At 58.7% G+C, this 51,231-nt stretch carries 56 protein-coding genes, 1 tRNA gene and 1 pseudogene (1 of these 58 running past the window's edge); 25 read left to right on the top strand and 33 right to left on the bottom strand.

Features of this window, described 5'->3' with window-relative positions; translation table 11 throughout:
- Together AACY50_RS05630 and AACY50_RS05635 are read left to right on the top strand one after the other, a co-directional pair.
- Positions 1 to 1,236, top strand: partial view of a S9 family peptidase gene (locus AACY50_RS05630; RefSeq protein WP_339464876.1) — the 3' portion only. It extends 819 nt beyond the left edge of the window; only the last 1,236 of its 2,055 coding nucleotides appear in the window; its start codon lies off the left edge, out of view; it ends in the stop codon at positions 1,234 to 1,236.
- A 136-nt stretch (positions 1,237 to 1,372) separates the two neighbouring features.
- Positions 1,373 to 1,846, top strand: coding sequence for a cyclic nucleotide-binding domain-containing protein (locus AACY50_RS05635; protein WP_339431034.1), 474 nt, complete (start codon positions 1,373 to 1,375; stop codon positions 1,844 to 1,846).
- Here the strand turns inward: AACY50_RS05635 and AACY50_RS05640 are convergent.
- Positions 1,843 to 2,127, bottom strand: coding sequence for a hypothetical protein (locus AACY50_RS05640; protein WP_339464874.1), 285 nt, complete (start codon positions 2,125 to 2,127; stop codon positions 1,843 to 1,845). The two genes, AACY50_RS05635 and AACY50_RS05640, sit on opposite strands and share 4 nt — an antisense overlap.
- 78 nt (positions 2,128 to 2,205) lie before the next feature.
- Between AACY50_RS05640 and AACY50_RS05645 the strand changes: the two genes are divergently transcribed.
- From AACY50_RS05645 to AACY50_RS05660, 4 genes are all read left to right on the top strand, one after another.
- A complete protein-coding gene (locus AACY50_RS05645; protein ID WP_339507540.1) occupies positions 2,206 to 2,892 on the top strand; it encodes a spermidine synthase in 687 nt (228 codons plus the stop codon).
- Between the two features lie 49 nt (positions 2,893 to 2,941).
- Entirely contained in the window at positions 2,942 to 3,313 is a 372-nt protein-coding gene (locus AACY50_RS05650) for a YajD family HNH nuclease (protein WP_007911336.1), read from the top strand.
- A gap of 192 nt (positions 3,314 to 3,505) precedes the next feature.
- Positions 3,506 to 3,976 carry an RNA methyltransferase gene (locus tag AACY50_RS05655; protein ID WP_221729385.1) on the top strand — a complete coding sequence of 157 codons (471 nt, stop codon included), beginning with the start codon at positions 3,506 to 3,508 and terminating at the stop codon, positions 3,974 to 3,976.
- Positions 3,977 to 4,057: 81 nt separating this feature from the next.
- Positions 4,058 to 4,435 (top strand): YgaP family membrane protein, encoded by a 378-nt coding sequence (locus AACY50_RS05660; protein WP_339431030.1) that lies wholly within the window; start codon positions 4,058 to 4,060, stop codon positions 4,433 to 4,435.
- A gap of 113 nt (positions 4,436 to 4,548) precedes the next feature.
- Here AACY50_RS05660 and AACY50_RS05665 read toward each other — a convergent pair whose 3' ends face one another.
- Together AACY50_RS05665 and AACY50_RS05670 are read right to left on the bottom strand one after the other, a co-directional pair.
- Positions 4,549 to 5,778, bottom strand: coding sequence for a hypothetical protein (locus AACY50_RS05665; protein WP_339464871.1), 1,230 nt, complete (start codon positions 5,776 to 5,778; stop codon positions 4,549 to 4,551).
- A gap of 35 nt (positions 5,779 to 5,813) precedes the next feature.
- Complete coding sequence (locus tag AACY50_RS05670) at positions 5,814 to 6,263, bottom strand: YcgN family cysteine cluster protein (protein WP_339431028.1); 450 nt, start codon at positions 6,261 to 6,263, stop codon at positions 5,814 to 5,816.
- 163 nt (positions 6,264 to 6,426) lie between these two features.
- Between AACY50_RS05670 and AACY50_RS05675 the strand changes: the two genes are divergently transcribed.
- Positions 6,427 to 7,020, top strand: coding sequence for a nitroreductase family protein (locus AACY50_RS05675; RefSeq protein WP_339507539.1), 594 nt, complete (start codon positions 6,427 to 6,429; stop codon positions 7,018 to 7,020).
- Between the two features lie 124 nt (positions 7,021 to 7,144).
- On the opposite strand, the gene AACY50_RS05680 is transcribed toward AACY50_RS05675, so the two are convergent.
- From AACY50_RS05680 to AACY50_RS05695, 4 genes are all read right to left on the bottom strand, one after another.
- Complete coding sequence (locus AACY50_RS05680; protein WP_339431026.1) at positions 7,145 to 8,077, bottom strand: D-2-hydroxyacid dehydrogenase; 933 nt, start codon at positions 8,075 to 8,077, stop codon at positions 7,145 to 7,147.
- A gap of 105 nt (positions 8,078 to 8,182) precedes the next feature.
- Positions 8,183 to 8,476, bottom strand: a complete 294-nt coding sequence (locus AACY50_RS05685; protein ID WP_339431025.1) for a YcgL domain-containing protein — start codon at positions 8,474 to 8,476, stop codon at positions 8,183 to 8,185.
- Positions 8,473 to 9,606, bottom strand: a complete 1,134-nt coding sequence (gene rnd, locus AACY50_RS05690; protein WP_221729391.1) for a ribonuclease D — start codon at positions 9,604 to 9,606, stop codon at positions 8,473 to 8,475. Before rnd ends, AACY50_RS05685 begins: the two co-directional genes overlap by 4 nt.
- A 163-nt stretch (positions 9,607 to 9,769) precedes the next feature.
- Complete coding sequence (locus tag AACY50_RS05695; protein ID WP_339431024.1) at positions 9,770 to 11,419, bottom strand: phosphoethanolamine transferase; 1,650 nt, start codon at positions 11,417 to 11,419, stop codon at positions 9,770 to 9,772.
- Positions 11,420 to 11,761: 342 nt separating this feature from the next.
- On the opposite strand from AACY50_RS05695, the gene AACY50_RS05700 reads away from it, so the two are divergent.
- A complete protein-coding gene (locus AACY50_RS05700) occupies positions 11,762 to 12,946 on the top strand; it encodes a cyanate transporter (RefSeq protein WP_339431266.1) in 1,185 nt (394 codons plus the stop codon).
- 197 nt (positions 12,947 to 13,143) lie between these two features.
- Positions 13,144 to 14,079 (top strand): LysR family transcriptional regulator, encoded by a 936-nt coding sequence (locus tag AACY50_RS05705; RefSeq protein ID WP_339431023.1) that lies wholly within the window; start codon positions 13,144 to 13,146, stop codon positions 14,077 to 14,079.
- Positions 14,080 to 14,082: 3 nt separating this feature from the next.
- Here AACY50_RS05705 and AACY50_RS05710 read toward each other — a convergent pair whose 3' ends face one another.
- The 3 genes from AACY50_RS05710 to AACY50_RS05720 all read right to left on the bottom strand — a co-directional run bounded on the left by AACY50_RS05710 (position 14,083) and on the right by AACY50_RS05720 (position 16,726).
- Entirely contained in the window at positions 14,083 to 14,448 is a 366-nt protein-coding gene (locus AACY50_RS05710) for a 5-carboxymethyl-2-hydroxymuconate Delta-isomerase (protein WP_339431022.1), read from the bottom strand.
- 53 nt (positions 14,449 to 14,501) lie between these two features.
- Positions 14,502 to 15,710, bottom strand: coding sequence for a low temperature requirement protein A (locus AACY50_RS05715; protein WP_339431021.1), 1,209 nt, complete (start codon positions 15,708 to 15,710; stop codon positions 14,502 to 14,504).
- A 95-nt stretch (positions 15,711 to 15,805) separates the two neighbouring features.
- Positions 15,806 to 16,726 carry a LysR family transcriptional regulator gene (locus AACY50_RS05720; RefSeq protein WP_339538279.1) on the bottom strand — a complete coding sequence of 307 codons (921 nt, stop codon included), beginning with the start codon at positions 16,724 to 16,726 and terminating at the stop codon, positions 15,806 to 15,808.
- Between the two features lie 341 nt (positions 16,727 to 17,067).
- Here AACY50_RS05720 and AACY50_RS05725 point away from each other — a divergent pair, with 341 nt between their 5' ends.
- Together AACY50_RS05725 and AACY50_RS05730 are read left to right on the top strand one after the other, a co-directional pair.
- Positions 17,068 to 17,259, top strand: coding sequence for a YegP family protein (locus AACY50_RS05725; RefSeq protein ID WP_221729401.1), 192 nt, complete (start codon positions 17,068 to 17,070; stop codon positions 17,257 to 17,259).
- 151 nt (positions 17,260 to 17,410) lie between these two features.
- Positions 17,411 to 17,617 (top strand): hypothetical protein, encoded by a 207-nt coding sequence (locus AACY50_RS05730; RefSeq protein WP_339538280.1) that lies wholly within the window; start codon positions 17,411 to 17,413, stop codon positions 17,615 to 17,617.
- Positions 17,618 to 17,919: 302 nt separating this feature from the next.
- Here the strand turns inward: AACY50_RS05730 and gmtX are convergent, their stop codons facing one another.
- From gmtX to AACY50_RS05760, 6 genes are all read right to left on the bottom strand, one after another.
- A complete protein-coding gene (gene gmtX, locus AACY50_RS05735) occupies positions 17,920 to 18,192 on the bottom strand; it encodes a gamma-mobile-trio protein GmtX (RefSeq protein ID WP_339464866.1) in 273 nt (90 codons plus the stop codon).
- Between the two features lie 162 nt (positions 18,193 to 18,354).
- The gene (darB, locus tag AACY50_RS05740) at positions 18,355 to 19,506 is read right to left on the bottom strand and encodes a beta-ketoacyl synthase DarB (RefSeq protein WP_339538281.1); all 1,152 of its coding nucleotides are present in this window, start codon (positions 19,504 to 19,506) and stop codon (positions 18,355 to 18,357) included.
- Positions 19,507 to 19,513: 7 nt separating this feature from the next.
- Positions 19,514 to 20,455: a 2-hexyl, 5-propylresorcinol biosynthesis aromatase DarA gene (darA, locus tag AACY50_RS05745; RefSeq protein ID WP_339434329.1), complete on the bottom strand. Its 942-nt coding sequence runs from the start codon at positions 20,453 to 20,455 to the stop codon at positions 19,514 to 19,516.
- 608 nt (positions 20,456 to 21,063) lie between these two features.
- Complete coding sequence (locus tag AACY50_RS05750; protein WP_339538282.1) at positions 21,064 to 21,603, bottom strand: lysis system i-spanin subunit Rz; 540 nt, start codon at positions 21,601 to 21,603, stop codon at positions 21,064 to 21,066.
- Positions 21,585 to 22,148: a glycoside hydrolase family 19 protein gene (locus tag AACY50_RS05755; protein ID WP_339434331.1), complete on the bottom strand. Its 564-nt coding sequence runs from the start codon at positions 22,146 to 22,148 to the stop codon at positions 21,585 to 21,587. Before AACY50_RS05755 ends, AACY50_RS05750 begins: the two co-directional genes overlap by 19 nt.
- A 49-nt stretch (positions 22,149 to 22,197) precedes the next feature.
- A complete protein-coding gene (locus AACY50_RS05760; RefSeq protein WP_339508635.1) occupies positions 22,198 to 23,247 on the bottom strand; it encodes a phage late control D family protein in 1,050 nt (349 codons plus the stop codon).
- Between the two features lie 79 nt (positions 23,248 to 23,326).
- Between AACY50_RS05760 and AACY50_RS05765 the strand changes: the two are divergent.
- Positions 23,327 to 23,737 (top strand): annotated as a pseudogene (locus AACY50_RS05765) (tyrosine-type recombinase/integrase); the annotation flags it as partial.
- 41 nt (positions 23,738 to 23,778) lie between these two features.
- On the opposite strand, the gene AACY50_RS05770 reads toward AACY50_RS05765, so the two are convergent.
- The 6 genes from AACY50_RS05770 to dapA form a co-directional block, all read right to left on the bottom strand.
- Positions 23,779 to 24,324, bottom strand: coding sequence for a YfbU family protein (locus AACY50_RS05770; protein ID WP_339464864.1), 546 nt, complete (start codon positions 24,322 to 24,324; stop codon positions 23,779 to 23,781).
- 245 nt (positions 24,325 to 24,569) lie between these two features.
- Positions 24,570 to 24,659: transfer RNA gene (locus AACY50_RS05775), tRNA-Ser, on the bottom strand.
- A gap of 84 nt (positions 24,660 to 24,743) precedes the next feature.
- Positions 24,744 to 25,457 carry a phosphoribosylaminoimidazolesuccinocarboxamide synthase gene (gene purC / locus AACY50_RS05780; RefSeq protein ID WP_122608857.1) on the bottom strand — a complete coding sequence of 238 codons (714 nt, stop codon included), beginning with the start codon at positions 25,455 to 25,457 and terminating at the stop codon, positions 24,744 to 24,746.
- Between the two features lie 28 nt (positions 25,458 to 25,485).
- Positions 25,486 to 26,247 (bottom strand): MBL fold metallo-hydrolase, encoded by a 762-nt coding sequence (locus tag AACY50_RS05785; RefSeq protein WP_007911390.1) that lies wholly within the window; start codon positions 26,245 to 26,247, stop codon positions 25,486 to 25,488.
- A 4-nt stretch (positions 26,248 to 26,251) separates the two neighbouring features.
- Positions 26,252 to 27,367, bottom strand: coding sequence for an outer membrane protein assembly factor BamC (bamC, locus tag AACY50_RS05790; RefSeq protein ID WP_339464863.1), 1,116 nt, complete (start codon positions 27,365 to 27,367; stop codon positions 26,252 to 26,254).
- Positions 27,368 to 27,384: 17 nt separating this feature from the next.
- Positions 27,385 to 28,263, bottom strand: coding sequence for a 4-hydroxy-tetrahydrodipicolinate synthase (gene dapA / locus AACY50_RS05795; protein WP_339430751.1), 879 nt, complete (start codon positions 28,261 to 28,263; stop codon positions 27,385 to 27,387).
- Between the two features lie 339 nt (positions 28,264 to 28,602).
- On the opposite strand from dapA, the gene AACY50_RS05800 reads away from it, so the two are divergent.
- A complete protein-coding gene (locus AACY50_RS05800) occupies positions 28,603 to 29,163 on the top strand; it encodes a glycine cleavage system protein R (RefSeq protein WP_016984694.1) in 561 nt (186 codons plus the stop codon).
- Between the two features lie 10 nt (positions 29,164 to 29,173).
- Complete coding sequence (locus AACY50_RS05805) at positions 29,174 to 29,647, top strand: peroxiredoxin (RefSeq protein WP_095119107.1); 474 nt, start codon at positions 29,174 to 29,176, stop codon at positions 29,645 to 29,647.
- A gap of 139 nt (positions 29,648 to 29,786) precedes the next feature.
- Here AACY50_RS05805 and AACY50_RS05810 read toward each other — a convergent pair whose 3' ends face one another.
- A complete protein-coding gene (locus AACY50_RS05810) occupies positions 29,787 to 30,857 on the bottom strand; it encodes an AI-2E family transporter (RefSeq protein ID WP_339430750.1) in 1,071 nt (356 codons plus the stop codon).
- 32 nt (positions 30,858 to 30,889) lie between these two features.
- Positions 30,890 to 31,129, bottom strand: coding sequence for a sulfurtransferase TusA family protein (locus AACY50_RS05815; protein WP_221729408.1), 240 nt, complete (start codon positions 31,127 to 31,129; stop codon positions 30,890 to 30,892).
- Between the two features lie 99 nt (positions 31,130 to 31,228).
- Between AACY50_RS05815 and AACY50_RS05820 the strand changes: the two genes are divergently transcribed.
- The gene (locus AACY50_RS05820) at positions 31,229 to 32,662 is read left to right on the top strand and encodes a M48 family metalloprotease (RefSeq protein WP_339430749.1); all 1,434 of its coding nucleotides are present in this window, start codon (positions 31,229 to 31,231) and stop codon (positions 32,660 to 32,662) included.
- A gap of 78 nt (positions 32,663 to 32,740) precedes the next feature.
- On the opposite strand, the gene AACY50_RS05825 is transcribed toward AACY50_RS05820, so the two are convergent.
- Positions 32,741 to 34,171, bottom strand: a complete 1,431-nt coding sequence (locus AACY50_RS05825) for a DegQ family serine endoprotease (RefSeq protein ID WP_339430748.1) — start codon at positions 34,169 to 34,171, stop codon at positions 32,741 to 32,743.
- A gap of 34 nt (positions 34,172 to 34,205) precedes the next feature.
- Between AACY50_RS05825 and AACY50_RS05830 the strand changes: the two genes are divergently transcribed.
- On the top strand, positions 34,206 to 34,352 hold the full coding sequence (locus tag AACY50_RS05830; protein WP_221729411.1) for a hypothetical protein: 147 nt from the start codon (positions 34,206 to 34,208) through the stop codon (positions 34,350 to 34,352).
- Positions 34,353 to 34,381: 29 nt separating this feature from the next.
- On the opposite strand, the gene AACY50_RS05835 is transcribed toward AACY50_RS05830, so the two are convergent.
- Genes AACY50_RS05835 through rpoE form a run of 3 tightly spaced genes read right to left on the bottom strand, consistent with a single transcriptional unit; the run spans position 34,382 to position 36,555 of the window.
- Positions 34,382 to 35,347, bottom strand: coding sequence for a MucB/RseB C-terminal domain-containing protein (locus tag AACY50_RS05835; protein ID WP_339430747.1), 966 nt, complete (start codon positions 35,345 to 35,347; stop codon positions 34,382 to 34,384).
- 8 nt (positions 35,348 to 35,355) lie between these two features.
- On the bottom strand, positions 35,356 to 35,943 hold the full coding sequence (locus AACY50_RS05840; protein WP_007911408.1) for a sigma-E factor negative regulatory protein: 588 nt from the start codon (positions 35,941 to 35,943) through the stop codon (positions 35,356 to 35,358).
- A gap of 30 nt (positions 35,944 to 35,973) precedes the next feature.
- On the bottom strand, positions 35,974 to 36,555 hold the full coding sequence (rpoE, locus tag AACY50_RS05845) for an RNA polymerase sigma factor RpoE (protein ID WP_003172477.1): 582 nt from the start codon (positions 36,553 to 36,555) through the stop codon (positions 35,974 to 35,976).
- A gap of 557 nt (positions 36,556 to 37,112) precedes the next feature.
- On the opposite strand from rpoE, the gene nadB reads away from it, so the two are divergent.
- Positions 37,113 to 38,729, top strand: coding sequence for an L-aspartate oxidase (gene nadB / locus AACY50_RS05850; protein ID WP_339430746.1), 1,617 nt, complete (start codon positions 37,113 to 37,115; stop codon positions 38,727 to 38,729).
- Here nadB and AACY50_RS05855 read toward each other — a convergent pair.
- Together AACY50_RS05855 and AACY50_RS05860 are read right to left on the bottom strand one after the other, a co-directional pair.
- Positions 38,698 to 39,150, bottom strand: coding sequence for a protein YgfX (locus AACY50_RS05855; protein WP_339430745.1), 453 nt, complete (start codon positions 39,148 to 39,150; stop codon positions 38,698 to 38,700). The two genes, nadB and AACY50_RS05855, sit on opposite strands and share 32 nt — an antisense overlap.
- On the bottom strand, positions 39,134 to 39,388 hold the full coding sequence (locus AACY50_RS05860; protein ID WP_093438371.1) for an FAD assembly factor SdhE: 255 nt from the start codon (positions 39,386 to 39,388) through the stop codon (positions 39,134 to 39,136). Before AACY50_RS05860 ends, AACY50_RS05855 begins: the two co-directional genes overlap by 17 nt.
- Before the next feature lie 151 nt (positions 39,389 to 39,539).
- Here AACY50_RS05860 and ygfZ point away from each other — a divergent pair, with 151 nt between their 5' ends.
- Together ygfZ and AACY50_RS05870 are read left to right on the top strand one after the other, a co-directional pair.
- Entirely contained in the window at positions 39,540 to 40,481 is a 942-nt protein-coding gene (gene ygfZ / locus AACY50_RS05865; RefSeq protein ID WP_339430744.1) for a CAF17-like 4Fe-4S cluster assembly/insertion protein YgfZ, read from the top strand.
- A 34-nt stretch (positions 40,482 to 40,515) separates the two neighbouring features.
- Positions 40,516 to 41,337 (top strand): HDOD domain-containing protein, encoded by an 822-nt coding sequence (locus tag AACY50_RS05870; RefSeq protein WP_339430743.1) that lies wholly within the window; start codon positions 40,516 to 40,518, stop codon positions 41,335 to 41,337.
- Between the two features lie 91 nt (positions 41,338 to 41,428).
- Here AACY50_RS05870 and AACY50_RS05875 read toward each other — a convergent pair whose 3' ends face one another.
- Together AACY50_RS05875 and AACY50_RS05880 are read right to left on the bottom strand one after the other, a co-directional pair.
- Positions 41,429 to 42,814, bottom strand: a complete 1,386-nt coding sequence (locus tag AACY50_RS05875) for a sensor histidine kinase (RefSeq protein ID WP_339430742.1) — start codon at positions 42,812 to 42,814, stop codon at positions 41,429 to 41,431.
- On the bottom strand, positions 42,807 to 43,478 hold the full coding sequence (locus AACY50_RS05880; protein WP_339430741.1) for a response regulator: 672 nt from the start codon (positions 43,476 to 43,478) through the stop codon (positions 42,807 to 42,809). The genes AACY50_RS05875 and AACY50_RS05880 overlap by 8 nt, the downstream gene beginning before the upstream one ends.
- Positions 43,479 to 43,714: 236 nt before the next feature.
- On the opposite strand from AACY50_RS05880, the gene AACY50_RS05885 reads away from it, so the two are divergent.
- The 5 genes from AACY50_RS05885 to AACY50_RS05905 are packed head-to-tail and all read left to right on the top strand — an operon-like array spanning position 43,715 to position 49,096.
- Positions 43,715 to 45,007 (top strand): OprD family porin, encoded by a 1,293-nt coding sequence (locus tag AACY50_RS05885; protein WP_339464859.1) that lies wholly within the window; start codon positions 43,715 to 43,717, stop codon positions 45,005 to 45,007.
- A gap of 53 nt (positions 45,008 to 45,060) precedes the next feature.
- Positions 45,061 to 46,038, top strand: a complete 978-nt coding sequence (locus AACY50_RS05890; RefSeq protein WP_339430739.1) for a Bug family tripartite tricarboxylate transporter substrate binding protein — start codon at positions 45,061 to 45,063, stop codon at positions 46,036 to 46,038.
- Positions 46,039 to 46,097: 59 nt separating this feature from the next.
- Complete coding sequence (locus tag AACY50_RS05895) at positions 46,098 to 46,556, top strand: tripartite tricarboxylate transporter TctB family protein (RefSeq protein ID WP_339430738.1); 459 nt, start codon at positions 46,098 to 46,100, stop codon at positions 46,554 to 46,556.
- 1 nt (position 46,557) lies between these two features.
- The gene (locus tag AACY50_RS05900) at positions 46,558 to 48,072 is read left to right on the top strand and encodes a tripartite tricarboxylate transporter permease (RefSeq protein WP_339430737.1); all 1,515 of its coding nucleotides are present in this window, start codon (positions 46,558 to 46,560) and stop codon (positions 48,070 to 48,072) included.
- A complete protein-coding gene (locus AACY50_RS05905) occupies positions 48,065 to 49,096 on the top strand; it encodes an AbrB family transcriptional regulator (RefSeq protein ID WP_339464858.1) in 1,032 nt (343 codons plus the stop codon). Before AACY50_RS05900 ends, AACY50_RS05905 begins: the two co-directional genes overlap by 8 nt.
- Positions 49,097 to 49,119: 23 nt before the next feature.
- On the opposite strand, the gene ung is transcribed toward AACY50_RS05905, so the two are convergent.
- Entirely contained in the window at positions 49,120 to 49,812 is a 693-nt protein-coding gene (ung, locus tag AACY50_RS05910) for a uracil-DNA glycosylase (RefSeq protein ID WP_339464857.1), read from the bottom strand.
- Between the two features lie 132 nt (positions 49,813 to 49,944).
- Between ung and AACY50_RS05915 the strand changes: the two genes are divergently transcribed.
- Complete coding sequence (locus AACY50_RS05915; RefSeq protein WP_339430735.1) at positions 49,945 to 51,057, top strand: enoyl-CoA hydratase/isomerase family protein; 1,113 nt, start codon at positions 49,945 to 49,947, stop codon at positions 51,055 to 51,057.
- The last annotated feature ends 174 nt before the right edge of the window (positions 51,058 to 51,231 follow it).

The following is a 51,231-nucleotide window of genomic DNA, read 5'->3' on the forward strand; positions in this document are numbered from 1 at the left end:
GATCACGGCCTGCTCGATGGCGAGCGGACATGGTTTATCCGCACCAACCGCGACGGCATCAACTACGCCTTGTATCAGGCGCCGGACACCGGCGTCGCACCAACGGAGGCCGACTGGCAGAACCTGATCCCTCACAGCGACAGCGTGATGCTCGACGACGTGAGCCTCAACACCCAAGCCATGACCCTGAGCCTGCGCGAAGGCGGCTTGCCGATCATCGAAGTTCACCCACAGGGGCTGGCGCCTTATCGCGTGCAATTGCCGGACGCGGCCTACAGCCTCTATGTGCAAAACAGCCTGGAGTTTGAAAGTGACCGGATTCGCCTGCGTTACGAGGCGTTGAACCGTCCGGCCCAAGTGCGCCAACTGATCCTCGCGACCGGCGAGCAAACCGTGCTGAAAGAAACCCCGGTGCTCGGCCATTTCGACGCCGACGCCTACGTCAGTCAGCGTTTGTGGGCGAACGCGCCGGACGGTACGCAAGTGCCGATCAGTCTGGTGATGAAACGCGAAATGGTAGGCAAACCGGTGCCGCTGTACCTGTACGGTTACGGCGCATACGGTTCAAGCCTCGACCCGTGGTTTTCCCATGCACGCCTGAGCCTGCTCGATCGCGGCATGGCCTTCGCCATCGCCCATGTGCGCGGCGGCGGTGAGCTGGGCGAAGCCTGGTATCGCGCCGGTAAGCAAGAACACAAACACAACACTTTCAGTGATTTCATTGCTTGCGCCGAGTTCCTGATTCTCAACGGCATCACCACGGCGCAAAAACTGGCGATCAGCGGTGGCAGCGCCGGTGGCCTGTTGATTGGCGCCGTGCTCAACCAGCGTCCGGATCTGTTCGGCGTGGCAATTGCCGAGGTACCGTTCGTCGACGTGCTCAATACCATGCTCGACCCGGATCTGCCGCTGACCGTCACCGAATACGACGAGTGGGGCAACCCCGAAGAGCCGGACGTCTATGAACGCATCAAGGCTTACGCACCGTACGAAAACGTCGCCGCGCAGGACTACCCGGCGACGCTGGTGATCGCCGGCTACAACGACAGCCGCGTGCAGTACTGGGAAGCGGCCAAGTGGGTGGCGAAGCTGCGCGCGACCAAAACCGACAACAACCCGCTGCTGCTAAAGACAGAGTTGGGCGCCGGGCACGGTGGCATGAGCGGGCGTTACCAGGGATTACGTGACGTAGCACTCGAATATGCATTTGTCTTCAAGGTTTTGGGGCTGGCCTGAGGAACTCCGTCGGTCACTTGGGTCTTAACTACAGACCCCGGCTGTCGATAACACACAAAACCCTGTGGGGGCTGGCCCGCCCCCACAGGGTTCGTGTAACGCCGAGCCCATGTGAAAACAAAAAGATCGCCAAGACATGTCAGAACCGACTTTACTGAACAACGAAATCCGCGACTGGCTGATGGACTGCGGTCTGTTCGATCAGTTGCAACTGGCAGACTTCGCCGCCGCCTCCGGCTACTTCAGCATCAGCACGGTGGCCGAGGGCGAAGCCATCTTCCGCGAGGGCGATGCTGGCAGCTTCATGTGCATCCTCCACACCGGCCAGGTGGCCGTGCAGAAAACCGGCCCCGACGGCCAGACCATCACCATGGCCACCCTGCGCAGCGGCCGGGCATTCGGCGAAATGGCTGTGCTCGACGGCGAACGGCGCTCGGCGACCTGCATCGCGGCGAGCAACTGTCAGTTGCTCAACCTGGGCAAAGACTCGCTGGAGAAAATGCTCAACGATGCGCCGAAAATCGCCGCCAAGATCATCCGCGCCCTCGCTGTCTCCCTCTCCAAACGCCTGCGCATGGCCGACGGTCAACTGGCGGCGCAACAGGTCTAACCGCCGGGAGATTTGGCTTTGGTGCCGGTCGGTTCAATGCCCGGCACCGCTTGATCCTTGCTCGGCGGACTTGGCATTTCGATCGGCACCAGCGGCGGGCTGCCACTGCCGGCGCCAGACTTGGGGATGTTGATCGGCGTGATCTGCGGATAGGGTGTTGGCGTTGCGGTGCCGGGCGAACCCGGTTGTGCCATTGGGCTAACCGCAATGGTCTGCTGCGCCTGCACGGCACTAATCGAGAGCGCGGCCAGGGCAATGACCGTTAGAATGGTGCGCTTCATCAAGGGCTCCGTTGGCCTTAGTCTGCGCTCAGGCTACTCCCAACGGGCCTGCTTGCCTTCCCCCTTGTAGAGATTTCCATGAAACGTTTCGTTCTGCTCGACACCACGCCGATCCCTGAAAACGGCGGTGCCCTGTGCCTGTTCGAATATGGCGAGGATTTCGTCATCAAGATTCAGGGCGGCGATGGCGGGCAATTGATGAACACGCGCATGCACGGTTCAGAAGATGCGCTGGCCGAGATCCCTTGCCGCAAGGTCGCCGGCCGACCGGATTCGCGGGTGCTGATCGGCGGGCTGGGCATGGGTTTCACCCTCGCCTCGGCGCTCAAGCACTTGGGCAAGAGCGCTGAAGTGGTGGTCGCTGAACTGGTACCGGGCGTGGTCGAATGGAATCGTGGGCCGCTCGGTGAAAAATCCGGCCGCCCCCTGCTCGACCCGCGCACAGTGATCCGTCAGGACGATGTCGCCAAGGTGTTGCAAAGCGAACCCAATGGCTTCGACGCGATCATGCTCGACGTCGACAACGGCCCCGAAGGCTTGACGCAGAAGGCCAACAGTTGGCTGTACTCCGCCGCCGGGCTCAATGCGTGCGCCAAGGCCCTGCGCACCAAAGGCGTGCTGGCGGTGTGGTCGGCCAGCGCCGATCGGCAGTTTTCCGACAAATTGAAGAAGGCCGGTTTCAAGGCTGAGGAAGTGCAGGTCTTCGCCCACGGCAACAAGGGCACCCGCCATACGATCTGGATTGCCGAGAAGCTCAAAGGCTGAGCTAAACTGCGAACATAACCGTCATCCGTCTTTCTACAAAGGTGAACCCATGAGTTCGTCCACTCCAACCAACACGTCGAAGCTGGATCGCATCCTCGCCGATAACCAGCGCGACAAGGAAATGGGCTACCGCGACAAGGCCCTGAAAATGTACCCGCACGTCTGCGGTCGCTGCACCCGTGAGTTTTCCGGCAAGCGTCTGAGCGAACTGACCGTGCATCATCGTGACCACAACCACGACAACAACCCGCAGGACGGTTCGAACTGGGAGTTGCTGTGCCTGTACTGCCACGACAACGAACACTCGCGTTACACCGACCAGCAATATTTCAGCGAAGGCTCGCTGAGCACGCCGAAGATTGCCAAAGCGACGCATAACCCGTTTGCCGCCCTGGCCGGGTTGATGAAAAAAGAAGACTAAAGATCTTCATTGGCCTGAATGGCCTCTTCGCAAGCAAGCCCGCTCCCACATTGGTTTTGTGTACGACGTCGATCCAATGTGGGAGCGCGTTTGCTCGCGAAGGCGCCCGCCCAGGTACCGCCAATCCATGACCTGACCACAACCACCCAATCCCCGTATAATCGCCCTCTTTTTCCCGAAGGCTCCCCGCTCGTGGCAGACAAACGTTACAGCTGCATTGGTTTGTACAACCCCAAATCACCGGAGAACGTCGGTTCGGTGATGCGCGCCGCGGGCTGTTATGGCGTGTCGACCGTGTTCTACACCGGCAAGCGTTATGATCGCGCCGCCGACTTCGTCACCGACACCAAACGTGTGCACTACGACATCCCGTTGATCGGCATCGATGATCTGAAAAAAATCCTGCCGCTCAACTGCGTGCCCGTCGCCGTGGAACTGGTCGAAGGCGCTCGCCCGCTGCCGGAATACACCCATCCGGATCGCGCGCTCTACATCTTCGGCCCGGAAGACGGCTCGCTGGATAAAGAGATCCGCGACTGGTGCGAAGACGTCGTATACATCCCGACCACCGGTTGCATGAACCTCGCTGCCACGGTCAACGTCGTGCTCTACGACCGCATGGCCAAGGGCCTGAACACCCGCTCCGGGCCGAAATTCCGCTAAAACGTCGCCTATCCGATGGAACAAGCTGTCCGCCCGCGCAGTCAGCTTGTTTATCCACTACCCAATGCCTGGAGAAAGATCATGACCGAGCTCAAACGCGTCGAACGTATCGAATCCACCCCGTTTCAGAGCCGTTCCGAACAGAACGTCGAAGGCTGGGAGCGTATCGGCTCGCTGGCCGGCGGCGTGATCATGGTCGGCAAAGGCCTGCGCCGTGGCGGCGTTTTCGGTTTGATTCAAGTAGCGATCGGCGGTGTGGCCATGGCTCGGGGGATTACCGGGCACAGTTCGGTGAAAAGCCTGTACGAGAAAAGCCGTCAGGACATCAATAACGTGCGGGCCAGGATCGAGCGTGCCGGGGACGAATTGAGCAAGCTGAAGGCCAATGCCGAGGCCGCGACCAGCACGGCGACGGTGACTGGCAATGAGTCGGTGAAATCGCCGAAAGCCGGGGTTTGAATCCTTAATTTGTTGTGAGGCTGATGGCCTCCTCGCGAGCAAGCCCGCGCCCACATTTGATCTGCGTCGAACACAAAACCAATGTGCGAGCGGGCTTGCTCGTGAAGGCGGTATTACTGAAGCAACGCGGTATCAAGAACTTTGGAAGACTCGCCCAGAACACGCTCGGCCAGTTGCACAAACTCCTGGGTACTCACCGTCCCCAGATGCATCGCGCCCCGCAACACTTCATCCAGCGAACGCTTGTTGCGCGTCTTCAAGCGAATCTCGCCATCGAGCTCCTGCAACATCACCACTGCCCTTGAAACCTGCGCCGGGCTGATCTGTTCGCCGCGCAGCGTCGTGACCTTTGCGCCATCCCTGGCCAATTTCGCCTGCAAACTCTGATAGCGCTCATCGCTCATGCCGCCAGCACGGCGCACCAGTTCGATCGCGTAAAACTCGGCAAACCCTTCGCTGATCCAGTCGCTGCGCTGCTCGTCATTGATCCGAGCGAACACCTGAGCCAACTCACGCACCAGCGCGCTGCTGCCACTCTCGCTGACCAACGGCAAACGCGTGTTGAGATAGATCGACTCGTGCGCGCCCAGGCTGCCGCGCCACATCGGGTCGCTGGCGCCGACGATCAACAGCTTGGCCGGATGACGCGGATACAGCGCCTGCACCTGCGGCCAGACAAACGTCAACAACGTCAGCACGTCCATGCGGCGCACCCCCTGCCCTTGCGGCGAGGCCACGGTGACTTCGGTTTCACCTAACCGGGTGCGACGGCTGCCGAGGTGGCCGGCCAGCATCCAACCGGTCGGGCGGTCGAACAAGCGTGAGGGATTGTCGATGCGGAATTTGTTTTTGCCGATGCGTGGCCACGCGGTTTCGATGCTTTTCCAGCCGTCGGGCAACTCAAATTGAAGTCGCGAAACCAGTTCGGTGCCGTCCTGTTGATCCAGCTTGGCCGTCGGCACCAAATCGTCACCGCGCATCAATGCCCACGTTGACGTCATGCGCGTGTCGAAGCTGCCGTTCCTGTGACCGTGGCTGATGCGCACGCGATAGGTCAGGCTGGCCTTTTCGCTCGCCGGACGCCAGACACCGCGCGCCTGCTTGCCCGGCGTCAGTTGCCATTGGCCATCGGCCTTGAAGTCGCTGTAATGGCTGCCATCGCCGAGGTCAAAATCGAGGCTGCGCACAACGGCGCCCTTGGCCAGGGTCAAACGCACTTCAGCCTGATCGCTTTTGGGCAACAAGCGCACGTGATAATCCAGGTCGACTTTCTTCGCCGCCCACACCGGCGCACTCAGCGCCAGCAGCCCGGCGATCAACGCCCGCCGCAATCCCACAGCCATACACACTCCTTGTTGAAACTTGAATCCGTGGGCGCTTAGCCGGCCCGGAAAATCAGGTGATCTTCCCAGTCGTCTTCCGGCACGCTGCCTTCGGCGAGCATGCGCCCGGATTGGGAAATCCGCTCGTGGTGCACTGCCTCGCGATCACCGCACACCAGGTGATGCCATAACGGCAGATCCTTGCCCTCGCTGACCAGCCGATATCCGCAGGTCGGCGGCAACCATTTGAACGCTTCGGCCTGCCCCGGCGTGAGCTGGATGCAGTCCGGGACAAACTTGATGCGATTCGGATAATCGCTGCACTGGCAGGTTTTCAGATCCAGCAGTTTGCAGGCGATGCGCGTGTAATAGACGCTGTTGTCTTCCTCATCCTCAAGCTTTTGCAGGCAGCACAGGCCACAGCCGTCGCACAGCGATTCCCATTCCTCGTGATCCAGTTGATCGAGGGTTTTGCGTTTCCAGAACGGTTCGACTTTGGCGGCCATGGCTCAAGCATCAACATCAGGTGGTGAAAAGGCCGCCAGTCTAGTGCCAGCGGGCTTGCGGGCCAAGCGCTGGCGACTGTCGGTAAAACGCGCTTGTCAGCCCAAGCGCCGCCCAGTAGGGTTTTGCCTCGCTTCTTTTAAAAACGTGTCCAGGAATTTCTTGATGAGTGCCAACCCTCGCGTTGCCGATTACGCCATTCACCCGCAATTCACCGATCGCTGGTCGCCCCGCGCCTTTACCGGCGAAGCGATCCCGGAAGAAACCCTGCTGAGCTTTTTCGAAGCCGCACGCTGGGCGCCGTCGGCCTACAACTCGCAGCCATGGCGTTTTCTCTATGCGCGTCGCGATACGCCGAACTGGGAGCGGTATCTGGGCCTGCTCAACGAATTCAACCGCAGTTGGGCGCAACATGCCTCGGCGCTGGTGATCGTCATGTCCAAAACCACCTTCGCCGTACCGGGCGCCACTGAAGAAACCCCTGCGCTGTGGAGCACCTTCGATACGGGCTCGGCGTGGGGCCATCTGGCGCTGCAAGCGAGCATCAGCGGTTGGCACACCCATGGCATGGCCGGTTTTGATCAGGAACTGACCCGCCAGGAGCTGAACATTCCAGAAGGTTACGCACTGCACGCCGCAGTGGCGGTGGGCAAGCAGGGGGACAAGGCGACCCTGGCCGATTACCTGCAAGCACGCGAGGAGCCTAGCCCCCGTCGTCCGCTGAGCGAACTGGCGGCTGAAGGCGACTTCACCCTCTAAGCCACACCACAAAAAAACAGTGGGAGCAGGCCAGCTCACGAAGAGGGTGTGTCAGTCAACGTTTCTGATGACTGACACACCGCTTTCGCGAGCAAGCCCGCTCCCACTATTGGATCGGGAAAACTCAATAACCGCGGCTGAAATCCACTTCCCCGCGCAACGCCTCACCGGCCTGATACGCCCGCAGGTTGTCGACAAACAACTGCACCATCAACGCAGGTGACGTCGGCGCCGAGCTGTGGCCGGTCAGCAACAAGCCCCACGCCGTCCAGAATGGATGACGTTGTGGCAACGGCTCCTGCCGGCAGACGTCGATCACCGCGCCCGCCAGATGCCCTTCCTTCAGGGCCTCCACCAGATCCGCATCGACCACCGCGACACCGCGCCCGGCATTGATGAACAACCCGGTCGATTTGAATTGCTTGAACAGCGCCGCGTCGTAGACATCGTGGGTGTGTTCGGTGTTGGGCAACAGGTTGACCACGTAATCCACTTCGCCCACCAGACGTGGCAAATCGGCCATCGAGCCGACTTCGACAAACGGTGCCTGCTCCCGTGCACTGCTGGCGATACCGTACAACTCGACGCCAAACGGCCGCAGGAACTGCGCCACGCTCAGGCCGATGTCGCCGGTGCCGACGATCAGCACCTTGCGTCCGACCAGACTCTGGCCCGTGCGGTTGTCCCACTTGCGCTCGACCTGGCTGACCAGACGTGCCAACACTTCGCGTTCGTGGCCGAGCATGTAAGTCAGTACGTATTCGGCCATCACCTGACCAAAAATCCCCACCGCGCGGGTCAGGCGGTAATCACGGCGCAAGCCATCAGCCAGCAGTGGCGTGATACCGGCCCAGGTCGATTGCAGCCATTGGGGTTGATGGCCCTGACGCAACAGGGTCGCCAGCAGATCCGGCTGCCCCAGCCAAACCGGACAATCGGTGGCCTGACGAGCCAGTTCAGCGGAGTCGCCGCTGGTCAGTACTTCGAGCTCCGGCGCTGCCTGACGCAGCAGCCGGGCGTATATCGCGTGGTCGTGTTCAGCAATCAGAACGCGCATCTTCAAACCTTTCGCAAACCGTGCAGACAACCGCCGTATTTCGGGCGGTCATCGCGGTAAAAACAGTTCCAGGGTTACCAGAGGCCCAGAACAGGGCCCCGCCAATCAGATCGGGTCGTTGCGTCGCAGCAACTCTTCAGGCAAATGTTCGATGTACTCATCCTCAGCCGGCGGCATTTGCAGGTGATAGCCCTGCTTTTCGAGGTTTTCCAGGACCACAACGATGTCTTCACTGGCCAGTTTTCGCTCGGGCGACAGCACCAGATCGAAAGCATGTCTGGCTTTGCCGAAGGCCAGCATCAGCGCTTCGGGCACTTGTTCAAGTGCATCGCTTTTGAGCACATAAAGGTACATGCCGCTGCGCTTGGAGCTTTGGTAAATGGAACAAATACGTTTCAAGGCTGTTCTCCGGCGGTGGCCAGGCTGTCGAGCAGCTTCTGACCCATGAGTTCGCGGCGCCAGCCACGCAGCGACTCAGGTAATTGGTAAGGACCCTCGGGGAAACCGCTCTTGAGCAGTGCTTCGAGGGTTTTCTTGCGCAGCATCAGTTCTGGCGCGATGTTCAGCCGTTCGGCTTCGGCCTGACCGAGCGCGCGCAATTGCTTGATCAACGTAGCCGCTTCGATCGGCAACGGTTCCGGCACCGCAGGCGGCCATTGATCGGGGCCCACACTGCCAGAGCGCTTGATCAGATCAAGTAGAAATTCGCCGTCCTGACGCACGGTACGCGGGTGCATGTCTTCGATCTTGCCCAGCGCACTCAAAGAGTCCGGTTGCGTACGGGCCAGCGGCCACAGCGAATGCTCACGCACAACGCGGTTGCGCGGCAGGTCTCGGGCGCGGGCTTCGCGCTCGCGCCAGGCACACAGTTCACGCAGCACGGCCAGTTGTGCGCGGGACAGTTTCCACGCCAGTTTGGCCTCGCGATACACCTCGTATGGGTCGGTTTCCCGACGCAGGTTGGCAACCAGCTCGGCGCCGTCCTCCAGAACCCAGTTGAATTTGTCGTCAGACAGTTTCGGACGCAGCTGTACGAATACCTCCGCCAGATGCACGGCATCTTCGGCGGCATAGCTGATTTGTGTCTCGGACAACGGTCGCTGCAACCAATCGGAGCGGGTTTCGCCTTTGGGCAGTTCGATGCCGAGCACGGCCTGCACGAGCCGCGAGTAGCCCATCGAGAAACCGAGGTTCAAGTAAGCCGCGGCCAGTTGGGTATCGAACAGCGGCGCCGGCATGCTGCCGGTCAGGCGCAACAGGACTTCGAGGTCTTCGCTGCACGCGTGCAGAACCTTGAGTACCGCCGGATTTTCCAGTAACGCGGCCAGCGGTTGCCAGGCGTTGATGGTCAACGGGTCAATCAGGTAGGCGCGCTTGCCGTCACCCACCTGCAACAGGCCGGCAATCGGGTAGAAGGTGTCGACCCGCATGAATTCGGTGTCGAGGGCCACGAAAGGCAGTTGCTGCCACTCGGCGCAAAATTGCGCGAGGCTTTCGTTGTCGCGAATCCAGTGAATATCGATGGCCACACGGCTCTCCCTTGAAGAATGGCGCGCAGTATATATCGCCACTGGCGATTTACGCGCCTGCGAAGGACAAGAGCTGTAACGAAATGTCCTGCCAAACAGCAAGAATAGTCTGATAGGGCAAACAGGCAGGCCCGTCGTATCAGGACAACGGGCCCGAAACGGCTCAGTCCTTGGCCAACACGCCATCAATCCCTGCGCCACGGCAACCGGCAAACATGTCCAGGCCCGGCTGATAAACCTTGCTGCGTACTTCAAGCAAGCCGAGCATCGAGTGAAACAGGTTGTCCTGACTCAACGGTTTGTCTCGGTTCATTTGCAGGCAGTGAGTATCGACCGAATAAGCCTTCTGATAACTGTCAGAGAACCACGCCAGCATCGCCACATGTTTCTGTTGCTCCGGCGCCAGCATGTAAGGCGTACCGTGCAGGAACAAATTGTATTCGCCCAACGACTCGCCGTGATCCGACAGGTACAACATGGCGGTATCAACCTTGTCCTGATTGGCGCGCAGTACATCGATCAGGCTCGACAACACATGGTCGGTGTAAACCAGCGTGTTGTCGTAACCATTGACGATACTTTCTCGGCTGCAATTGTTCAGCGCGTTACTTTCACAGACGGGTGTGAAGTGTTCGTATTCCTTCGGATAGCGCTTGAAGTATTCCGGGCCATGACTGCCCATCTGGTGCAAGACAAGCACAGTGTCCTTGTCCAGATGGTCGATAAAGCCTTGCAGACCTTGCAGCAGGATTTCATCACGGCATTCGCTGTTGGCGCACAGCGCCGGGTCTTTGAGGTTACTGACATCCTGCAGCGTGACCCGATCGCAAGTGCCTTTGCAGCCAGACTGGTTATCGCGCCAGATCACATCGATACCGGCACGCTTGAGCACGTCGAGCAGGCCCTCTTCGTTCTTGGCCTTGCTGGCGTCGTAATCCTTGCGGTCCATGTTGGAAAACATGCACGGCACCGAGACCGCCGTTTCAGTGCCGCAGGAATGTACGTCGGTGAACGCGATCAGCCCGGCTTCCTTGTCCAGTTTTGGCGTGGTGTCACGGTTATAACCCAGGATGCCGAAGTTCTGCGCCCGGGCACTTTCCCCCACGACCAGCACGGTCAGGGATTTGCGTGGCTGTACTTTCAAGTCCGGATTGCGTTGGGCGTCCTCGCCGATCTTGACGAACGGCTGATGCGCCGACGCCACCTGTTCACGCAGGTAACCGGCCGTCGCGCCAATGTAGTTGCTCGGCACCAGCATCAAGTGCAATTCATGATGATTGCGAAACAGCGAGGACAACCCCTGATAGTTGGCCAGTGCAACCCCACCGATCACGGCAGCCGATACGAAACTGACAACAACTTTGCTGAACAACTCGCGATGCCAGCGACGATAGTTGACCGGCACTTTCCACAACAACCAGGAAGGCAACACACCAAGAAACAACAAGTAAGCAAACAACTTCAACGACAGCAGATCACGAACTTCCGTGGCATTGGTTTCGGCGAAGTTACGAAGCATACCCGCATCAATCATGACGCCATACTGACTCATGAAATAAGCCACACCGGCACTGATCAAGAACATCAGTGTCAGAATCGGCTTGAGCAGCGGACGAAAGGCGAGAAAGGTCAGCACGATGTTGAACGCGGCAAGGATCATCACGCCAAAAGCCACGCGCATGGCAACGCCGTTGCCATCTGCGGCAGTGATCTCGACCAGGTGCTGCCAGAGCACAAAATTGAAACCGATCAACAGAAAGGCACTGGCAATCAACGTCACCCACTCCGGGCGCACGGAATTCAACTTCAACATAGTGGTGGGTTATTCCTGAAAAGAAGAGCCCCGGTTAGTTGTGAAAAATTCATTAACCAAGGCCTGCAAAACTGTAGACAGGCATCCATCAATTTTTCGTGAAAAAGTCGCCAACGATTAGTTAGGGCTTGGTAATAAGTCGAAATCCGAAAAATATTTGAGAGTGCTTCAGGCTTGCTCCAGTTTTTGGCCTGCCCCCCATCCCTGTGCAAGCGAGCATGCCCGCGCCCACGGAGGGGATTCGCGGTTATCGAATATTTAAATACCGCAGCGGATTTTCTGGTTTGCCCGCACCGAGTGGCCACGCGCCTAATCCTCAGCCCTGATATCAAAGGCCTGACGATGGAACACATCCGCACCACCTCCCGCCCCGCCGTCGGGCTAATGCTCGCGATCATTCTGGTCGCTCTCAATCTGCGACCATCGATGGCAGCCGTCGGGCCACTGCTTTCGGCGATTCGCGGCGACATCCCGTTGAGTTTCAGCCTTGCATCGTTGCTGACCATGTTGCCGGTGACGGCCATGGGCTTGGCGATGTTTTTCGGCATCGGTATCAGTCAGCGCCTGGGTGAACAGCGTACGGTGCTGTTGTCGCTGCTGATCATTGCTCTGGCGACGCTGTCACGGCTGTTTATCGACTCGGCTGGCGAACTGATTGTCAGCGCCATGTTGGCGGGCATCGGCATCGCGTTGATTCAGGCGTTGATGCCGGCGCTGATCAAATCGCGCTTCGCCGACAACGTGGCGCTGTGCATGGGCTTGTATGTCACCTCGATCATGGGCGGCGCGGCGATTGCGGCCTCATTCGCGCCACTGGTGAGGGTACAAACCGGTAGCTGGCGCCTGGGCTTGGCCATTTGGGCGGCGCTGGCGCTGCTGGCGTTCGTGTTCTGGTGGTCGCAACGCAGGTCACTGCCAAACACCCTGACGGGGGCGGCGAGGAAAGAAGCGTTTTTCTCCAATGCTCGCGCCTGGTTACTCGCAATCTTCTTCGGTCTGGGAACAGCGTCCTACACCTGTGTGCTCGCTTGGCTGGCGCCGTACTACGTGGAAAAAGGCTGGAGCGAACAAAACGCAGGGCTGTTGTTAGGTTTTCTGACCGCCATGGAGGTCATTTCCGGACTCATAGTCCCGGCTATCGCCAATCGCAGCCGTGATCGGCGCGGGGTACTGATGGCACTGCTCGGCCTGATCATCGCCGGCTTCTGCGGGCTGATCCTCAGCCCGCAACACCTCAGCCTGCTGTGGCCGTGCCTGTTGGGCCTGGGCATCGGCGGGTTGTTTCCGATGAGCCTGATCGTCGCCCTCGACCACCTCGACAACCCGAAGCGCGCCGGCGGCCTCACCGCCTTCGTGCAAGGCATTGGTTATCTGATTGCCGGCCTCTCACCATTACTGGCCGGGATGGTCCGCGATCAACTGGGCAGCTTCGAATGGGCCTGGGGGACGCTGACGGCCATGATGGTCGTCATGCTGCTGATGGTGTTGCGTTTCGATCCCCGGCATTACCAACGACATGTCCGCTGACCGCAAACCCGCAGTAACTGAAGGCTTCTGGCCATGTTTTAGCGCTTTGTCGGGCGACGTCGTGTTGCTAAAACTTTCTGTCCCACAACTGTCCGTGAAATATCCTACAGGGCTTTCTCCTGGCACCATCGTTCCGCTAGGATCGTTCGCACACGTTTGCGCGGATTCAGCGCAAGGAGCACAGCGAGATAGAACGGATGCTGAACAGTAACTTGCTTCGAAAGCTCGACATGCAGGATCTCATGGTGTTTATCGCCGTGTATGAGCAGAACAGCGTCACCGATGTATCGGAAACACTGTTTGTCAGCCAGTCCACCGTCAGTTATTGCCTGAAAAAACTGCGCACCAGTTTCGAAGACGAACTGTTCATCAACACACGCACCGGCATGCGTCCGACCTACAAGGCCTGCACCATGTACGGCCATGTACAGAAGATTCTCGAGAGCATCAATCTGTGCCACGCCGGCGCCCCGGTGTTCGATCCAACCCAGCAAGCGGTCACCTTCAACATCTGTGCCCCGGAATACTTCGAACAACTGATCCTGCCGCGTTTATTGAAACGCTTCGACTTCAATGATTTGCCGGTGATGGTCAACATGCACAAGTTTGAAACCGATGTGCCAGCGGATGAGCTGCGCGACGGCAGCCTCGATCTTGTGATCAGCTTCGGCCCCAACTTCCACCGCAACCACGCTGACCTGAAGTCTCGGATGCTGCTGGAAGATGATTTGGTCTGCGTCTTCGACAAGCGCGCCACACCACTGGAACCGCGCCTGAGCTTGCAGGCCTTCACCGAACGCCGGCATGTGTTCCCCACACCCTGGACCTCCACCACCAACATGGTCGACGGCTGGCTCGCGCGACAGGCACAGAAACGCCAGATTGTGGCGCGCTCGAACAGCTACAGTGCTGCGTTGAAATTGATCACCGGCACCGACTTCATCCTCACTCTGCCCCGGCGTATTCAGCGTTTACTGACCAACGAAGCCGTGTTTAACCACTGCGAGGCGCCCAACGGCTTGCCGGGGTTCACGCTCGACATGCAGTGGAGCCAGAACGTCGATCAGGACAGCGCCAACGTCTGGCTCCGCGAGCAGATAATCCAGGTGTGCAGTGAGCTGGAAGCGGCCTGACGCTTACATGCCAATAGCGGTTTTACTGTAGGAATCACGGTCGATATCGAGCAGTTCAACGCACAACTGCACCTCAATGTCGGCAGGCCATTCGCAAAGTTCTTGCAACACCGTCAGCAGGCTTTGCGAAAGCTGTTTCTTGATCTCCGGCGAACGGCCGCTGAGCAGGGCCAGCTTCACATGCACGAAAGCACGCTCGCCCATGGCGGTGCCAACCTTGAAGGTTTCCACTTTCACCGCACGGCTCTTGATATCGAACTCCGCCGCGAACTGACCGGAACCCACCAAGGTGTTGTTGAGCCGGATCAAAGCGACGTCAGCGTTCAGTTGCGGCAGGTTGGCGGTGTATTCCATGTGCAGGTGTGGCATCGGGGTACTCCAGTCGGGCGGCAGAAAGGCCGTACATATAACACAGCTGCGCCCTACTCCCTTGAGGCTTTTTCTGACACCACGGGTGACGATGTCTGACGTAGCGCCAAGGTTTCCCAGGCAGCGACCACGATCACGATCGTCGTGGTCAGCGCGCCCAGTTGCAACGCTGAAAACCAGTGATTCAACGCCAATGGGAAGGACAGCATCAGCAGAACCAGCCCGGCCAGATGCGACAAAGGGGGCAGCAACCGGTCGGCCATGACCCATTTGAACAGCGCATTGCCGAGCAGAAACAACCACGGTCCGGCAATGATCGCGAGGATACCGGCGTCGCTGGCGTGATCCGGGTGCACCAGCACCAGCTCATCGGCCACGGCACTGACGATCACCCCGGCAACGATCAGCACATGCAGATAGGTGTAAGCGATCCGCGCCTGGCGCCCAGGATCAGTGGAATGAGCGATGCGATGGTGCGCGCGTTCGGCGCCGCTGTCGAAATACACCCACCACATGGCGATACTGCCCAGCACCGAGACGAGAAAGGCGAGCAATCCGCCCGCACTCAGCGGTAATTCGGCAAACGTCGCACCGGTCACCAGCAACGACTCACCCAGGGCAATGATCACAAACAAGCCACAGCGCTCGGCCATGTGATTGCCTTCGACGTTCCAGTCGCTCAGCGACGAACGCCCAAGGCCCGGCACCCAGAAATATAGCGACGGCGAAATCAGCTCGATCAACAAAGCCGCCGACCAGCACCACAGGCGTTGCTCTGCCTCGACAAACGCCCCGGCCATCCAGAAAACCCCGGACAGCATCAGCCAGACGAGGATGCGCTGAAAGTTGCGGGTCATGCTCAGCGATTCGCCGCGCACCGCCCAAATGGCAAACAGCGTGCGCCCGACCTGCATGAACACAAACGCTGCGGCGAACATCAAACCGCGTTCGGTGAATGCCTTGGGAATGGCCGATGAGAGCAACAAACCGGCAATCATCAGGCCAAACAACCCGAGGCGGATCGGCAGTTTTTCCGGGTCGAGCCAATTGGTGATCCAGGACGTGAAGATCCACACCCACCACACCGCGACCATCAACAACGCTACCTGCACCGCGCCGAGAATCGACAAATGGGCGAGCAGGGAATGCGACAACTGGGTTACGGCGAACACGAACACCAGATCGAAAAACAGCTCGACCATGCCAACCTTGCCACTGTCGAGACTGCCGCGCCCACGCAGCAACGTACGGGTGATGCTCATGGCACAGTTCTCCGCCGGATTCATACGTCACAGCAAAGCAGGCAGACTTCCTCCCGGCAAGTTGAACAACGCCCGTCAGGGTCGTGTCGCGCGTTTTAGAGCGGTGTCGGGGGGCGCTCGCTCATCAAGGCTTCGAGCCGCGAACGCAACCAGCGCTCTGCCGGGTCGCTGTCGACGTGGCTGAGCCAGACCATCGACAGGTCGAGTGTCGGCGTCTTGAACGGGAACGGTTCCTTGAACAGCAACCCGGAGGTGGCCATGGCGGTGGCGGCGTAATCCGGCAGGCTGGCAATAAGGTCCGTGCCGGCCAACAGTGCCGGCAGCGCGCTGTATTGCGGCACCGACAGCACCACCTGACGGGTACGGCCAAGCTCTGCCAGCCACTCGTCGGCGAAACCACTGACGTTGGCGGTGTGGGACACCAGGACGTGGGGACGTGCGCAATATTCATCGAGGGTCAGCGGCGTATCGCAGGCGTCGGCACGCAGGATGCTCGGTTGAATGTGCCGCAGCAGTTTGCGTTTGGCGTTGGCCGGCAGGCCACGGGTCTGACTGATACCGACCGTGATATCGCCGGCGGCCAGCAGATCGGGGATTCGCCAATAGTCGACGTGTTGCACCACGAACACCACGTTCGGTGCTTCCTGACGCAAAGCACGCAACGCCGGCGGCAACAGGCCGAACTCGACGTCATCAGACAGGCCGATGCGGAACGTCATGGTACTGACCGCAGGATCGAAATCACGGGTCAGGCTCAATGCCACTGACAACGAATCCAGCGCCGGTTTGAGGTGACGAAAGATATCTTCAGCGCGGGCTGTCGGCTCCATGCGGTGCCCGACACGAATGAACAACGGATCGTTGAGCATCGTGCGCAAACGGTTGAGCGCCGAACTGATGGTCGGCTGACCGAGAAACAGCTTCTCCGCCGCCCGGGTCACGTTGCGCTCGAGCATCAAGGTTTCGAAGACCACCATCAGGTTGATGTCTGCCTTGCGTAGTTCATTGCGATTCATTCACTGCCCCCGCTCCCCGGAATACGGGCAGTGTAGAAAGGCCTGGGGCTCGGCGTCCATCAACCTTTGCCGACCTCACTGGACCTTCTGTGTTTTCACCCTCAGCCCATGACCTGTGCGTCACCGTTCAGTCCCGTATGTCGTGGACGGGAACGTCGTTCAAATACACATTGCAGCTCTTCGCCAAGCGACCATTCTCAACGTACTAAACATGCCCCCTTCAGAAACATCCGCGAACGATTGGAAACAAATGTCCGATAGCCAAAAAACCCGTCTGCGCTAGGCTTGCGACCATGCGTCAAAAAGGCTGTCGCACAAATAAATCGCATGGAGCGAACTGAATGTATTTCGAGATTTACAGACAATCCAAAGGCACCCCGAGCACCGGCAAAGGGCAATGGCGCTGGAGGCTGCGCGCAGGCAATCACGAAACCATCGCCAGTGGTGAGTCTTATGTGAACAAGGCCGATTGTTTGCATGTAATCGAGTTGATCAAAGGAGCAACAGGGGAGACGCCGGTGAAGGAGATTTAACCGCGAGAGTGAATGAGCGACTGCGTCCTACAACCTTTTCCTTTTTTGTTCGAACGACTGGCGGGCCGTCTTTACGTCCCTACGCTCAGTGACGTATGGGGCCATCCGGCCCTGTTTCTCCACATCATTTGAACCCAAAAGGAGCCGCACAATGGCTAGAGACAAAGCGAAAGACGACAAGTACTTCAACTGTACGCAAACGCATGAAGCCGACTACGTCGCCAGCCTCTACCCGCACGCCAAGGACGAAGTCAAAACCTTCCTGGCTTTGGCATGCCTGAACAAGACGCTGCATAACTCGACGCACAAGGAAGTTTATGAGCTGATCGAAAAGAAGTTAGGTCACTCGCTGTCGTGAGTGGCTGAGTGCGGGGAGCGGTAGCTCCTGCAAAAATGAAAAGGCCCCACAGGTTTGATCCTGTGAGGCCTTTCCATGTTCGGTGAAGTAACTCGTCGGCAGAATGCGGCAGCTCCGGAATCGAGGGAGTTGAACGATACAAACAAGTAACCTGTTAAGCCCGCTTCGCCTGCACCGCGATACAAGCCTTCTCTCATCACACGTCTCTATGTACGGAGGCGCAAAATGACCGAAACTCCAGAAGAAAAAACCATCGGATTCGCCCCATTCATCTACGGCTCAGGGCAACGCACTGTTCCACGTCAGCTCCCGATTTCTGGAATTACAGAGGATGGGGCCAGTCCTAGTTGTCGCGCAGTGCCTGCCTTGAGATGGGCGATCACCAGCCAGCCTTTGCGAATCGCACGGGTAAAGCCCACCTCGAACACTGTCCGACCGCGCTCGTTGACGATTTCGCCATAGCTGCCTTCCCGCAGGCCGCGATCTTTCAAGTAGTTCGGCGATATGGCCTTGTGTAAGGCTTCGCGCTCAGAATGAGGCAGTTGCGCGGACAGGGCATTGTGAGGCGTGGGCATAATTTGTGAGGTCTGCTTGGTTGACGTCCAGCTCGGTCGCCACCACTTTTTTCACATGTTGTTCGAACGTTTCCATGTTCATTCCCTTGCGGTTGGATGCGTACCACGAAACAGTGGCCGGCCCGTGCCGACCACTGGGCTCTTGCGCCATGGTGAGGCGTATCAGACCGCCGTCAGATGCATGAAACCACCGGAGAAGCGCCCGCTTTCCGGGACGAAACACAGCACGCGCTGCCCTTTGTGCAGGCGTCCGGACTCAAGCAGCTCGTGGATCATGATGTAGATCGACGCCGAGCCGGTGTTGCCACGATGAGACAGGTTGGTGAACCAGCGCTCTTGGGGAATCGCCAATTCGGTGTTTTCCATGCACTCGACAATCGGTTTGCGGAAGTATTCCGATGACATGTGCGGCAGGAACCAGTCGATGGCCTCGGGCGACAGGTTGTACTTGATCATCACCTCCTTGAGCGGCTTGCCGAGGGTGTACTTCACCACGTTCTCGTTCAGCAGCCGCACGTCCTGCTTGATTGCGAAAATCGAGCGCGATGCCCATTGCTCAGAGGGCAGCCGCATCCAGCCGGTCAAGCTGTCGTCCTCGGCCTTTTCCGCGCCCGCGTACATGCAGGTTGGTAATTCGTTGGCGTAGGAAAAGATGTCTATCCAGTCGATACGTAACGACAGGCTGCCGGCCCGTGGTTGGTTCTCGAGCAGGAAGGCCCCGGCCCCGTCGGATAGCATCCAGCGCAGGAAGTCTTTATCGAAGGCGATTTCTGGGCGGGCCGCCATCTGCGCCACCAGCGCCTCGTTTTCCGCATCGAAATTGCGCGCATGCAGCACCGGCGAAACCACCTCCGAAGCTGTGGCCACTGCCTTGCGGCTGGCTCCCGCAAGCACCGACAGGTAGGCATATTTCAGCGCGGTGAGGCCAGCCAGGCAGATGCCGGCGGTGGACACCACCTCACAAGGTTTGTTGCCCAGCTCGCCATGCACCATCACGCCATGGTTGGGCATCAGTTGGTCCGGCAAGGTGGTGCCGGTGGACAGGCATTCCATGGAGTCCAGGGTAAAATCGTCGCCCACCAGGCCCTTGATCGCCTCGGCGGTTATTTGCGCGTTAGTGAAACGGGGAACACCAGTTTCCGGATCCAGCACATAATAGCGTTGCTTGATTCCGTTATTACGCAACACCACCTGCCGAGACCGTGAAGGTCGCCCGCCCACATACCCGAGAATGTTCTCCATCGTATCGTTATCGACCGCCTCTCCCGGCATATACGTGGATGTTTTCGTAATATAGACAAACGAATTACTCATGATTATTTCACTCTTTAGATTCAAAATTTAGTTGCGAACCGGACGGCTGTTCGTAATAACGCTGCAACTCATTGAGGCGCGTCCGGATAAATGGATGAAGCAAGCGGCGTAACACAAGTGAAATAGGCAGGACGGTCATGATGACCAACAATAGATAGACGATGAATAAGCACAGCAAGAGTCGCCGTAGCCATTGTCCATACTTGCCGAAACGGCAAATTATTCCCGACCAGAACTTGAAGCCTCTATAAGCCGCTCGCTCGCTGAGTATCAGCCCAGGATTGACGGTCGCCGCCCCCAGTCCAGCCAGCATCGGCCCTTCGGCTTTCTCTTTATTGGCATACAGGGCGGCATTCAATGCCCGCCCGAAACGTGCAGCGCCTTGGACATCCTGGGCGCTAATCCCGGCCTTGGGCAGGCCGAGGAATGACTCGCGGTTGCCGGTGAACATCCAGCGCGGTGTGGTAATCAGTGTGGCGAAGGTATTGGCCCGGTCGGTTAGCACCACGTTGTCGCGCAACTGCGCGCCGGCCTCATCCAGTAGACGCTTGACCGCCTCCTGGGCCATCAGCCACATGTTGCGGCAGGCGATCACCGTGACCACCGGGCGCCCGGCCAGCAGACGCTTGCCTTCCGCGCTCTTGAGAAATGCGGTGATCAGCGGTGATGGCGACAGATACCAGACCTGATACGCTAGGATCACCAAGTCGAAGGGCTGAGTGTGATTCGTATACACCGGTTCGATGGCCGGCGGGCTGAGTTGCACGGTCTCGGGAAACACGTCGAAAAATTTGCCCACAGGCCAAGGAAACGGATAGGCAACCCGGGGCTTGAGCACCACTTCATGTACCTTAACCTCCTGTGTCGAACGTAGAGGCGAAATTAGACTTTCGACCACTTCGCTCAACTGACCGCTTTGCGAATAACGAATCACAAGAACATGTTTCATAAGTGCAGGGACCTTTTGCTTTTCAACTACACAAACACGCCAGAGATTCGAGTGGCAGTTCTGTAGAGCGTGATGCTCCACCCCGGATAGCTTGTTGGGGTAATGGCACACCAAGTTTTTAACGTCTAATTTTTATTCGGGACGAGCGAATGCAGTACGTCGCTAGTGGCGTACGCAATAGAAGAGGGGCGCCAACTTGCAGATAGCCGCGGAGGCTGTCTGGCGAAAGTCGATATACGAGTGGGCGGGATTGTTCTGGTAGGCTTTTGCGCGGTTCAACTGCGGCTCATCCGTGATCTTGTACATCATGCAACTCCTGATTCTAGCTCGGGCAGACTGGATTCCTTCCAGTTCTTCACAGACGAACTCTAGATACTTATTGTGGCCTGTCAAATAAGTGCGGCGAATTTTATCGCGTGCCCTCGATTCAGTGGCGCGAATACACGATGGCGCTGTTGGGCCAGGACGTGGTGTAACTCCCATGTTCTGCAGGTGTCCCGGATTTTGCGTAACCGAAATTTCTGTTAAATCGACAGCAGCCGATCTTCGAACTGGATAGGGACGGCGGCTGGACCGGATGTTGATGCATCCGGATCAGCCGCTCTTTTTCACTTCAGTGTTGAGACTTCTTTGGCGTATGCCTGACAGGCCGCGAGGGCAATCAGCCCCCGGTCGCCGTCATCGGTGACGCCGATAATTCGTTGAGCATGCGCTGGGTCAAGTTCGGCTCTTGTGGGGCCATGAACCACGCCGCCGGCGGCGGTGGCTGACAACGATCCGTTGCCGGCGCCAGTAGTGGCGTCGAGTAGGACTGACAAGCGCAGATCAGCAGTGGCAAGGCGGTCGCGCAGGCGACCTTGATCACGTTGGGCATCACTCAAGGCTCGGTAATGGGTTTGTTCACTGGTTGCCAGGCGCTGCTCGAGCGCGAGGCGTTTGTCCTGTTCGGCACGCTGTTGCGCGGCCGAGGCCTGGTTCAGTTGGTTGAGGGCTTCGGTGTGGAGGCGGGCCTGCTCCGCGAGCTGGCTGCCATAACGCCATTCCTGCACTCGCCAGGTGATGGCGGCAGAACCACCGGCCATGACGACCAGCACCAAGCCTTTGGCCACCAGCCGATACGGTGCCGGGATCAGTTCGCCGAGACGCATAACACCGCCCTCGCCCGCCCCCACAACTCCAGCCGATCCTGCAGGCCATTGAGGCCGCCGTTGATCCTGCGGGTGATCGTGTTGAATTCGTTTTGATCGGCCAGCGCGTTCAACCCATTCACCGACCAGAACCACGCGGCCGACTCGGCAGCCCACTGCGGCAACTCCAGCAGCTCAGGGGTGCGCAGCAATCGCTCGTCACCGAACAGCGCCAAGCTGCAGCGCAGGTAGTTGTCGTGACCGGTGACCTGGATCAGACCGCGACCGCGATAGCGCTGGCCATCACCATCCGCTGCCGGGGTGTTGCCCAGTTTCGCAGCCAGGTTGCCGGTGTCGTATTTGCTCAGGTACTGATCGCCGCCCAGCTCCCGGACGTACTGCAGCTGACCCGACTCGTGACCGACTTGCGCCAGAAACGCGGCTTGGCGTTTCGGCGTGTTGATCTGCCGATGCGCCATGGCTGTGTTTAGGGCGGATACAAAAACGCCCGCTTGGCGGCGGGCGTTGGGCATGATGCTTTGCAGCTGTTGTTCAGTGATGGACATACAAACTCCAGACGTAAAAAAACCGCTCTCAGGCGGCGATGGGATGCGGCTACTGTTTCTCGATGTTCACAACCTTGAGGGGTGGTTTCGGCCCTTTCTTTTTCTTGCCCTTGGATTTACCGGCTTTGCCGGCATTGCATTCGACCGTGGTGGACCAGCCAGACTGGGTGAACACTTGCTCGACCGAATCCGCCAGGTACTCGCCATCAAGCCCGACCTTGAAGCCCTGGGCGAGAATGGGCCGCTCGGCGAAAATGTCCGTGCGCCCAGGCATCTCAAACCGCACGTCGGCGGTCGAGCGATTGAACGCCGCCAGACGCGCTTTCGCGGCCGCTTGGGCAGCGGTCTTATTCGGGTAGATATGCCGGTCGGTATGCACCGCCGGCAGGCCATCCGGCGCGTCGTCGTTGTCGATGGTGACGATGGCCAGCTTTCCGTCTTTCTTGTCCTGGTGCTTGGTCGCAACCGCCTTGTGCGAGCTGCGATCGCCGAGACTGAATTGCCAGCGGCTGAGGTCGCTGCGCGTCAGCGTGACCGCGCCGAAAGCCTTGCCGCTTGCGGACTGTCCGCCTTGACGTGGCATCACCAACAGCTTGCCATCGGCCACCTTGGCCGTGCAGTCGTATTGCTTGGCCAGCCGGGTGATGAAATTAAAATCGGACTCGTTGAGTTGATCCACTCGCGCCACTTTGGTCGACACCGGGCACACCGGCTGCCAGCCATTACGCGCGGCAATGTCGGCCACGATCTTCGACAGCGGCACGTCTTCCCAGCTCCCGCTACGGATGGTCTTACCGCTGCCGCGCATGTCGCTGGCCTTGCCTTTGATCACGATCGTATCCGGCGGCCCCGACACTTCGACGGTGTCCACCGTGTAACGTCCCATGCGGGCTAAAGCGGTTTCGGCATAGCCTAAATAGACCTCGATCGAACCGCCCCGCCGAGGCAACTGCACTTGTCCATCCCGGTCATCGATACGCAACTCAAACTCGTCGGACTCCATGCCGGGCTTGTCCGAGGTGCGCAGCAACAACAGCCGATCGTTGATCTTGGCCGTGACGTCGGCACCATCGGCGACGATTCGAAACATCGGGGTCATGGATTTTGCCCAAAAAAAACCAGCACAAGGCGGGTCAGAGAAGAATGCACCGTTACGCGTAACGCAACGGCTCGCCTAGCTGATAGACCCTGCACTGGAACTGATGCGAGACATCGTTGCTGCGGCCAGGGAATCACCAGTCGAAGAGATCACCGTTATCCAGCGCGACAACATCACGTCAAAGAAGATGAAAGTCAGGTTTCTTTTCCGCAGCTCTACCAGCGGGTCGTTGTGGAGCGGCAAAACCCTGAGCAATTGGTTCACAGCTCATCTGAAAAAGGCAGAAGTGCGCCATCGAGGCGCCAACCAGTGCCGCCACACGTTCGCCAGCCAGATGCTATCGAGCTATGTGCCCGTCGAATGGGTGGCCAGACAGCTAGGGCACGCCGACACAACAATGGTGAGAAAGCATTACGGTAGATGGATACCTAAGGACACCAAGAGCATAGCCGGTATCGTGTCGAAAATGCTGGGGTTTCGCGAAAACTAATACCTGGGGAGGAATACCTCCCCAAGCAGGGAAGACGGCGGTTAGCGATTGTCTGGATGAACGGCCTCGCTGACTACTTGAATGATTTCATCTGCCGTCATTTCACGCATGATCACGTTTTTTCGAATCAGCTCAAATGCGGCATACATACGCGCATAGGTGTTAACCATAGGGCAATGAGAGTTGTTGTTCGCAACATCTTTGAACTCAGTGAAGCGATTCAAACGATTCACCAAAGTGTGAGCGATGCCCCGGTACCGGCTTTCGTTGTTACCATCATATCCAGAGAAGGTAAGCCAGGCGGCTACGTGGTCACTCGATTGATCTACCCTCGTCTTGTCATCTTGTGAGAGCGCAGCATATCCCCTCCCAATAAAAGAGAACATGTCGAAAACATCACCTACAAAAACTACTTCTTCAGGATTATCGATTTCATTGAAATCGTTATATGCCCACCTCAAAATCCACAAATCATCTTCGCCGACTGCTTGAGTTACCAAGTCTAAGTCGTACCGGCTTTCAACCCCAAGCTTCTTATGAAGATCGCAGAGCATTGCGATGGTCAGTTTTTCGATTACGGTTGGCATTTCCTTTCTCCGGATTTCAGTCCAGTGAAAAACGTCCGAGTCCGGCACAACGATGCCAGCCCGCCATCATGCTAGACGAAACTGAGAGGGAGAAATCTCAGATGGGGAAATTAGTACAGCATAGAACGGCCTAGGCAGGTCCGTGAGACAGAATAAATGCCCTAAATATGCCCTAAACAATCGACCTGAAACGAAAAAGCCCCCGTAATCATCAATGATTACGGGGGCTTCGTCTTGTTCAATAATGGCGGAGAGATAGGGATTCGAACCCTAGGTACCGGTGAAGGTACAACGGATTTCGAATCCGTCCCATTCGGCCACTCTGGCATCTCTCCAACGGCGCGCATCATAACAACACTTTCGCTGGTTGCGAACCCCCCAAGCGAAATTTTTTCCGTGCTATCAGATGCTTGCGTCGATTAAAGCGGTACGCCCAGACGATTGGCGACTTCTTCGTAGGCTTCGATGACGTCACCGAGGCCTTGGCGGAAGCGGTCTTTGTCCATCTTCTTCTTGGTGTCCTTGTCCCACAGACGGCAGCCGTCCGGGCTGAACTCGTCACCCAGGACGATGGAGCCGTCGCTGAACACGCCGAATTCAAGCTTGAAGTCGACCAGCAGCAGGCCGGCGTCGTCAAACAGCTTGGTCAGCACTTCGTTGACCTTGAGCGACAGTTCTTTCATGCGAACCAGTTGCTCGGCGGTGCCCCAGCCGAATGCGACAACGTGGGATTCGTTGATGAACGGGTCGCCCTTGGCGTCGTCCTTCAGGAACAGCTCGAAGGTGTAAGGGTTGAGCTTCAGGCCCTCTTCGACGCCCAAGCGCTTGACCAGGCTACCGGCGGCGTAGTTACGCACGACGCACTCGACCGGGATCATGTCGAGCTTCTTCACCAGGCATTCGTTGTCGCCCAGCAGTTTGTCGAATTGGGTCGGTACGCCGGCCGCTTCGAGCTTTTGCATGATGAAGGCGTTGAACTTGTTGTTCACCATGCCTTTGCGGTCGAGCTGCTCGATACGCTTGCCGTCGAACGCCGAGGTGTCGTTGCGAAACAGCAGGATCAAGCGGTCAGCGTCGTCGGTCTTGTAAACCGATTTGGCTTTGCCGCGGTAGAGTTCTTCACGTTTTTCCATGATGGGCTCCGCTTGCTAAGTAGGTGGGCTAGGCGATGTGGCGCCAGTCGAGCCCTGAATCTTGATCGGCCAGTTGCAGCCAGTCCGGGTCGCACCCGAGGGTGTCGACAAAACATTGCCGGGCCAGCTGCGGCAAATTGTTCTTGCTGCTCAGATGGGCCAGAACCAGGTGCTGCAAACCCTGCCAGCCCAACTCGGACACCAGGAATGCCGCCTGGTGGTTGTTCAAATGTCCCAGCTCGCCGCCCACCCGTTGCTTGAGAAAGTACGGGTAGTGACCACGAGCCAGCATATCGCGGCAATGATTGGACTCGATCATCAACGCATCGAGATCCCGATAACCGTCAAGCACCCGCTCGCAGTAGGAACCCAGGTCAGTCAGCAGGCCGAAGCGCCGCTGCTCGTGATCACTGAAGACATACTGGGTCGGTTCCTGCGCATCATGGGCCACGGCAATGACCCCGATGTTCAGTGCACCGATCTGCAGTTGCTCGCCGCCGGCCAGAAAGCCTGCGGGTTCAATCGGTTTGCGCATCCCGCGCAGTGTGCCGCGACTGAGGTAGACCGGTAGATTGTAGCGCCGAGACAGCAAACCCACGCCATGCACGTGGTCGGCATGTTCGTGGGTTACGAGTATCGCGCTCAGTTGCGCCGGGTTCACACCCAGGCGCAACAGGCGTTTTTCGGTTTCCCGCAGGGAAAAACCACAATCCACCAGCACATACGTATCAGCACTGGCGATCAGCGTGCCGTTCCCTTGGCTACCGCTGCCGAGAACGGCAAAACGCATGTGATCAGCCCAGATTGTCCTGAATCACGCTCAACACTTTGCGCGCTACGTCAGCCGGTGCGACGGTGTTGATGTTTTTCTCGACGGTGACCTGGATGTTCTCGCCAACCTTGCTCAGGCGAACCTGATAACGCTCGGCACGGGCTTCAATTTCTTCCTTGCTCGGCGCACTGCCAAACAGGCTGCTGAAGAAACCAGGCTTGTCGTCTTTCTTCTCGGCTTTTTCGGCCAGGTTGATGTAGTACAGGCCCAGGCTGCGGTTGATGTCTTCAACACGCCATTCGCCCTGCTCCAGCGCACGGCCAACGCTGGCCCATGCACGGTTCAGATCGGTACCGACGTTCAACACCGGGTTACCGCTGCCATCTTCGCTGAGGCTGACGCGGCTTGGCGTATCGAAATCACGCGAAGCGAGCATCGACACCGAACCGCCCTTTTCGGCAGTACGGCTCATGCTCGCGAGCATGTCGTCAACCAGCGCTGCGTCCAGGCCAGTGTTGACCGAACGATTGGTGAAGGCTACGTCTGCAGTACTGCCGGCAGGCCGCTCGGCACTGACCACATAGATTTCACTGGTATTGCGCTGCACACCCGGCTCGACACGCACACGAACGCGGGTTTCGCTGTCGGCGCCGACGCCCGCTGCGCTCAGGCGCTTGGCCATGGCAGCGGACAGTTCATCGGAGTGCTGCCAGGTGGTGGTGAATTCGCCCGTTTGCGGGCGCTGTTCATCCAGACGGAAACCGTTGTCCTCGAAGAACTGCACGGCCACTGGCCAGACTTCGGCCGGTGGATGCTGCCCCATGACCCAACGCGAATCGCCGCTTTTCTGCAGCGAGTAATCACTGGCATCGGCGATGGCCGACAACGGCTGAGGACGCGGAACAACGTACTCACCCTTGGCGGTATCGTCAGCGACGTTTCGCGGGATCGGCAGCAGCGGATCCAGACGTTTGGAGGTGCTGACATCCGATGGCAGTTGCATCGGTGCAGTCTGTTGCGCTTGCAGGTAATCGCTACCACGGTCGCGGAAATAACCTTCCGGCCCCCAGACCCATCCGCAGCCGCTGGTGCTGGAGATAATCAAGGCAAGTGCGGAAAGTCCGGCCATTCGCTTCATGCGTTGTACTTCCTCAATTAAACCAGGACGCTGCACTGGCGCAGGGCCGTGCGAAGCGTTTCATGACAAGGTGCGCTCAGCCACGTCAGCGGCAGGCGGATGCCTTCGTGCATCAGGCCCATTTCAACCAAAGCCCACTTCACCGGAATCGGGTTGGCTTCGATGAACAGGTCTTTGTGCAGAGGCATCAGTTTTTCGTTGATGGCCCGTGCGGTATCGGCGTCGCCTTTGAGCGCGGCCTCGCACAGATCCGCCATTTCGCGTGGAGCGACATTGGCGGTAACAGAGATATTGCCTTTGCCACCCAGCAGGATCAGCTCGACCGCGGTCGGATCATCGCCCGACAGCACGATGAAGTCCTTGCTCACGCCATCAATGATCGCTTTGGCACGCGTCAGATCGCCGGTGGCTTCCTTGATGCCGATGATGTTAGGCACGGTGGACAGGCGAATCACGGTCTCGGCCTGCATGTCGCAAGACGTGCGGCCAGGCACGTTGTAGAGAATCTGCGGGATGTCGACCGCTTCAGCGATGTGCTTGAAGTGCTGGTACAGACCTTCCTGAGTCGGCTTGTTGTAGTACGGGACTACAAGCAGGCAGGCATCGGCGCCGGCGGCTTTGGCGTTGCGGGTCAGTTCGACGGCTTCACGGGTCGAGTTGGCGCCGGTACCGGCGATGACCGGAATGCGGCCGGCAACCTGTTTGACCACAGCTTTGATCACGGCGATGTGTTCTTCTACATCAAGGGTTGCCGACTCGCCGGTAGTACCGACCGCGACAATGGCATGGGTGCCGTTCTTGAGGTGGAAGTCCACGAGTTTGCTGAGGCTGTCCCAGTCCAGACGCCCTTGTGCATCCATGGGAGTGACCAGTGCCACCATACTGCCCGCAATCATGAAACCGCTCCTGCCGGAAAAAGAGAGCGGTAATGGTACTGGCGCCAAGATGCTTGCACAAGCGAAGTACTGCGCTGCCGCCATTCCCCTTGGCGCCGCTTTTCGCTACCCTTCAGACTTTGATCGGTACAGATCAGCTTGTACGCCGGGTTACAGCCTCCCTTTTCGGCCTCCCAAACCCCGTTCCTGCGTCGCATCGACGCGCTCCCGCTATAGTGGAGCGAGCCGCGAGTGCTTTGCCGGGGCTTTTTGAACGGACAGCCTGAATGGGCACACAGGCAATTCCCGACGGCCAATGACCGTAAACCTACCGACCGCTCATCGCTTTAGGAATGCTGCATGTCCACCCCCACAGTTCGCGAACAATTCCTTGTCATCAGTGCCCTCGGCGCCAACCCCATGGAGCTGACTAACGTCCTGTGCCGCGCCAGCCATGAAAATCGCTGCGCCGTGGTTACTTCACGCCTGACCCGCCACGGCGAGTGCAGCGCGCTGATCCTTGAGATCTCTGGCAGTTGGGACGCCCTCGCGCGTCTGGAAGGCAGCCTGTCGGGCCTCGCCAAGAAGCACGCTTTCACCGTCAACGTGGTGCGTAGCGCGGCGCTGGAAAATCGCCCGCAGGCACTGCCGTATGTGGCTTACGTCAGCTCGGCGTATCGCCCGGACATCATCAATGAGTTGTGCCAGTTCTTCATGGATCACAACGTCGAACTGGAAAACCTGACGTGCGACACGTATCAGGCGCCACAGACGGGCGGCACCATGCTCAACGCGACATTCACCGTAACCCTGCCGGCCGGCACCCAGATCAGTTGGCTGCGTGACCAGTTCCTGGATTTCGCCGACGCGATGAACCTCGACGCGCTGATCGAGCCTTGGCGCCCACAAAACCCAATGTAAGGAAGCTTTCATGGCCGTTGTCATCGACCAACCGGTAGCGGATTTCGAAGCACCTGCCACCAGCGGGCAAACCGTCAGCCTCTCTGCCCTGAAGGGCAAGCAAGTGGTGATCTACTTCTATCCGAAGGACAGCACCCCGGGCTGCACCACCGAAGGCCAGGGCTTTCGAGATCAGTACGCGGCATTCAAGGCTGCCAACACGGAAATCTTCGGCATTTCCCGCGACAGCCTGAAGTCCCACGAGAACTTCAAGTGCAAGCAGGAATTTCCGTTCGAGCTGATCAGCGACAAGGACGAAGCCGTCTGCCAACTGTTCGACGTGATCAAGCTGAAGAAGCTGTACGGTAAGGAATACCTGGGCGTTGATCGCAGCACGTTCCTCATTGACAAGGACGGTGTACTGCGTCAGGAATGGCGCGGCGTGAAAGTGCCGGGGCATGTGGATGCGGTGCTGGCGGCGGCTCAGGATCTGAACAAGGCCTGATGTTGTTGCGTCGTTTTCACTGACGCCTTCGCAAGCAAGCCCGCTCCCACACTGGATCTGTGAACGCCACGGTTCCTATGTGGGAGCGGGCTTGCTCGCGAATGGGCCTCAAGCCGCACCGAACAATACGGATCAGCCACTAAAGCAATGGCGCCACCGCCGGCTCCTTGCGCGGCCACGCATCCAGCACTGCCTTGAACAGCGTCGCCAGGGGAATCGCAAAGAACACGCCCCAAAACCCCCACAACCCGCCAAACAAAAGCACCGCGCAAATGATTGCCACCGGGTGCAGATTGACCGCCTCGGAAAACAGCAACGGCACCAGCACATTGCCGTCCAGTGTCTGGATGATCCCGTAAGCAGCCATCAAATAGATGAACTGATCGCTCCAGCCCCACTGGAACAACGCAATCAGCAGCACGGGCACCGTTACCACCACCGCTCCGACATACGGCACCACCACCGAAACCCCGACCAGCAAGGCCAGCAGCGCCGCATAGTTGAGGCCCAGCGCGACAAAAGCGATGTAGGTCACGCCGCCGCAAATCACAATCTCGATGACTTTGCCGCGAATGTAATTGGCGATCTGGCGGTTCATCTCCTGCGTGACACGGGTGATCAGCGCCCGTTCGCGGGGCAGATAGCCGCGTACCCACTCGCCGATCATTGCCCGATCCTTGAGAAAGAAGAACACCAGGATCGGCACCAAGACCAGGTAGATCATGATGTTCACCAACAGTGGCAAACTCGACAGCGAGAACGTCAGCGCCAACTGGCCGAATTTGCCAATCTCGCCGCGCGCCACTTCGATGGCCTGCAACACTTGCTCGTCGGACACCAGATGCGGATAGCGCTCCGGCAGCAACAAAAGCAGCGATTGCCATTTGGCAAGCATGCCCGGCAGCTCGTTGAACAGCGTGATCAACTGATGCCACAGCAGCGGCAACACCACGACGATGAAGAGCATCAAGACGCCCATGAACAGCGCAAACACCAACGCCACCGCAGCACCGCCCGGCATGCGCAGACGCTCCAGCGTGACCACCAGGCCCTGCATCAGATACGCCAGCACCATCCCCGCCAATACAGGCGCAAGCATGCCGCCGAGGGTGAGCACCGCAGTAAAGGCCAGCACCAGCAGCACCGCCAACACCACAGCCTCTTCGTCGGAGAAGTAGCGCTGAATCCAGTCGCGTAACACTTTGAACATCAATAATCCTTAGGTCTTTTACGCTGTCAGGTTCAGGCCTTTTTCAACCAGTAACGATAGACGCCCGATTCGTCTTCTTCACGCAGCAGCGTATGACCGGCCAATTTGGCAAAGGTGCGGAAATCGCGCTGCGAGCCCGCATCCGTGGCGATCACCTTGAGCACCGCACCGCTGGACAACTTGTTCAGTTCCATTTTTGCCTTGAGCAACGGCAACGGACAATTCAGGCCGCTGGCGTCCAGTTCCACATCATGGGCTACAGCGTCAGTCATTGCTTCACTCCGGATCAGGTCAGTCGAGCGGCCTAGAATATCTGGTCGCAGGCCTGGTGTCCGGCTACAGTAAGGTCTTTGTCTTCTAAGGCTTTGTGCATGACTTTTCTGCGCCCTACCCTGCTGACGCTCGCTTGCCTGCTCGCCTCACCGGGCTTTGCCGACGATCTGCCGTCACTCGGCGACGCCAGCTCTGCCATTGTCTCGCCACAACAGGAATACCAGCTCGGTCGCGCCTGGCTGGCCATGTTGCGCAGTCAGGTTTCACAACTCAACGATCCACAGCTCAAGGACTACGTCGAATCGAGCGTTTACAAGCTGGTGGAGACTAGCCAGGTTACTGACCGGCGCCTTGAATTCATCCTGATCAACAGCCCGCAGCTCAACGCTTTTGCGGCACCGGGCGGCGTGGTCGGGGTCAACGGTGGACTGTTCCTCAATGCGCAGACCGAGGGCGAATACGCGTCGGTACTGGCGCACGAACTGGCTCACTTGTCACAACGCCACTTCGCCCGCGGTGTCGAGGCGTCACAGCGGATGCAAGTGCCAATGATGGCCGCGCTGCTGGCCGGGATCGTGATTGCCGCGGCCGGTGGCGGTGACGCTGGTATTGCAACCATCGCGGGCACTCAGGCTGCTGCGATTCAGTCGCAACGGACCTTCTCCCGCCAGAACGAACAGGAAGCCGACCGTATCGGCATCCTCAATCTGGAGAAGGCCGGGTACGATCCGCGCTCGATGCCGAACATGTTCGAGCGCTTGATGCGCCAGTATCGTTTCGATGCCAAGCCACCGGAATTCCTGTTGACTCACCCGGTTACCGAATCGCGGATCGCCGACACCCGCAACCGCGCCGAACAGGCCAAGCCCGGCGGCATCGAAGACTCCATGCGCTATCAGTTGATTCGCGCCCGCGTCCAACTGATCTACGAGGGAACCCCGGGGTTGGGTGCCAAGCGCTTTCGCGCGCAACTGGACGAAAACCCGAAAAACGATGTGGCGCGCTATGGTCTGGCGATCGCGCAGATAAAGGGTGGCCAGTTGAATGAAGCCCGGGAGAACCTCAAGCAATTGCTGGCCAAGTCGCCAAACGAGATCATCTACAACCTTGCTCAGGTCGACCTGGACATCACCAACAATCGCCTGCCCGATGCACAGTCGCGGGTTGACCGCATGCTCACGCAGTATCCGGGCAACTATCCGCTGAACCAGGTTCGTGTCGACCTGCTGCTCAAACAGAATCGCGCCGCCGATGCCGAAAAGGCGCTGGAAGGCTTGCTCAAATCACGCCCGAATGATCCGGACGTCTGGTATCAGGTTGCCGAAACCCGTGGTTTGTCAGGCAATATCATCGGCCTGCACCAAGCACGCGCCGAGTACTTCGCGCTGGTCGGCGATTACCGTCAGGCGATCCAGCAGCTCGATTTTGCCAAACGCAAGGCGGGCAGCAACTTCCCGCTGTCCGCGCGCATTGACGCACGCCAACGCGAGTTGTTGGAGCAGGAACGCATGGTCAAGGACATGATGGGCTGAGTCATACCATCGATATAAAAGCTTCAGGTATAAAAAAACCGCCTCTTTCGAGGCGGTTTTTTTTAACCGTCAGCCTGCTTATTCAGCCAGTTTGAAGGTAATGAAGCTCGCGCGACCTTGACGCAGAACACGCATCGACACCGAGCGATTCTTCGGCAGCGCCTTGGCGATCTCGGCGAACTCCTTGGTGGAGCCGATGGCCTGGTTGTTCAGGTGGGTGATGACATCACCTGGTTGCAGACCGATCAACGCCGCAGGACCGTCCTGCACTTCCTTGATGACCACACCCCCTTTGAGGTCGTACGCTTTCTTCTGCTCAGCAGTCAGCTCGCCCACCGACACACCGAGGCGGTTGCTGCTCGTTTCGGTTCCGGACTTCGGCAGAACATCCAGTTCTTTGTCTTCGTCAGGAATGGCACCGACTGTCAGTTCGACATTCTTGCGCTTCCCGTCACGGATCACTTCCAGATTGGCCTTGGCCCCCGCTTTCAGTGCACCAACCAGATGCGGCAGGTCAGCGGACATGACAATCGGTTGACCATTCATGCTCAGGATCACGTCGCCCACTTGCAGACCGCCCTTGGCCGCCGGACCATCATCCTGGATCTGTGCAACCAGCGCACCGGCCGGTTTATCAAGACCAAACGACTCGGCCAGATCCTTGTTCACTTCTTGAATGACCACGCCCAGCCAGCCACGGCTGACCTTGCCACCGCTCTTCAACTGGTTCGACACATCCATTGCCACATCGATAGGGATCGCGAACGACACACCCATGAAGCCGCCGGAACGGGTGTAGATCTGCGAGTTGATCCCGACCACTTCACCGTTCAGGTTGAACAGTGGGCCACCGGAATTGCCCGGGTTGATCGGCACGTCGGTCTGAATGAACGGCACGTAGTTCTCGTTCGGCAGACTACGACCCACGGCGCTGACGATGCCTTGGGTCACCGTATGGTCAAAGCCGAAAGGCGATCCGATTGCCACCACCCATTGGCCAGCTTTCAGATCCTGGGACTTGCCAAGCTTGAGCACCGGCAGATCCTTGCCTTCGATTTTCAGCAAAGCCACGTCGGAGCGCGGATCAGTGCCGACCAGCTTGGCTTTCATTTCGCTGCGATCAGCCAGGCGTACGAGAATTTCGTCAGCATCGGCAATCACGTGGTTGTTGGTCAGGATGTAGCCATCCGGAGAGATGATGAACCCCGAACCCAGCGATTGCGCTTCACGCTGGCGTCCGCCGCCAGGCGAACGCTGCTGAGGCGGCATCCCGCGTTCGAAGAACTCGCGCAGCATCGGTGGCAGGCCTTCGAGATCGGGCATCTGCTGGTTCACTTTGCGATCCGGCAATTTCTGCGTGGTACTGATGTTCACCACTGCCGGCGAAGCTTGTTCGACCAGTTGCGTAAAGTCAGGCAGATCGGCTGCTTGCGCAGCAGGTACGGCCTGACCGAGCAACAGCACGGTGGCGAAAATGGAGAGATAAGACTTCAAGCTAGGTATCGACATACAGCTCCCGTTACGACGAGCAGGTTTAAGCGATATGGAACAAGGAACACCGGAAACCACACACCGGTATTTTTCTTCCAGGAAAAACAAACAAGGCCAGAGCCGTGAGGCTCTGACCTATAAAAAATTTCCGGGTGATTTGCAAATGAAAATGCTCAACAAACATTTCATCTCCGTCTGAACGAAGAAAGGGTAATGACTGAAATCAGCTCACTGCTTGCTGGTTGCTGGGGCATCGGTATTACGCATCGAAAGCGCAATTCGTTCGGCAGTGCCGATTGGAATCTCACCCACCACGGTGACCATGATCTCGCCTTCCGGCGTGGTCAACCGACGGGATACGGCGACAGTCGGGCCCAGTTGGGTGCGAGTATCCGTAACGGTAGCGCCATTCAATGGCTCAAGGAAAACCGAGAAGCGCGCCAAGCCATCGTCATACATCAGGCTGGTGACCTGCGCCTTTGTTTCCGAATCTTTGTGCGAAGCGCTGCTGGTCAGTTCGAAGCCCGGGGGCAACCACACTGAATGCCAGACCTGAGCCGTTTTCACGGCAGAAGCCTTGTCGCTGTCGAGCTTGACGGGCTTGCAGTCGGCGTCGGCCAGCAGGTCTTTATCAGAGGGTACATCGGCGGTATCGAGACTGGTGAACTGGAAGCGTTCGAGCAACTGCCCTTTGTCATTGAGCAACAATGACTTGAGCGCCAGCCCGGTCTGCTTGTCCAGATGCAACTCAAACCCGTAACGATGCTGGTCACGAGGCGTGAGCGATACGATCACTGCGTCTCGCCCGGCCACGCGCGATTTGCCAATGACGGCAAGGTCATACCAGTTCTTAAGCTTTTGCGGATCGAGAGAACGAGCGGCGGAGTTGGGAGTATCCCCCAGCCCGGCAATCAGGGTGCCGCTGACGCATTGAGTATGTCCATCAATGCGCACGACTTCCTGTGCAGAACCGTCGAGCTGAAGTAAACGCTCGCGAACCTGGCCATTCTGGACGCGATGCCAGATGTTATGGGTAGAAAAACTACCGTTACGCTCGTAAACGAATGTGCCTTTAAAGCTCTGCTGCTGTTCGGCCTGGCCCAGACGGGTCAACCAGTCCTGGGCCTCGTCGGCGTGGGCTGGAACAATGAACCAGCCACTGAGCAGAAGCGAGAGTAGAGGTATGGCGCGCATGATCCTCCTTAACGGTTTTCCAGGCTCGCTGCACGTGCATATGGCAGTGCGCTTTCAGTACCTTTCAGAGCTGCCTGTTGAGCGTGTTGGCGCAAGTAACCCGGCAGACGCTGATCGTGCCAGCCCGGCTGACCTTGCAGTACGCCGTTGGCCATAGGGCCAGTGGCTTCCGAACTCTCACTATAGCCTGCCAGAACAGCCGGGCCTTTTACTTGTGGAGTGGCCAGGGTTGGCTGGTTCGATTGCTGTGCCAGTTCAACACCTGCAATTTCGTCCTGGTTGTAAAGACGAACACCGGCCAGAACGGCAACAGTTACCGAGGCTGCAACAGCCAGACGGCCGAGGTTGCGCCATGGGCTACGGGATACTTTGGCCGGAGCCGTTTCGTCTTCCAGTGCAGCAGACACTGCCGCAGCGATATCCAGACGTGGAAGCAGCAAATCCTTGTGCATGGCTGCCCGAGCGATCTGGTAACGAGCCCAGGTCTCACGGGTTTCAACGTCGTCCAGTGCATTGAGCACTCGACGCAATTCCAATTCGTCCGCTTCGTTATCCATCACTGCGGACAGCGATTCCTGCAGGGCTTCACGACTCATGGCGTTCCTCTCTTGGCTGTCGCCGCTGTCTCAGTTTTCCTGCAACAACGGCTGCAGGGCTTTATCGATGGCCTCCCGGGCGCGGAAAATCCGAGAGCGCACGGTACCCACCGGACACTGCATGACGCTCGCAATATCCTCGTAACTCAGACCATCGAATTCACGTAAAGTTAAAGCCGTACGCAAATCCTCTGGCAGTTGCTGAATGGTTCGATGGACGGTGCCTTCGATCTCATCCCGCAGCAGTGCACGTTCTGGTGATTCGAGATCCTTGAGGCCATGATCGCCGTCGTAGAACTCTGCATCTTCGGAACTTACATCGCTATCCGGCGGCCGGCGGCCGCGTGAAACCAGGTAATTCTTCGCCGTGTTAATGGCAATACGGTACAGCCACGTATAAAACGCACTGTCGCCGCGAAAGTTTCCAAGTGCTCGATACGCCTTGATAAAGGCTTCCTGAGCCACGTCCTGGGCTTCATGGGTGTCGTGCACAAAACGCACGATCAACCCGAGAATTTTGTGCTGATATTTCAGCACCAGCAGATCGAAAGCTCGCTTGTCGCCACGTTGAACGCGTTCGACCAGTTGCTGATCCTCTTCCTGGGTTAGCATGAACACTCCTCGATAAGCCCGGAGGAGACTTGCATAACTAAATGACCAGACTTGCAACCATAGACTCGGGCTTTTCGCAAAAGTTCTCCCCCTCCAAGCAAGTTTCCTGCGGGCTCTGTTTTGGCACGCACGAAAAACGCAGCGCGGGATAAACCGGCTGCGCGAATAATCTTGTCATCGGTTTCGCCGGCAGGAACCCAACCGCAGATTCCGCACGTAAGCCGACACTGTCCCTTGTTTCTGGCACCGTCTATTGATCTTGGGCCTTTGGCAAAAGTTCCAATTATTTATAGACGCACCCACTCCACATTGGGCAACCCCGGGAAGGAAAAGTCTGTTTCATCGTCGATACAGTCGTCTTTTCCCAAAACTCATGGAAAATCTTCCGACGAAACACACGGTTTTTTCCGTCACAGTAGTTTCACAATGCCATATAGGCCCGGCTATTGTGCCGCCCCACCCCTCTATATACTAGTGGGCTGTGTGGTTGTCTTGACTCGCCAATCCAGCTGTCTTGCGCCACCCCCGATCCGGGTCGCTTTGAGCGGAATCCTGAAATGAGCCAACAGTTTCAACACGATGTTCTGGTCATTGGCAGCGGTGCTGCCGGTTTGAGTCTTGCGCTGACCCTTCCAGGCCATTTGCGCATTGCCGTATTGAGCAAGGGCGATCTCGCCAACGGTTCGACGTTCTGGGCCCAGGGTGGCGTCGCCGCCGTACTGGACGACACCGACACTGTCGAATCCCACGTCGATGACACCCTGAACGCCGGCGGCGGTCTGTGCCATGAAGACGCCGTGCGCTTCACCGTCGAGCACAGCCGGGAAGCCATCCAGTGGCTGATCGATCAAGGCGTGCCGTTCACCCGCGACGAACAGTCCGGCACTGAAGACGGCGGCTTTGAATTCCACCTGACCCGCGAAGGCGGCCATAGTCACCGGCGCATCATCCATGCGGCCGATGCCACCGGCGCTGCGATATTCAAAACCTTGCTGACCCAAGCCAAAGAACGCTCCAACATCGAACTGCTGGAGCAGCGGGTTGCCGTCGATCTGATTACCGAACGACGCTTGGGCATGGACGGCGACCGCTGCCTGGGCGCCTACGTGTTGAACCGCGCCACAGGTGAAGTCGATACCTATGGCGCGCGTTTCGTGATTCTGGCTTCCGGCGGGGCTGCCAAGGTCTACCTCTATACCAGCAACCCTGACGGCGCCTGTGGTGATGGCATCGCCATGGCCTGGCGCTCGGGCTGCCGCGTGGCAAATCTCGAATTCAATCAGTTCCACCCCACCTGCCTGTATCACCCGCAAGCCAAAAGCTTCCTGATCACTGAAGCGTTGCGCGGCGAAGGCGCGCATTTGAAGCTGCCCAATGGCGATCGCTTCATGCACCGCTTCGACAAGCGCGCCGAACTCGCACCGCGAGACATCGTCGCACGCGCCATCGACCATGAAATGAAGCGTCTGGGTGTGGATTGTGTCTATCTCGACATCAGCCACAAGCCTGAAGCCTTTATAAAAAGTCACTTCCCGACGGTTTATGAACGCTGTCTCGGTTTCGGCATCGACATCACTCAACAACCGATCCCGGTCGTACCCGCCGCGCACTACACCTGCGGCGGAGTCATGGTCGACCAAAACGGTCGCACCGATGTACCGGGTTTGTATGCCATCGGTGAAACCAGTTTCACCGGCCTGCATGGCGCCAATCGCATGGCCAGCAACTCGCTGCTGGAATGTTTCGTCTACGCCCGCTCGGCGGCGGCAGACATTCTGGCGCAACTCGATGATGTGACAGCGCCAAGCGCCCTGCCCGCGTGGGACGCCAGCCAGGTCACTGATTCCGACGAAGACGTAATTATTGCGCACAACTGGGATGAACTGCGCCGTTTCATGTGGGACTACGTCGGTATCGTGCGCACCAACAAGCGCCTGCAACGGGCCCAGCACCGTGTGCGCCTGTTGCTGGACGAAATCGACGAGTTCTACAGCAACTATAAAGTCAGTCGCGATCTGATTGAGTTGCGAAATCTCGCCCAGGTTGCTGAGCTGATGATTTGCTCAGCCATGGAGCGCAAGGAAAGTCGCGGCCTGCATTACACCCTCGACTATCCTGACCTGCTGCCCGAAGCGCTCGACACTATTCTGGTGCCGCCCACCTACGTCGGCTGAACTTGAGTCGTACTCGCAGACGTCGGTGCAGATCCGCCGTCTGCGAGTCCCGAGGCACACAGATCGACCTGACCTGCCACTCCCCGCGCAAACGAAAGCGCAGCACCACGATCAACGGCAGCGCCAGACTGTCGGGGCGCAACTGCACGGCTTGCCAGCCTTCGACCTGATTCCACAATTGCCAGCCATCGGCATCTCGACGCAATCCACAAAATGCTTTTGGATGACTCAGCAGGATCTGCCGCGGCAATACCCAGAAACCGTGAACCAGGCAGCCGAAAGCACCGACCAGACTCGCCCAGAGAGGAATAGACAGTAGGCACAACGAGCCCAAAGCGAATGCCTGGGCCAATAGATACGCCGCCAGCAACTGCCGTGAGGCATGCCAGCGGCATTCGAACGTATTACTTGGGCTGAACACGATCCAGGATCATGCGAACCATGCGTTGCAATTCCGGATCTTCGGACTCGCTGCGCTCCATGAACCAACCGAACATGTCCTGATCCTCACACGTCAGCAGTCGCACGTACAAATCGCGATCCACCTGATTCAGGTCTGCGTAAACCTCTTTCACGAACGGCACCAGCAGCACGTCAAGTTCAAGCATGCCGCGACGGCTGTGCCAAAAGAGGCGATTGAGTTCAACTTGTTCGACCATGGGGCCCTCCTCAAATTTGGCGGCAAGTATACAGCCCCCACGCGGCTCGCACAGTCGGCTTTGGTCGGGCACCATCGATCCTTTATGAACTACCCATTTCAACAACGCCCCCTTATGATGTGCCCCAGACTTTTTTACCCTGCGAAGACCCATGGCCGATTCTGCTTTTTTCTGCACCCTGTCTCATGAAGGCGTTCTCGCGGTTCGCGGCGCGGATGCCGGAAAATTCCTGCAAGGCCAATTGACCTGCAACATCAACTACCTGAGTGACACCAAGGCCAGTCTGGGTGCGCGCTGCACACAAAAAGGCCGGATGCAGTCCAGTTTCCGCATTCTGCTCGAAGGTGACGGCGTGGTGTTGGCCATGGCCAGTGAGCTGCTGGAGCCGCAACTGGCGGATCTGAAAAAATACGCCGTGTTCTCCAAATCCAAACTGACTGATGAAAGCGCCGCTTGGGTGCGTTTCGGCCTGTCGCATGGTGACAGCGCCTTGACCAGCCTCGGTCTGGACTTGCCGGCGGAAACCGACAGCGTCGTGCGCAGTGAAGGTCTGGTCGCGATTCGCGTCTCGCCGGACCGTGCCGAACTTTGGGTGCCGGCCGATCAAGCCGATGCGATCAAAAGCAAATTGTCGGCGGTCCTGCCTGAAGGTGAACTCAATCATTGGCTGCTGGGCCAGATCCGCGCCGGTATCGGCCAGGTCATGCCGAGCACCCGCGAACTGTTCATCCCGCAGATGCTCAACCTGCAAGCAGTTGGCGGCGTAAGTTTCAAGAAGGGTTGCTACACCGGCCAGGAAATCGTCGCGCGCATGCAATACCTGGGCAAACTCAAGCGCCGCCTGTATCGCGTGAGCCTGGAGGCGGGTGAGTTGCCGGAGCCCGGCACGCAACTGTTCGCGCCGAGCCACAACAGTTCGATCGGCGAAATCGTACTGGCCGCCCACGCCGGACAAAACATTGAACTACTGGCGGTGCTGCAGGCCGAAGCTGCCGAAGCGGGCAATCTGCATCTGGGCAGCCTTGAAGGCCAGACACTGCACTTGCTCGATTTGCCCTACGAACTGGATCGCGACCGCGAAATCCAGCGCTGATCGCAGCGTTTGTGCAACACCCTAGAGAGTCTAAATGAGCGAACTGGCGGATAAGGTCCAAAAGGATTTGATTGAGGCCATCGACAACGATGACCTGGTTCTGCCCACGTTGCCGGAGGTGGCCCTGCAAATTCGCAAGGCCGCTGAAGATCCGGAAATCAGCGTCAGCGACCTGAGCAAAGTGATAGGCCGAGACACCGCGCTCTCGGCGCGCCTGATCAAAGTGGTCAACAGCCCCCTGCTGCGCGCGGCGCAGGAAGTCACCGACCTGCACACGGCCATCACCCGACTGGGCATCAACTACAGCAGCAATCTGGCGATCGGCCTGGTGATGGAGCAGATTTTCCACGCCAGTTCCGAAGTGGTGGAACAGAAAATGCGCGACGTCTGGCGCAAGAGCCTGGAAATCGCCGGGGTCAGTTATGCGCTGTGTCGCCGCTACTCCCAGCTCAAGCCCGATCAGGCGGCATTGGGCGGGTTGGTGCATCAGATCGGTGTGCTGCCGATTCTGACCTACGCCGAAGACCACTACGAACTGCTGTCGGACCCGGTCAGCCTCAACCATGTGATCGACAACATTCATCCGCTGCTCGGTGACAAACTGCTGCGCGTTTGGGAGTTCCCCGAGCGACTGGTGAAATTGCCGGGGCTTTATCAGGATTTCACACGCGATTCGGCTGAAATCGATTACGTCGATCTGGTGCAAGTGGCGAGCCTGTATTGCCACAAGGACACCGATCATCCGTTTGCACGCATTGATCCGCTCACTGTCCCGGCGTTCAGGAAGCTTGGGATCGATCCCGAGAACAAAGTGTTGTGCGCAGACCTGGAAGAGTCGCGGACGATGTTTTACTGATCTGAAACCACGCCATTGGCGAGCAAGCCCACAGGTTTACGCGCCCACTGTGCGAGCTTGCTCGCGAAGAGGCCTGCACACCCCATACAAATCACCCGGCGATAAAGCTCACCCGCACCTTCAACCCCGCCTGCTCACCATCGTGCAGGCTGATCTGCGCCAGATGCGCCCGACAAATCTCACCGACAATCGCCAAGCCCAAACCCGAGCCCGCCACCTGCTGATTACGCCGATAGAAGCGCTCGAACACCCGATCACGCTCCTCCAGCGGAATCCCCGGCCCGTCATCTTCAACCTCAAGCACCGCTGGCGCCGTGACCCGCAGAATCACATTGCCGCCCGACGGTGTATGCGCCAATGCGTTGTCCACCAGATTGCTCAGCAACTCATTGAGCAGCGTCGGTTCGCCACGCAACCACACCGGCTCATCCGCCTCCAGCGCCAGGGCGACACCGCGCGCGTGCGCCAGCGGCGCCATGGCCATGCCCAGTTCACGGGCCAATTGACTCAGATCGAGCAACTGCGCGCCGCCCTCGGCAATTGCCCGAGCGCCGTTTTCGACGCGGGCCAGCGACAGCAACTGATTAGCCAAATGGGTCAGACGATCGGTGCTTTGCGCGCAGGATTCCAGAGTGCTGCGCCACGTCTCGGGTTCACTTGATCGCAAACCCAACTCAAGCCGAGCCTTGAGCGCTGCCAATGGCGTACGCAATTCATGCGCCGCATCGGCGATGAACTGCGCCTGACGTTCAAATTGGCCGCGCAGGCGCTCGGTAAAATGGTTGAGGCTGCGTACCAGCGGACCAAACTCGTGCTGCACTTCCACCAATGGCAACGGGCGCAAGTCATCGGGCTGACGCTCCTCCACCGCCGTGCGCAACCGCTCCAATGGCCGCAACGCTGCACTGACCGCGAACCAGACCAACAGCAACGCGCCAATCGCCAACATGCCCAATCGCAGCAACGTATCGCCCGCCAGACCGCGTGCCATGCTGACGCGAGCTTCATCGGTTTCAGCGACGCGGATTTCCGCCATGCCATTCATGTTCGGCTCGCTCACCGCTTTGAGCAGGCTGACCACGCGCACGTTCTGGCCCCGGTAGGTAGCGTTGTAGAAGCGCGCCAATGCCGGATAATCGTCGGTTCTTGGCGTGCCGGGCGGCGGTCCTGGCAGGTTTTCGTAACCGGAAATCAACTTCTGATGAATGTCGTTGACCTGGTAATAGATCCGCCCGGCGCTGTCGTAGGCGAACGTATCGAGGGCCACATAAGGCACATCGGCACTGAGGGTGCCGTCACGCTGGGACAAGCCGGCAGCGATGGTTCGCGCCGAGGCCAGCAAGGTTCGGTCATAGGCAGTGTCGGCGGCGACGCGGCCATTCCAGTAAGCACTCAAGCCACTGGCAAGCATCAACACCACCAGCAATATCGCCAGATTCCACAGCAACCGCCAGCGCAAGCTGCTGGGCTTATGCATCGCGGCTTTCCAGCAGATAGCCGAGGCCACGGAAGGTTACGATCGCCACCGGTTGGCCATCGAGTTTCTTGCGCAAGCGATGCACGTAGATTTCGATCGCGTCAGGGCTGGCCTCCTCATCAAGGCCAAACACCTGCGACGCCAGTTGCTCTTTGCTCATCACCCTCCCCGGCCTTGCTATCAGTGCTTCGAGTACCGCTTGTTCGCGAGACGTCAGGCTCAGCAATTCCTCGCCGAGGGTGAAACGACGGGTGTCGAGGTCGTAGGCCAGCACACCGCAACGCTGCTGACGCTCGCCGCCGAGCACAGTGCGGCGCAACAGGGCCTTGACCCGCGCTTCCAGTTCGGTCAACTCGAAAGGTTTGGCAAGGTAGTCGTCAGCGCCAAGATTGAGGCCGTGCACGCGATCCTTCACATCACTGCGTGCGGTCAACATCAACACCGGCAAATTCTTTCCGCGCGCGCGCAATCGCGCCAGCACCTCAAACCCGTCCATGCGCGGCAGGCCGACATCGAGGATCGCCACCGCGTACTCCTCGCTGCCGAGCGCAAGGTCGGCCGCCACCCCATCGTGCAACACATCCACGGTAAGACCCGTGCTCTTGAGCGCCTGAGCAACACTTTCGGCCAGTTGCAGATGGTCTTCGACGAGCAGAACACGCATGGATTTTCACCTCATTCAGGGGTGGCCGACGCCACGCTTTGCTGCGGAGTTTACAGCCGCCTCTGCCGCTGTGAAGCCCGAAAACCGTGAAAGTCATTTGAAAGGTTAGCGAAAGGTTGGCCCGTTAGAGTCAATGCACGGACAGTCCAGACTGCCATCGCTGATGCCACACAGCGTTACGAAAAACGCCACGAAGCGTTTTCGACCAATAAGAACAATAAACGGAGTACCCCCGCATGCCGTCCTTGCAGACCAAGGCTCTCACGCCTGTTCGTCCTTCCCGTTTCAGCCATACCGCCCTTGCCAGTGCCGCCGCCCTCGCCGGTTTTTCGCCGCTGAGCCACGCCGACTTCATCGAAGACAGCAGCGCCACCTTCGAAACCCGCAACATGTATTTCAACCGCGACTTTCGCTCTGGCACCAGCGCCCAGCAATCCAAACGCGATGAATGGGCTCAGGGTTTCATGCTCAATCTGCAATCGGGTTACACCGACGGCACCGTGGGGTTCGGTGTCGATGCGCTGGGCATGCTCGGGGTCAAACTCGATTCGAGTCCGGATCGCACCGGCAGCGGCCTGCTGCCGACCCACGACGATGGGCGCGCCGCGAACGAATACTCGAAAGTCGGCCTGACCGGCAAAGTAAAGATCTCCGCCACGGAACTGAAAATCGGCAGCCTGATTCCCGAACTGCCAATCCTCAAGGCGAACGACGGGCGCATCCTGCCGCAGACCTTTGAAGGCGGCTTGCTGACGTCCAAAGAGTTCAAGAACCTGACCTTCACCGGTGGCCGTCTGGAGAAGGCCAAGGATCGCGACAGCACCGATTTCGAGGACATCGCCCTCAACAACAAGAACGGCCGCTTCGCTGGCGCCGTCGCCGGTAAGCACTTCGATTTTGGCGGCGTGGACTACAAGTTCACCGACAAGATCACTGGCAGTTACCACTTCGCCCAACTCGACGAAGTCTACAACCAGCACTTTTTCGGCCTCGTCGCCTCACGGTCGATGGGCCCGGGGACTTTTGCGACCGACCTGCGTTTTGCCCTCAGTGATGACCAAGGCGCAGCCCGTGGCGGCGAGATCGACAACCGCTCGCTCAACGGTCTGGTCAGCTATGCCTTGAGCGGCCACAAGTTCACCGCCGGTTATCAGCACATGTCCGGCGACAGTGCATTCCCCTATGTCGATGGCAGTGACCCGTACCTGGTCAACTTCGTGCAGATCAACGATTTCGCCGGCGCCGAAGAGCGCTCCTGGCAAGCACGTTACGACTATGACTTCGGCAAACTCGGCATCCCTGGCCTGAGCTTCATGACCCGCTACTTGAGCGGCGACAACATCAAACTCAAGAACGGTGATGAAGGCAAAGAGTGGGAGCGCAACACCGAAATCAAATATGTGGTGCAAAGCGGCGCCCTGAAAGACGTTGCCGTGCGCCTGCGTAATGCAACCTACCGTTCCAACTATTCTGCTCGCGATGCGGACGAAGTGCGTCTGCTGGTGAGCTATAGCGTTGCTCTTTGGTAACCGCCCTTGGGTAAGCAACACCTCGAATAACAACAATGTCCGTGGAGACTGAAATGAACTTATCACTGCGTAAAGTGGCTCTCGCCGCCAGTTGCATCCTGTTTGCCGGCCAGCTCTTGGCCGAACCGAAACGTCCGGAATGTATCGCCCCGGCTTCGCCTGGCGGTGGTTTCGACCTGACCTGCAAACTGGCGCAAAGTGCGCTGGTCAACGAGAAGCTGCTGAGCAAACCGATGCGCGTGACCTACATGCCCGGCGGTGTCGGCGCGGTCGCCTACAACGCGGTGGTCGCTCAACGTCCCGCCGACGCCGGCACCCTGGTGGCGTGGTCGAGCGGTTCGCTGCTGAACCTGGCTCAGGGCAAGTTCGGTCGTTTCGATGAAAGCAACGTGCGCTGGCTGGCAGCCGTCGGTACAAGCTACGGCGCCATCGCCGTGAAAAGCGATTCGCCCTACAAGACTCTCGACGATCTCGTTCAGGCGCTGAAGAAAGATCCGAGCAAAGTGGTCATCGGTTCCGGTGGCACCGTCGGCAGCCAGGACTGGATGCAAACAGCGCTGATCGCCAAGGCTGCCGGGATCAACCCGCGTGACCTGCGTTACGTCGCCCTCGAAGGCGGCGGCGAAATCGCCACGGCCCTGCTTGGCGGGCACATTCAGGTCGGCAGCACCGACATCTCCGACTCCATGCCGCACATCCAGAGCGGTGACATGCGTCTGCTGGCGGTGTTTGCCGACAAGCGTCTGGATCAGCCGGAAATGAAAGACATCCCGACGGCCAAAGAGCAAGGCTATGACATCGTCTGGCCGGTGGTACGCGGTTTCTACCTCGGGCCAAAAGTCAGCGATGAAGACTACGCCTGGTGGAAAGCGGCATTCGACAAACTGCTGGCCTCCGAAGACTTCGCCAAGCTGCGCGATCAGCGTGAACTGTTCCCGTTCGCCATGACCGGTCCGGAACTGGACACCTACGTGAAGAAGCAGGTCGCGGACTACAAAGTGCTGGCCAAAGAGTTCGGCCTGATTCAGTGATCGTCTCTGTCTAGCGGCTGTGGCCCCGTTCGCCCGGGGCTGCAGCACAGGAGTTCCCCATGCTTATTCAACGCATTTTCGCCTCGGTGCTGTTGCTGGCCTGCGTCGGCCTGGCACTGATGGCCTGGCCGTATCAGGCAGCCTTTTCCTACGAACCGGTTGGCCCTCGCGCCTTTCCTCTGTTGATGCTCGGTCTGATGGGCCTGGCCTTGCTGTACATGGTGTTTCGTCCAGCACCGATCAAAAGCAAAGATGACGAGCCGCCGCTGGATCGTGAAACCCTGACCAAGATCGGTATTTGCGTGATTCTGCTGCTGGTGTTCGCCGGCACCTTCGAACCCCTTGGTTTCATCATCGCCAGCATCCTGACGGGCATACCGATGGCGCGCCTGTACGGCGGCCGCTGGTTGCCAAGCATCGTGATCATCAGCCTGATGGCCGTCGGTCTTTACCTGCTGTTCGACCGTGTGATGGACGTTCCGCTGCCCCTCGGCCTGCTCGACGTTCTGGAGAACTGATATGGATACTCTTGGCTATTTGGGTCAGGGCTTTGGCGTCGCGCTGACCCCCTACAACCTGGTCACCGCGCTCTGCGGCACCTTGATCGGTACTGTCGTCGGCCTGCTGCCGGGTCTGGGCCCGATCAACGGCGTGGCCCTGCTGATCCCGATCGCATTCGCCCTCGGCCTGCCGCCGGAATCGGCGTTGATTCTGCTGGCGGCGGTTTATCTGGGCTGCGAATACGGCGGGCGAATCAGTTCGATCCTGCTGAACATTCCTGGCGAAGCCTCCACCGTAATGACCACCCTCGACGGCTACCCGATGGCCCGCAAGGGTCTGGCTGGCGTGGCGTTGTCGCTGTCGGCGTGGAGTTCGTTCATCGGCGCGCTCATCGCCACTTGCGGCATGGTGCTGTTCGCCCCGCTGCTGGCGAAATGGGCGATTGCCTTTGGTCCGGCGGAATACTTCGTGTTGATGGTCTTCGCGATTGTCTGTCTCGGCGGCATGGCCGGTGATCGACCGCTGAAAACCTTTATTGCGGCGCTGATCGGTCTGTTCCTGTCGACCGTCGGCATCGACGCCAACAGCGGCGTGTATCGCTTCACCGGTGACAACATTCACCTGACTGACGGCATTCAGTTCGTCGTGCTGGTGCTGGGCCTGTTCTCCATCAGCGAAATCCTCCTGCTGCTGGAAAAAACCCACCACGGCCAGGAAGCGGTAAAAGCCACCGGGCGCATGATGTTCAACTTCAAGGAAGCGGCGTCGGTGTTCACGGTGAACCTGCGTTGCGGCGTGCTGGGTTTCATCATGGGCGTGTTGCCGGGGGCCGGTGCGACGCTTGCCAGCGCCGTGGCCTACATGACCGAGAAGCGTCTTGCCGGCGCCACAGGCAAATTTGGTGAGGGCGATGCCCGTGGCCTCGCAGCCCCGGAAACCGCCATCGGTGGCGCGGCTTGCGGTGCCTTGGTGCCGATGCTGACCCTCGGTGTTCCAGGTTCAGGTACCACCGCGGTGATGATCGGTGCGCTATCGCTGTACAACATCACGCCGGGCCCACTGCTATTCCAGCAACAACCGGACATCGTCTGGGGTCTGATCGCCTCGTTGTTCATCGCCAACGTCATGCTGGTGGTTCTCAACATCCCGATGATCCGCGTGTTCACCCGCATCCTCGCCGTGCCGAACTGGGCACTGGTGCCGGTCATCGCCATCATCACCGGGATCGGCGTTTACGCGGTGCATGCCACCACGTTCGATCTGTTCCTGATGATCGGCATTGGTATCTTCGGTTACATCCTGCGCAAGCTGGACTTCCCGTTGTCGCCGCTGCTGCTGGGCTTCATCCTCGGCGAACTGATGGAGCAGAACCTGCGCCGCGCCCTGTCGATCTCCAACGGTGCACTGGAAATCCTCTGGTCGAGCCCGATCACCCTCGGTTGCTGGGTGTTGACGGGGATCATGCTCTTGATGCCGATCATCCGTATCTGGCGCAAACGTTCCGCTGCCCGTCGCGCCATTGCCGGTGTCTGATCGGTCGCTCAAGACCGGGTGGGGAACGCCGCTGGTCGGTCTGCTTGGCGGTTATATCGCCAGCCAGATCGGCTGGCCACTGCCGTGGATGGTCGGCTCGTTGCTGGCGATCATCCTCGTGCGCTGCTTCACTCCTTGGCAATTGAGCGAAATCCCTGGCGGGCGTAAATGCGGCCAGTGGATTGTGGGAATCGGCATCGGCCTGCACTTCACCCCGGTGGTGATGGAACAGGTGCTGAGTCATTTCGGTTTGATCTTCTTCGGGGCGCTGGTCACCAGTGTGTCGGCGGTGGTCGGTGTGTGGTTGATGCGCCGTACCGGCGAAGATCGAGCTACCGCGTTTTTTTCCAGCATGCCCGGCGGCTCGGGTGAGATGGTCAACCTCGGCGCGCGCAACGGCGCGATGCTCAGCCATGTCGCGGCGGGGCAGAGTTTGCGGGTGTTGGTGGTGGTGTTGTGTGTGCCGGCGGCGTTCAAGTATTTGCTCGGCGATGGCACGCCTGTTTCTCACGCAGGCAGCGTCGACTGGCGCTGGCTGGCGCTTCTGTTTCCGGCGGGAGCCCTGCTCGCCTGGGTCTGGGAGCGACTGCGTCAACCCAATCCCTGGCTGTTCGGGCCATTGCTGGTGAGCGCGTCGATCAGCATTGGCTGGGACTTGCACATCGGTCTGCCCGATGGCGGCAGTCAGATTGGCCAGTGGCTGATCGGCAGCGGTTTGGGCTGCCACTTCAACCGGCAATTCTTCCGGCGGGCGCCATCGTTCATGGGCCGCACGTTGATCGGCACGGTGTTGACCATGTTGATCGCCACATTGGCGGCGCTGGGCTTGAGCACACTGACCCATCTGGATCTACGCTCGCTGACCCTGGGCATGATGCCTGGCGGTATCGCTGAAATGAGTCTGACGGCGCAGACCCTGCAACTGTCGGTGCCGCTGGTGACGGCGATGCAGGTGATGCGGTTGTTGTTTGTGCTGTTTCTGGCTGAGCCGTTGTTCAAATACTGGAATCGCAATTCCGAATAATTCAGAAAGACCGGGTTGCCCCATCAAACCGGCGGCAACCGCCACTCAATCGGCGTCTCGCCGTTCTGCTCCAGAAACTTGTTGGTGCGACTGAAGTGCCCGCAACCCAAAAAGCCACGATACGCCGACAACGGTGACGGATGCACTGACGTCAGCACCAGATGCTTGGTCGCATCAATCAGCTTTTGCTTGCTCTGCGCATGGGCGCCCCACAGCATGAACACTAGGTGCGGCTGCTGCTCGCTGACCAGCTCAATGATTCGATCAGTGAAAAACTGCCAGCCCTTGTCCTTGTGCGCGTTGGCGGTGGCACGCTCCACCGTCATGGTGGTGTTAAGCATCAACACGCCTTGATCGGCCCAGCTCTGCAAGTAGCCATGGGTGGGGATGTCGATGTTCAGGTCGCGCTTCAACTCTTTATAGATGTTGACCAGCGACGGCGGTGCCGGCACACCCGGTTGCACCGAGAAGCACAGGCCATGGGCCTGGCCCGGGCCGTGATACGGGTCCTGGCCGAGGATCACCACTTTGACTTTATCCAGCGGCGTCGAATTCAGCGCGTTGAAAATCAGCGGCCCCGGCGGATAGATTTCCTTGCCGGCCGCCCGCTCCTGCTGCAGGAAGTTACGCAACTCTGCCATGTAAGGCTGGTCGAATTCGGCACGCAGTGCCTCCTTCCAGCTCGGTTCGAGTTTGATACGGTCGTCAGCAGTCATGGTCATACCCGGCAAAAACAATGGGGCGAACCCTAGGAAAGCCGACCACGCTTGTCAATTGATCTGACGCAGATCCGGCACTTTCCCCCACAGCGATCATACTGAACGCTCCAATTCCCGATCGAGGTCACGATGAATCTGCACTTCGAAGAACTCACCGGCACCGACGGCGCCCGCATCGGTATCGCCAGCCTGGATGCTGAAAAATCGCTGAACGCGTTGTCCCTGCCAATGATCAACGCCTTGAGCGACAAACTGAACGTTTGGGCCAAGGATCCGCAAATCGTCTGCGTACTGCTGCGCGGCAACGGCGCCAAGGCCTTCTGCGCCGGCGGCGAAGTGCGCAGCCTGGTGGAAGCCTGTCGCGCCCATCCCGGCGAAGTGCCGCCGCTGGCCGCGCAGTTCTTCAGCGCGGAATATCGCCTGGATTACAGCCTGCACACTTATCCAAAACCGCTGATCTGCTGGGGCCACGGCTACGTGCTGGGCGGCGGCATGGGCTTGTTGCAAGGCGCCAGCACGCGGATCGTCACCCCGAGCAGCCGCTTGGCGATGCCGGAAATCACCATTGGTCTGTATCCGGATGTGGGTGCCAGTTGGTTTCTCTCAAGGCTGCCGGGCAAGCTCGGCTTGTTTCTCGGCCTGACCGGCGCGCACCTGAACGGGCGCGATGCGATTGATCTGGGCTTGGCCGACCGTTTTATGCTCGACGAACAACAACCGGAACTGATCGAAGGCCTGCTGCAATTGAACTGGCAGGAACAGACCGACATGCAACTCAACAGCCTGCTCAAAGCGTTGCAGCAGGAAGCCGTTGGCCAATTGCCAGAGGCGCAGTGGTTGCCGCGTCGTCAGCAAATCGACGATCTGCTCGACGTCAGCGACGTCACCTGTGCGTGGAAAGCCATCAGCCTGCAACGTGACAGCAGCGACCCGTTACTCGCCCGCGCTGCCAAGACCCTGAGCGAAGGCTCGCCGGTGACCGCTCATCTGGTCTGGGAACAGATCATCCGCGCCCGTTATATGTCACTCGCCGAAGTCTTTCAGATGGAATACACCCTGAGCCTCAATTGCTGCCGGCATCCTGAGTTCAGTGAAGGGGTCCGCGCACGGTTGATCGACAAGGATCAGAAGCCGCACTGGCATTGGCCGGACGTCAATCACGTGCCGGATGCAGTGGTCGAGGCGCACTTTCACAAGGTTTGGGAGGGCCGACATCCGTTGGCGGATCTGACGCAGTATTGAAGTACTGATTGCCCGCGATGGTCACCTTTGTCTTCGATCGCGGGCACTGGACGAGCCCCATGAAAGACAGGACACCGTTTCCCCCTTACGATAAGGGATAGGCAAACGGTTATGTTTATGACTAATAGCAACGACAAGAGTGGGGAGCTTTTGGGTCAGGAGCGGCGGCGCCGC

It is taken from the genome of Pseudomonas sp. RA_15y_Pfl2_54 (assembly GCF_963971015.1).
Lineage (GTDB): Bacteria > Pseudomonadota > Gammaproteobacteria > Pseudomonadales > Pseudomonadaceae > Aquipseudomonas > Aquipseudomonas baetica_A.

What these genes read in the sequence shown, in the direction of transcription:
- AACY50_RS05830 (WP_221729411.1), top strand. Translation starts at nt 34,206, where the DNA reads ATGGAACAAGGAACACCGGAAACCACACACCGGTATTTTTCTTCCAGG.
- AACY50_RS05725 (WP_221729401.1), top strand. Translation starts at nt 17,068, where the DNA reads ATGTATTTCGAGATTTACAGACAATCCAAAGGCACCCCGAGCACCGGC.
- AACY50_RS05680 (WP_339431026.1), bottom strand. Translation starts at nt 8,077, where the DNA reads ATGCGCGTTCTGATTGCTGAACACGACCACGCGATATACGCCCGGCTG.
- AACY50_RS05705 (WP_339431023.1), top strand. Translation starts at nt 13,144, where the DNA reads ATGCTGAACAGTAACTTGCTTCGAAAGCTCGACATGCAGGATCTCATG.
- rpoE (WP_003172477.1), bottom strand. Translation starts at nt 36,555, where the DNA reads ATGCTAACCCAGGAAGAGGATCAGCAACTGGTCGAACGCGTTCAACGT.
- AACY50_RS05755 (WP_339434331.1), bottom strand. Translation starts at nt 22,148, where the DNA reads ATGTCCATCACTGAACAACAGCTGCAAAGCATCATGCCCAACGCCCGC.
- bamC (WP_339464863.1), bottom strand. Translation starts at nt 27,367, where the DNA reads ATGAAGCGAATGGCCGGACTTTCCGCACTTGCCTTGATTATCTCCAGC.
- AACY50_RS05915 (WP_339430735.1), top strand. Translation starts at nt 49,945, where the DNA reads ATGAATCTGCACTTCGAAGAACTCACCGGCACCGACGGCGCCCGCATC.
- AACY50_RS05890 (WP_339430739.1), top strand. Translation starts at nt 45,061, where the DNA reads ATGAACTTATCACTGCGTAAAGTGGCTCTCGCCGCCAGTTGCATCCTG.
- AACY50_RS05650 (WP_007911336.1), top strand. Translation starts at nt 2,942, where the DNA reads ATGAGTTCGTCCACTCCAACCAACACGTCGAAGCTGGATCGCATCCTC.
- AACY50_RS05880 (WP_339430741.1), bottom strand. Translation starts at nt 43,478, where the DNA reads ATGCGTGTTCTGCTCGTCGAAGACCATCTGCAACTGGCCGAAAGTGTT.
- AACY50_RS05900 (WP_339430737.1), top strand. Translation starts at nt 46,558, where the DNA reads ATGGATACTCTTGGCTATTTGGGTCAGGGCTTTGGCGTCGCGCTGACC.
- AACY50_RS05835 (WP_339430747.1), bottom strand. Translation starts at nt 35,347, where the DNA reads ATGCGCGCCATACCTCTACTCTCGCTTCTGCTCAGTGGCTGGTTCATT.
- AACY50_RS05815 (WP_221729408.1), bottom strand. Translation starts at nt 31,129, where the DNA reads ATGACTGACGCTGTAGCCCATGATGTGGAACTGGACGCCAGCGGCCTG.
- AACY50_RS05640 (WP_339464874.1), bottom strand. Translation starts at nt 2,127, where the DNA reads ATGAAGCGCACCATTCTAACGGTCATTGCCCTGGCCGCGCTCTCGATT.
- darA (WP_339434329.1), bottom strand. Translation starts at nt 20,455, where the DNA reads ATGAAACATGTTCTTGTGATTCGTTATTCGCAAAGCGGTCAGTTGAGC.
- AACY50_RS05805 (WP_095119107.1), top strand. Translation starts at nt 29,174, where the DNA reads ATGGCCGTTGTCATCGACCAACCGGTAGCGGATTTCGAAGCACCTGCC.
- AACY50_RS05635 (WP_339431034.1), top strand. Translation starts at nt 1,373, where the DNA reads ATGTCAGAACCGACTTTACTGAACAACGAAATCCGCGACTGGCTGATG.
- AACY50_RS05700 (WP_339431266.1), top strand. Translation starts at nt 11,762, where the DNA reads ATGGAACACATCCGCACCACCTCCCGCCCCGCCGTCGGGCTAATGCTC.
- AACY50_RS05785 (WP_007911390.1), bottom strand. Translation starts at nt 26,247, where the DNA reads ATGCGTTTTGCCGTTCTCGGCAGCGGTAGCCAAGGGAACGGCACGCTG.
- gmtX (WP_339464866.1), bottom strand. Translation starts at nt 18,192, where the DNA reads ATGCCCACGCCTCACAATGCCCTGTCCGCGCAACTGCCTCATTCTGAG.
- AACY50_RS05750 (WP_339538282.1), bottom strand. Translation starts at nt 21,603, where the DNA reads ATGCGTCTCGGCGAACTGATCCCGGCACCGTATCGGCTGGTGGCCAAA.
- ung (WP_339464857.1), bottom strand. Translation starts at nt 49,812, where the DNA reads ATGACTGCTGACGACCGTATCAAACTCGAACCGAGCTGGAAGGAGGCA.
- AACY50_RS05710 (WP_339431022.1), bottom strand. Translation starts at nt 14,448, where the DNA reads ATGCCACACCTGCACATGGAATACACCGCCAACCTGCCGCAACTGAAC.
- AACY50_RS05760 (WP_339508635.1), bottom strand. Translation starts at nt 23,247, where the DNA reads ATGACCCCGATGTTTCGAATCGTCGCCGATGGTGCCGACGTCACGGCC.
- AACY50_RS05730 (WP_339538280.1), top strand. Translation starts at nt 17,411, where the DNA reads ATGGCTAGAGACAAAGCGAAAGACGACAAGTACTTCAACTGTACGCAA.
- AACY50_RS05675 (WP_339507539.1), top strand. Translation starts at nt 6,427, where the DNA reads ATGAGTGCCAACCCTCGCGTTGCCGATTACGCCATTCACCCGCAATTC.
- nadB (WP_339430746.1), top strand. Translation starts at nt 37,113, where the DNA reads ATGAGCCAACAGTTTCAACACGATGTTCTGGTCATTGGCAGCGGTGCT.
- AACY50_RS05695 (WP_339431024.1), bottom strand. Translation starts at nt 11,419, where the DNA reads ATGTTGAAGTTGAATTCCGTGCGCCCGGAGTGGGTGACGTTGATTGCC.
- AACY50_RS05825 (WP_339430748.1), bottom strand. Translation starts at nt 34,171, where the DNA reads ATGTCGATACCTAGCTTGAAGTCTTATCTCTCCATTTTCGCCACCGTG.
- purC (WP_122608857.1), bottom strand. Translation starts at nt 25,457, where the DNA reads ATGGAAAAACGTGAAGAACTCTACCGCGGCAAAGCCAAATCGGTTTAC.
- AACY50_RS05720 (WP_339538279.1), bottom strand. Translation starts at nt 16,726, where the DNA reads ATGAATCGCAATGAACTACGCAAGGCAGACATCAACCTGATGGTGGTC.
- darB (WP_339538281.1), bottom strand. Translation starts at nt 19,506, where the DNA reads ATGAGTAATTCGTTTGTCTATATTACGAAAACATCCACGTATATGCCG.
- dapA (WP_339430751.1), bottom strand. Translation starts at nt 28,263, where the DNA reads ATGATTGCGGGCAGTATGGTGGCACTGGTCACTCCCATGGATGCACAA.
- AACY50_RS05645 (WP_339507540.1), top strand. Translation starts at nt 2,206, where the DNA reads ATGAAACGTTTCGTTCTGCTCGACACCACGCCGATCCCTGAAAACGGC.
- ygfZ (WP_339430744.1), top strand. Translation starts at nt 39,540, where the DNA reads ATGGCCGATTCTGCTTTTTTCTGCACCCTGTCTCATGAAGGCGTTCTC.
- AACY50_RS05770 (WP_339464864.1), bottom strand. Translation starts at nt 24,324, where the DNA reads ATGCCAACCGTAATCGAAAAACTGACCATCGCAATGCTCTGCGATCTT.
- AACY50_RS05895 (WP_339430738.1), top strand. Translation starts at nt 46,098, where the DNA reads ATGCTTATTCAACGCATTTTCGCCTCGGTGCTGTTGCTGGCCTGCGTC.
- AACY50_RS05810 (WP_339430750.1), bottom strand. Translation starts at nt 30,857, where the DNA reads ATGTTCAAAGTGTTACGCGACTGGATTCAGCGCTACTTCTCCGACGAA.
- AACY50_RS05670 (WP_339431028.1), bottom strand. Translation starts at nt 6,263, where the DNA reads ATGGCCGCCAAAGTCGAACCGTTCTGGAAACGCAAAACCCTCGATCAA.
- AACY50_RS05885 (WP_339464859.1), top strand. Translation starts at nt 43,715, where the DNA reads ATGCCGTCCTTGCAGACCAAGGCTCTCACGCCTGTTCGTCCTTCCCGT.
- AACY50_RS05860 (WP_093438371.1), bottom strand. Translation starts at nt 39,388, where the DNA reads ATGGTCGAACAAGTTGAACTCAATCGCCTCTTTTGGCACAGCCGTCGC.
- AACY50_RS05660 (WP_339431030.1), top strand. Translation starts at nt 4,058, where the DNA reads ATGACCGAGCTCAAACGCGTCGAACGTATCGAATCCACCCCGTTTCAG.
- AACY50_RS05820 (WP_339430749.1), top strand. Translation starts at nt 31,229, where the DNA reads ATGACTTTTCTGCGCCCTACCCTGCTGACGCTCGCTTGCCTGCTCGCC.
- AACY50_RS05875 (WP_339430742.1), bottom strand. Translation starts at nt 42,814, where the DNA reads ATGCATAAGCCCAGCAGCTTGCGCTGGCGGTTGCTGTGGAATCTGGCG.
- AACY50_RS05800 (WP_016984694.1), top strand. Translation starts at nt 28,603, where the DNA reads ATGTCCACCCCCACAGTTCGCGAACAATTCCTTGTCATCAGTGCCCTC.
- AACY50_RS05870 (WP_339430743.1), top strand. Translation starts at nt 40,516, where the DNA reads ATGAGCGAACTGGCGGATAAGGTCCAAAAGGATTTGATTGAGGCCATC.
- AACY50_RS05665 (WP_339464871.1), bottom strand. Translation starts at nt 5,778, where the DNA reads ATGGCTGTGGGATTGCGGCGGGCGTTGATCGCCGGGCTGCTGGCGCTG.
- AACY50_RS05840 (WP_007911408.1), bottom strand. Translation starts at nt 35,943, where the DNA reads ATGAGTCGTGAAGCCCTGCAGGAATCGCTGTCCGCAGTGATGGATAAC.
- AACY50_RS05715 (WP_339431021.1), bottom strand. Translation starts at nt 15,710, where the DNA reads ATGAGCATCACCCGTACGTTGCTGCGTGGGCGCGGCAGTCTCGACAGT.